The sequence below is a fragment of the Streptomyces sp. NPDC041129 genome, from assembly GCF_055592265.1.
Genome location: NZ_JBVIYV010000006.1, coordinates 311,200 through 368,870 on the forward strand (window position 1 = coordinate 311,200; position 57,671 = coordinate 368,870).

General features: G+C 71.2%; 51 protein-coding genes (1 of these 51 running past the window's edge). 44 read left to right on the forward strand and 7 right to left on the reverse strand.

Features of this window, described 5'->3' with window-relative positions; translation table 11 throughout:
* Together ACZ6B1_RS21625 and thrS are read left to right on the forward strand one after the other, a co-directional pair.
* Positions 1-928, forward strand: partial view of a hypothetical protein gene (locus tag ACZ6B1_RS21625; protein ID WP_468780651.1) — the 3' portion only. It extends 305 nt beyond the left edge of the window; only the last 928 of its 1,233 coding nucleotides appear in the window; its start codon lies beyond the left edge, outside the window; the stop codon is at positions 926-928.
* A 142-nt stretch (positions 929-1,070) separates the two neighbouring features.
* The gene (gene thrS, locus ACZ6B1_RS21630; protein ID WP_468780653.1) at positions 1,071-3,047 is read left to right on the forward strand and encodes a threonine--tRNA ligase; all 1,977 of its coding nucleotides are present in this window, start codon (positions 1,071-1,073) and stop codon (positions 3,045-3,047) included.
* Positions 3,048-3,075: 28 nt separating this feature from the next.
* On the opposite strand, the gene ACZ6B1_RS21635 is transcribed toward thrS, so the two are convergent.
* Positions 3,076-3,735, reverse strand: coding sequence for a potassium channel family protein (locus ACZ6B1_RS21635; RefSeq protein WP_468780654.1), 660 nt, complete (start codon positions 3,733-3,735; stop codon positions 3,076-3,078).
* A 67-nt stretch (positions 3,736-3,802) separates the two neighbouring features.
* Between ACZ6B1_RS21635 and ACZ6B1_RS21640 the strand changes: the two genes are divergently transcribed.
* On the forward strand, positions 3,803-4,366 hold the full coding sequence (locus ACZ6B1_RS21640; protein ID WP_451204157.1) for an HIT family protein: 564 nt from the start codon (positions 3,803-3,805) through the stop codon (positions 4,364-4,366).
* 33 nt (positions 4,367-4,399) lie between these two features.
* Here ACZ6B1_RS21640 and ACZ6B1_RS21645 read toward each other — a convergent pair whose 3' ends face one another.
* Entirely contained in the window at positions 4,400-6,046 is a 1,647-nt protein-coding gene (locus ACZ6B1_RS21645) for a hypothetical protein (RefSeq protein WP_468780656.1), read from the reverse strand.
* 210 nt (positions 6,047-6,256) lie between these two features.
* Complete coding sequence (locus tag ACZ6B1_RS21650; RefSeq protein WP_468780658.1) at positions 6,257-8,455, reverse strand: elongation factor G-like protein EF-G2; 2,199 nt, start codon at positions 8,453-8,455, stop codon at positions 6,257-6,259.
* A 249-nt stretch (positions 8,456-8,704) separates the two neighbouring features.
* Between ACZ6B1_RS21650 and pgsA the strand changes: the two genes are divergently transcribed.
* The 15 genes from pgsA to ACZ6B1_RS21725 all read left to right on the forward strand — a co-directional run bounded on the left by pgsA (position 8,705) and on the right by ACZ6B1_RS21725 (position 23,913).
* Positions 8,705-9,433, forward strand: coding sequence for a phosphatidylinositol phosphate synthase (pgsA, locus tag ACZ6B1_RS21655; protein ID WP_468780893.1), 729 nt, complete (start codon positions 8,705-8,707; stop codon positions 9,431-9,433).
* Entirely contained in the window at positions 9,430-10,338 is a 909-nt protein-coding gene (locus ACZ6B1_RS21660; RefSeq protein WP_468780659.1) for a phosphatidylinositol mannoside acyltransferase, read from the forward strand. Before pgsA ends, ACZ6B1_RS21660 begins: the two co-directional genes overlap by 4 nt.
* Positions 10,335-11,495: a glycosyltransferase family 4 protein gene (locus tag ACZ6B1_RS21665; RefSeq protein ID WP_468780661.1), complete on the forward strand. Its 1,161-nt coding sequence runs from the start codon at positions 10,335-10,337 to the stop codon at positions 11,493-11,495. Before ACZ6B1_RS21660 ends, ACZ6B1_RS21665 begins: the two co-directional genes overlap by 4 nt.
* 47 nt (positions 11,496-11,542) lie before the next feature.
* Complete coding sequence (locus tag ACZ6B1_RS21670; RefSeq protein ID WP_250401251.1) at positions 11,543-12,085, forward strand: LemA family protein; 543 nt, start codon at positions 11,543-11,545, stop codon at positions 12,083-12,085.
* A gap of 127 nt (positions 12,086-12,212) precedes the next feature.
* On the forward strand, positions 12,213-13,118 hold the full coding sequence (gene pdxS, locus ACZ6B1_RS21675) for a pyridoxal 5'-phosphate synthase lyase subunit PdxS (RefSeq protein WP_451791554.1): 906 nt from the start codon (positions 12,213-12,215) through the stop codon (positions 13,116-13,118).
* A 13-nt stretch (positions 13,119-13,131) separates the two neighbouring features.
* A complete protein-coding gene (gene pdxT, locus ACZ6B1_RS21680) occupies positions 13,132-13,737 on the forward strand; it encodes a pyridoxal 5'-phosphate synthase glutaminase subunit PdxT (RefSeq protein ID WP_468780664.1) in 606 nt (201 codons plus the stop codon).
* A gap of 49 nt (positions 13,738-13,786) precedes the next feature.
* Positions 13,787-14,539 (forward strand): YebC/PmpR family DNA-binding transcriptional regulator, encoded by a 753-nt coding sequence (locus tag ACZ6B1_RS21685; RefSeq protein WP_468780666.1) that lies wholly within the window; start codon positions 13,787-13,789, stop codon positions 14,537-14,539.
* 138 nt (positions 14,540-14,677) lie between these two features.
* Positions 14,678-15,217, forward strand: a complete 540-nt coding sequence (gene ruvC, locus ACZ6B1_RS21690) for a crossover junction endodeoxyribonuclease RuvC (RefSeq protein WP_468780667.1) — start codon at positions 14,678-14,680, stop codon at positions 15,215-15,217.
* Entirely contained in the window at positions 15,214-15,819 is a 606-nt protein-coding gene (gene ruvA / locus ACZ6B1_RS21695) for a Holliday junction branch migration protein RuvA (protein ID WP_468780669.1), read from the forward strand. Before ruvC ends, ruvA begins: the two co-directional genes overlap by 4 nt.
* Before the next feature lie 28 nt (positions 15,820-15,847).
* Positions 15,848-16,918, forward strand: a complete 1,071-nt coding sequence (gene ruvB / locus ACZ6B1_RS21700) for a Holliday junction branch migration DNA helicase RuvB (protein ID WP_401135638.1) — start codon at positions 15,848-15,850, stop codon at positions 16,916-16,918.
* Between the two features lie 167 nt (positions 16,919-17,085).
* On the forward strand, positions 17,086-17,583 hold the full coding sequence (gene yajC, locus ACZ6B1_RS21705; RefSeq protein WP_468780672.1) for a preprotein translocase subunit YajC: 498 nt from the start codon (positions 17,086-17,088) through the stop codon (positions 17,581-17,583).
* A gap of 140 nt (positions 17,584-17,723) precedes the next feature.
* Positions 17,724-19,499 carry a protein translocase subunit SecD gene (secD, locus tag ACZ6B1_RS21710; RefSeq protein WP_468780674.1) on the forward strand — a complete coding sequence of 592 codons (1,776 nt, stop codon included), beginning with the start codon at positions 17,724-17,726 and terminating at the stop codon, positions 19,497-19,499.
* Between the two features lie 3 nt (positions 19,500-19,502).
* Positions 19,503-20,612, forward strand: coding sequence for a protein translocase subunit SecF (gene secF / locus ACZ6B1_RS21715; RefSeq protein ID WP_468780676.1), 1,110 nt, complete (start codon positions 19,503-19,505; stop codon positions 20,610-20,612).
* Positions 20,609-21,157 (forward strand): adenine phosphoribosyltransferase, encoded by a 549-nt coding sequence (locus ACZ6B1_RS21720; RefSeq protein ID WP_468780678.1) that lies wholly within the window; start codon positions 20,609-20,611, stop codon positions 21,155-21,157. The genes secF and ACZ6B1_RS21720 overlap by 4 nt, the downstream gene beginning before the upstream one ends.
* 242 nt (positions 21,158-21,399) lie before the next feature.
* Positions 21,400-23,913, forward strand: coding sequence for a RelA/SpoT family protein (locus ACZ6B1_RS21725; RefSeq protein WP_468780680.1), 2,514 nt, complete (start codon positions 21,400-21,402; stop codon positions 23,911-23,913).
* A 62-nt stretch (positions 23,914-23,975) separates the two neighbouring features.
* On the opposite strand, the gene ACZ6B1_RS21730 is transcribed toward ACZ6B1_RS21725, so the two are convergent.
* Entirely contained in the window at positions 23,976-25,205 is a 1,230-nt protein-coding gene (locus ACZ6B1_RS21730; RefSeq protein WP_468780682.1) for a DUF349 domain-containing protein, read from the reverse strand.
* A gap of 153 nt (positions 25,206-25,358) precedes the next feature.
* On the reverse strand, positions 25,359-26,192 hold the full coding sequence (locus tag ACZ6B1_RS21735; protein WP_468780684.1) for a peptidylprolyl isomerase: 834 nt from the start codon (positions 26,190-26,192) through the stop codon (positions 25,359-25,361).
* A gap of 180 nt (positions 26,193-26,372) precedes the next feature.
* Between ACZ6B1_RS21735 and ACZ6B1_RS21740 the strand changes: the two genes are divergently transcribed.
* From ACZ6B1_RS21740 to rpsD, 5 genes are all read left to right on the forward strand, one after another.
* Positions 26,373-27,080 (forward strand): MBL fold metallo-hydrolase, encoded by a 708-nt coding sequence (locus ACZ6B1_RS21740; RefSeq protein ID WP_468780686.1) that lies wholly within the window; start codon positions 26,373-26,375, stop codon positions 27,078-27,080.
* A gap of 12 nt (positions 27,081-27,092) precedes the next feature.
* Positions 27,093-28,355: a histidine--tRNA ligase gene (gene hisS / locus ACZ6B1_RS21745; protein ID WP_468780688.1), complete on the forward strand. Its 1,263-nt coding sequence runs from the start codon at positions 27,093-27,095 to the stop codon at positions 28,353-28,355.
* A 207-nt stretch (positions 28,356-28,562) separates the two neighbouring features.
* Positions 28,563-29,219 carry a vitamin K epoxide reductase family protein gene (locus tag ACZ6B1_RS21750; protein ID WP_468780689.1) on the forward strand — a complete coding sequence of 219 codons (657 nt, stop codon included), beginning with the start codon at positions 28,563-28,565 and terminating at the stop codon, positions 29,217-29,219.
* A gap of 54 nt (positions 29,220-29,273) precedes the next feature.
* A complete protein-coding gene (locus ACZ6B1_RS21755) occupies positions 29,274-30,629 on the forward strand; it encodes a replication-associated recombination protein A (protein WP_468780691.1) in 1,356 nt (451 codons plus the stop codon).
* Positions 30,630-30,934: 305 nt separating this feature from the next.
* Entirely contained in the window at positions 30,935-31,549 is a 615-nt protein-coding gene (rpsD, locus tag ACZ6B1_RS21760) for a 30S ribosomal protein S4 (RefSeq protein WP_108957064.1), read from the forward strand.
* Between the two features lie 6 nt (positions 31,550-31,555).
* Here the strand turns inward: rpsD and ACZ6B1_RS21765 are convergent, their stop codons facing one another.
* Positions 31,556-33,736: an ATP-binding protein gene (locus ACZ6B1_RS21765; protein WP_468780693.1), complete on the reverse strand. Its 2,181-nt coding sequence runs from the start codon at positions 33,734-33,736 to the stop codon at positions 31,556-31,558.
* Positions 33,737-33,899: 163 nt separating this feature from the next.
* On the opposite strand from ACZ6B1_RS21765, the gene ACZ6B1_RS21770 reads away from it, so the two are divergent.
* The 13 genes from ACZ6B1_RS21770 (at position 33,900) to nusB (ending at position 46,781) form a co-directional block, all read left to right on the forward strand.
* Positions 33,900-34,340 (forward strand): DUF948 domain-containing protein, encoded by a 441-nt coding sequence (locus ACZ6B1_RS21770; protein ID WP_390056887.1) that lies wholly within the window; start codon positions 33,900-33,902, stop codon positions 34,338-34,340.
* A gap of 9 nt (positions 34,341-34,349) precedes the next feature.
* Positions 34,350-34,697, forward strand: coding sequence for a hypothetical protein (locus ACZ6B1_RS21775; RefSeq protein WP_468780695.1), 348 nt, complete (start codon positions 34,350-34,352; stop codon positions 34,695-34,697).
* On the forward strand, positions 34,697-37,369 hold the full coding sequence (alaS, locus tag ACZ6B1_RS21780; protein WP_468780697.1) for an alanine--tRNA ligase: 2,673 nt from the start codon (positions 34,697-34,699) through the stop codon (positions 37,367-37,369). The genes ACZ6B1_RS21775 and alaS overlap by 1 nt, the downstream gene beginning before the upstream one ends.
* A 14-nt stretch (positions 37,370-37,383) precedes the next feature.
* Positions 37,384-37,848, forward strand: coding sequence for a Holliday junction resolvase RuvX (gene ruvX / locus ACZ6B1_RS21785; protein WP_468780698.1), 465 nt, complete (start codon positions 37,384-37,386; stop codon positions 37,846-37,848).
* Positions 37,849-37,968: 120 nt separating this feature from the next.
* Entirely contained in the window at positions 37,969-39,651 is a 1,683-nt protein-coding gene (gene mltG, locus ACZ6B1_RS21790) for an endolytic transglycosylase MltG (protein WP_468780700.1), read from the forward strand.
* Entirely contained in the window at positions 39,632-40,471 is an 840-nt protein-coding gene (locus ACZ6B1_RS21795) for a shikimate dehydrogenase (RefSeq protein ID WP_468780702.1), read from the forward strand. The genes mltG and ACZ6B1_RS21795 overlap by 20 nt, the downstream gene beginning before the upstream one ends.
* A gap of 176 nt (positions 40,472-40,647) precedes the next feature.
* Complete coding sequence (gene aroC, locus ACZ6B1_RS21800; protein WP_468780704.1) at positions 40,648-41,832, forward strand: chorismate synthase; 1,185 nt, start codon at positions 40,648-40,650, stop codon at positions 41,830-41,832.
* On the forward strand, positions 41,829-42,347 hold the full coding sequence (locus ACZ6B1_RS21805) for a shikimate kinase (protein ID WP_468780706.1): 519 nt from the start codon (positions 41,829-41,831) through the stop codon (positions 42,345-42,347). Before aroC ends, ACZ6B1_RS21805 begins: the two co-directional genes overlap by 4 nt.
* Entirely contained in the window at positions 42,344-43,435 is a 1,092-nt protein-coding gene (aroB, locus tag ACZ6B1_RS21810) for a 3-dehydroquinate synthase (RefSeq protein WP_468780708.1), read from the forward strand. Before ACZ6B1_RS21805 ends, aroB begins: the two co-directional genes overlap by 4 nt.
* Positions 43,436-43,600: 165 nt before the next feature.
* Positions 43,601-44,539, forward strand: coding sequence for a Pro-rich N-terminal domain-containing protein (locus tag ACZ6B1_RS21815; RefSeq protein ID WP_468780710.1), 939 nt, complete (start codon positions 43,601-43,603; stop codon positions 44,537-44,539).
* A gap of 79 nt (positions 44,540-44,618) precedes the next feature.
* Complete coding sequence (locus ACZ6B1_RS21820) at positions 44,619-45,725, forward strand: aminopeptidase P family protein (protein ID WP_468780712.1); 1,107 nt, start codon at positions 44,619-44,621, stop codon at positions 45,723-45,725.
* A gap of 52 nt (positions 45,726-45,777) precedes the next feature.
* A complete protein-coding gene (gene efp, locus ACZ6B1_RS21825; RefSeq protein ID WP_037742222.1) occupies positions 45,778-46,344 on the forward strand; it encodes an elongation factor P in 567 nt (188 codons plus the stop codon).
* A gap of 2 nt (positions 46,345-46,346) precedes the next feature.
* Positions 46,347-46,781: a transcription antitermination factor NusB gene (nusB, locus tag ACZ6B1_RS21830; protein ID WP_468780714.1), complete on the forward strand. Its 435-nt coding sequence runs from the start codon at positions 46,347-46,349 to the stop codon at positions 46,779-46,781.
* 186 nt (positions 46,782-46,967) lie between these two features.
* On the opposite strand, the gene bldD is transcribed toward nusB, so the two are convergent.
* The gene (bldD, locus tag ACZ6B1_RS21835; protein WP_014671524.1) at positions 46,968-47,471 is read right to left on the reverse strand and encodes a transcriptional regulator BldD; all 504 of its coding nucleotides are present in this window, start codon (positions 47,469-47,471) and stop codon (positions 46,968-46,970) included.
* 251 nt (positions 47,472-47,722) lie between these two features.
* Between bldD and pyrR the strand changes: the two genes are divergently transcribed.
* The 8 genes from pyrR (at position 47,723) to pyrF (ending at position 57,656) form a co-directional block, all read left to right on the forward strand.
* Positions 47,723-48,295 (forward strand): bifunctional pyr operon transcriptional regulator/uracil phosphoribosyltransferase PyrR, encoded by a 573-nt coding sequence (gene pyrR, locus ACZ6B1_RS21840; RefSeq protein WP_468780716.1) that lies wholly within the window; start codon positions 47,723-47,725, stop codon positions 48,293-48,295.
* 91 nt (positions 48,296-48,386) lie between these two features.
* Positions 48,387-49,367 (forward strand): aspartate carbamoyltransferase catalytic subunit, encoded by a 981-nt coding sequence (locus tag ACZ6B1_RS21845; protein WP_468780718.1) that lies wholly within the window; start codon positions 48,387-48,389, stop codon positions 49,365-49,367.
* A 5-nt stretch (positions 49,368-49,372) separates the two neighbouring features.
* Positions 49,373-50,659 (forward strand): dihydroorotase, encoded by a 1,287-nt coding sequence (locus ACZ6B1_RS21850; protein ID WP_468780720.1) that lies wholly within the window; start codon positions 49,373-49,375, stop codon positions 50,657-50,659.
* Positions 50,656-51,216: a PH-like domain-containing protein gene (locus tag ACZ6B1_RS21855; protein WP_468780721.1), complete on the forward strand. Its 561-nt coding sequence runs from the start codon at positions 50,656-50,658 to the stop codon at positions 51,214-51,216. Before ACZ6B1_RS21850 ends, ACZ6B1_RS21855 begins: the two co-directional genes overlap by 4 nt.
* Positions 51,213-52,355, forward strand: a complete 1,143-nt coding sequence (gene carA, locus ACZ6B1_RS21860) for a glutamine-hydrolyzing carbamoyl-phosphate synthase small subunit (protein ID WP_468780723.1) — start codon at positions 51,213-51,215, stop codon at positions 52,353-52,355. The genes ACZ6B1_RS21855 and carA overlap by 4 nt, the downstream gene beginning before the upstream one ends.
* A complete protein-coding gene (gene carB, locus ACZ6B1_RS21865; protein ID WP_468780725.1) occupies positions 52,348-55,656 on the forward strand; it encodes a carbamoyl-phosphate synthase large subunit in 3,309 nt (1,102 codons plus the stop codon). The genes carA and carB overlap by 8 nt, the downstream gene beginning before the upstream one ends.
* Positions 55,657-55,707: 51 nt before the next feature.
* Positions 55,708-56,814, forward strand: a complete 1,107-nt coding sequence (locus ACZ6B1_RS21870; protein WP_468780726.1) for a quinone-dependent dihydroorotate dehydrogenase — start codon at positions 55,708-55,710, stop codon at positions 56,812-56,814.
* Positions 56,811-57,656, forward strand: a complete 846-nt coding sequence (gene pyrF, locus ACZ6B1_RS21875) for an orotidine-5'-phosphate decarboxylase (protein WP_468780728.1) — start codon at positions 56,811-56,813, stop codon at positions 57,654-57,656. Before ACZ6B1_RS21870 ends, pyrF begins: the two co-directional genes overlap by 4 nt.
* Positions 57,657-57,671: the final 15 nt, after the last annotated feature.

The window sequence follows — 57,671 nt, forward strand, 5'->3', positions numbered from 1 at the left end:
GGTGCTGATCTCCCTCGCCGTGCCCAGCGACGAGATCCGCTGGTGGCGGGACGCCCCGGGCGGACCGCCCGGGGCCGCGCCCTGGGCGGCCGACGAGCGGCTGCGCGGCGCCGCCCGCCAACTGCTCCTCGCCGCCGCGCTCGCCACACGCGCGCGCGCCGGCTACCACGGCGCCCGGCACCGCTCGGCCGCCGCGGCCCTCCTGGAGAACGTGCTCGTCGGCCCCGGCGCCGAGGGGCGTCGGCTCACCGCCTTCGTGCCCGTGCCCACCGGCCGCCCGCTCGCCGTCCGCCTCCACCAGGCGCTGTACGCGGTGCGCGAGGCCATCGACTACCAGCGCGCCACCGGCGGCATGGACGCCTTCGACGGCGCCGTCGAGGCCGGCGCCAGCCGCGAGCTGACCGACGCGCTCACCGCTCTTGTGCGCGGCACCGAGGGTGCCCGCGTCGCCGTCGCCTGGGCGCCGGGAGCCGGCGTCCCCGAGGGCTGCGCCGCCCCGGCCGAACCCGTCGAGTTCTCACCCGGCGACCTGCCCGCCCTGCGCGCGGCCGGCGCCCGCTATGTGCGCGACGAACCCTCCGTACCGGTCCGGATCACCGGCGCCGTCGTCCGGCTGCGCCGCTCCGGGCCGTTCGGCGAGGGCGCCGTACGGCTGCGGGTGCTCGCGGGCGCCGACGTCCCGCACGTGCGCGTCACCCTCGGCGAGGAGGACTACCGCATCGCCGGTCACGCCCACCTCGTCGGGCTCCCGGTCCGGGTGCACGGCCGGCTGGAACGCCGGGGCGGCTTCCGCAGGCTCACCGGCGCCGGCGCAGTCGTACCCGTCCAGGTCGACGACGCCGAGCGGGACCGGCTGATGAAGTCACTGCACGAGAACCTCGACTTCTTCGAGGAGGCGTGCGGGGAGGCGTACCGGGACGGGGACTGAGGCGTGCGGGGACCGGGACCGGGGCGTACCAGGAGAGGGACTGAAAGTAACCGTTTCGCGGTCGGCGGTCCCGGGTCGGTACGATCCCTTGTGCGCGCGCTCCTGGTATGGCGCCGCACCCACCTTCAGTCAGGAGAGACCGGTGTCAGACGTCCGTGTGATCATCCAACGCGATTCCGAGCGGGAAGAACGCGTGGTGACGACGGGCACTACGGCCGCCGACCTCTTCGCGGGCGAGCGCTCGATCATCGCCGCGCGCGTGGCCGGCGAGCTCAGGGACCTCAGCCACGAGCTGTCCGACGGTGACGAGGTCGAGGCCGTCGAGATCTCCTCCGAGGACGGCCTGAACATCCTGCGCCACTCCACCGCGCACGTCATGGCGCAGGCCGTGCAGGAGCTCTTCCCCGAGGCCAAGCTGGGCATCGGCCCGCCCGTCAAGGACGGCTTCTACTACGACTTCGACGTCGAGAAGCCCTTCCACCCCGATGACCTCAAGGCCATCGAGAAGAAGATGCAGGAGATCCAGAAGCGCGGCCAGCGCTTCTCCCGTCGTGTCGTCACCGACGAGGCCGCCCGCGAGGAGCTGGCCGACGAGCCGTACAAGCTGGAGCTGATCGGCCTCAAGGGCTCCGCGTCCCACGACGACGGCGCGGACGTCGAGGTCGGCGCCGGCGAGCTGACGATCTACGACAACCTCGACGCCAAGACCGGCGAGCTGTGCTGGAAGGACCTCTGCCGCGGTCCCCACCTGCCGACCACCCGTCTGATCCCGGCGTTCAAGCTGATGCGCAACGCGGCCGCCTACTGGCGCGGCAGCGAGAAGAACCCGATGCTCCAGCGCATCTACGGCACCGCCTGGCCGTCCAAGGACGAGCTGAAGGCGCACCTCGACTTCCTCGCCGAGGCCGAGAAGCGCGACCACCGCAAGCTCGGCAACGAACTCGACCTGTTCTCCGTCCCCGAGCAGATCGGTTCCGGCCTCGCCGTCTTCCACCCCAAGGGCGGCATCGTCCGCCGTGTGATGGAGGACTACTCGCGCCGCCGGCACGAGGAGGAGGGCTACGAGTTCGTCTACACCCCGCACGCGACGAAGGGGAAGCTCTTCGAGACGTCCGGGCACCTGGACTGGTACGCCGAGGGCATGTACCCGCCCATGCAGCTCGACGAGGGCGTGGACTACTACCTCAAGCCCATGAACTGCCCGATGCACAACCTGATCTTCGACGCGCGCGGCCGCTCCTACCGCGAACTGCCGCTGCGCCTGTTCGAGTTCGGGACCGTGTACCGGTACGAGAAGTCGGGCGTCGTGCACGGCCTCACCCGTGCCCGCGGCTTCACCCAGGACGACGCGCACATCTACTGCACCCGTGAGCAGATGGCCGAGGAACTGGACAGGACGCTCACCTTCGTCCTCGGCCTCCTGCGCGACTACGGCCTGACCGACTTCTACCTGGAGCTGTCCACCAAGGACCCGGAGAAGTTCGTCGGCTCGGACGAGGTCTGGGAGGAGGCGACCGAGACGCTGCGCCAGGTCGCCGAGAAGCAGGGCCTGCCCCTCGTGCCGGACCCGGGCGGCGCCGCCTTCTACGGCCCGAAGATCTCCGTCCAGGCCAAGGACGCCATCGGCCGGACCTGGCAGATGTCGACCGTCCAGCTCGACTTCAACCTGCCCGAGCGCTTCGACCTCGAGTACACCGGCCCCGACGGTGCCAAGCAGCGCCCGGTGATGATCCACCGCGCCCTGTTCGGCTCCATCGAGCGGTTCTTCGCGGTGCTCCTCGAGCACTACGCGGGCGCCTTCCCGGCGTGGCTCGCCCCCGTCCAGGCGATCGGCATCCCGATCGGGGACGCGCACGTGGAGTACCTGGAGAAGTTCGCGGCCGCGGCCCGGAAGCAGGGCCTGCGCGTCGAGGTGGACTCCTCCTCGGACCGCATGCAGAAGAAGATCCGCAACGCCCAGAAGCAGAAGGTGCCCTTCATGGTCATCGCGGGCGACGAGGACATGTCGGGCGGATCGGTGTCCTTCCGCTACCGCGACGGCTCGCAGGAGAACGGCATCCCGTTCGACGAGGCCATCGCCAAGATCGCCAAGGTCGTGGCGGAGCGGGCCCAGGTCTGATCCGTACCGTCCGAAGGGCCCCCGGGGGTCACCTGCCCGGGGGCCCTTCGTCGCCCTCGCGGGAGAAGGTCTGCATCAGCCACGACGAGAACGAACCCGTCACCGCGCCGAGCAGGCCGAGACCGCAGGCCATCATCCCGGTCGCGATCACCCGGCCGAGCCGGGTCACCGGGGTGATGTCGCCGTAGCCGACCGTGCTCAGGGTCGAGGCGGCCCACCACACGGCGTCGCCGAACGTCCGCATGGTGGCGCCGGGCGCTCCGCGCTCCTGCTGGTAGACCGCGAGGGCGCCGGAGAAGCCGAGCAGCAGGGTGGACAGGCTCGCGTAGGCGATCACGCGCGCGTACAGCGAGAGCCGGGGGTCCCCCTGGCGGCGCTGGATCACGTCGTAGAGCGGAACGATCCGCAGCGGGCGCAGCAGCGGCAGGAGGACCACGACGGTGTGCAGGAAGTGCGTGCTGACGAACCGCAGGAACCGCTGGTCCCCGAGCCGCCAGCGCACGAGGTAGTCCGCGGCGAACAGCGCCCAGAGCGTGAGCATCGCGGCCAGGCACAGGTTCCGCCAGAAGGGCGGGAGCCCCACGGCCAGGACCCGGGTGGCATAGGCGGCGATGAAGACCAGCGATCCCACGAAGAGCGGGATCTCGGTGCGCTGCTCCCAGCGGGCCGCGGGGCTGTCGTCGTCCACCGGCCCAGCTTGGCCGGTGACGGCCTTCTCGCCGCCCCGGCGACACGCCGCGAACGGGCGAAGCCATATGCTGCCTTGCATGACGAGTGAGCCGGAACAGCAGATCGGAGTGGGGACGCAGGACGCGTTCCAGCGCCTGTGGACGCCCCACCGGATGGCCTACATCCAGGGCGAGAACAAGCCGACCGGTCCGGGGGCCGACGACGGCTGCCCCTTCTGCTCGATCCCGGCCAAGTCCGACGAGGACGGCCTGATCGTCCGCCGCGGCGAGCACGTGTACGCGGTCCTCAACCTCTACCCGTACAACGGCGGCCATCTGATGACGGTGCCGTACCGGCACGTGGCCGACTACACGGACCTGACCCTGCCGGAGACGGCCGAGCTGGCCGAGCTGACCAAGCAGGCCATGACCGCGCTGCGCACCGCGTCCGGTGCGCACGGCTTCAACATCGGCATGAACCAGGGCACGGTGGCCGGCGCCGGCATCGCCGCCCACCTGCACCAGCACATCGTCCCGCGCTGGGGCGGCGACACGAACTTCATGCCGGTGGTCGGCCAGACGAAGGTGCTGCCGCAGCTGCTGGCGGACACCAGGAAGATGCTCGCGGAGGCCTGGCCGGCGTCGGCGTAGACCCACGGGTGCCCTCGGTCCCGAGGGCACCGCTCACGCGTCGTACAGATCGGCCTTCCTCGGCGTCGGGTCCTGCACCAGGCCGCTGAGGACGGACGAGCGGTTGCCGAACTTCTCGGTGTCCACGCCGTTCTCCCGCAGCACCCGGATCGCGGCCGAGTGCACCACCCGCAGCACCGGGGTGGCCGCGCGCAGCGCGTCGTCGGCCATGAAGCGGTGCCGCCACGGCTGGTCCGCCCAGGCGTGCCGCAGCCCGAACGGCTCCGGCAGGACGAGCGAGCCGCCGAGCCACTTGAGCATCGGCGGGTACCAGGTCAGCGGGGCCCGCGCGGTGAGCCGTACCACCTCGTCGGTGGGCACCAGGGGCAGCTTGACCGTGCGGTTCTCCCAGGGCTTGAGCGACTTGGCGACCTCCTTGGTGGGCGCCGTCGGCTTCGTGGTGAACAGCGGGTTCACCGGTCCCAGGGCGTGCCCGGTCACCTCGATGCGCAGCGTCTCGTGGAGCACCGTCACCGTGATCATCATGGTGATGACGAGCTGCCCGTCCCACAGCGTCCACTGCACGCCCAGGTAGTGCCGGTCACCGCTGCCGAACTGCTGCTTGTTGCAGATGTCCTGTATGGCGTGCTGCTTGATCTGGAACGCCTCGACGTCCGTGCCCTCGGGCCGGGACACCTCCTTCGCGTTCTCCCCGATCGGCGTGACGATCCAGTGCCGTATCGAAGGGCGGGGGAAACCGCCGGTGTTGAGCGGTCCGCGCTCCAGCATGCGGAGCTGGTCGTGGATGGCGCGTATGACGTCCCAGCTGCGGAAGGGATGGATCTCCCGGGTGGCGTCGGCGGGCTCCAGGTCCTCGGCGAGCTGCCAGGAGCCCCAGCGGGTGCCCATGCCGAGTATGCCCTTGGGCCCGGCGTAGAAGACGGAGTTGGACCGCTGCTCGGCACCGAGCCGGGCCAGGGACTGGCGCAGCTGCTCGGCCGCGGTCTCGCCCGGGGCGCGCGGCACGGCCTCGGGCACCTTGGCGCCGACGCTGCTGCCGGAGAGCAGGCCCTCCCAGCGCGCCCGCAGGTCCCGGGCGCTGCGCTCGCAGATCCGCTTGGCCCAGAACCAGCCGAGCACCGGGATCACGACACAGCCCCGCGCGTACCACCCCCAGAATCCGCCGAAGGGCATCTTCAGCAGGAAGAGCGCGGCGAGCACGCCCACCCCGGTGAGCAGGACGGTGGCGAGCGTCCCGGCGCGCTTGTCGTCGCGTCTGGCGACGAACGTGCGCAGCTGGAAGACGAGCAGCCAGCCGATGAACCCCGGCAGGAAGATCAGTCCGCACAGCACCACGACGACGGACAGCCGGCTGTCGCGCTCGCGGCGGATGTTGTTCGCCGCGAGGGCGTGCTCCACCACGACCTGGGGCTCGGCGCCGAAGGACTGGATGAGCGGCTTGCGGCCCGGGGCGAGCATGCGGTCGACCACGGCCCGCGAGAAGGCCTCGCCGAGATTGGGCTTGAGCAGGGACAGCCGGCCGGCCTTGACGGTCGACTGGTGCCATTCGTTGTCGGTCTTCTTGATGTCCTCGATCACGTTGTCCCGGTAGGCCGCCGAGGCCAGCGCGAACGTCGCCGCCTGTCCCTCGTCGCCGGAGACGGGCACCTGCGGGCCGTCCCACTCCGTACCAACCGACATTCCCGCCCCCTCGCCGCCGGTGTCGCTCCTGCGGCCTTCCCGACTTCACTGCCCCGCACACCTGTTGAACAGGCCAACCTGCCGAATCGGCATGACAACCGCACGACTTCGGCACGACGTGATCAGGTGATCAGCGTATCCGCAGCCGCCGACAGCGCGCCGGTGGACGGCCGAAGCCGCCCGCCGGCGCACGGAGCCGACCGGTGTGGGTCACGGCGTCTCGCCCGCCTGTTCGCGGATCCGCTCGGCGATCTGCGGCGGCATCGGCTCGTGCCGTGCGTAGGCGCGGTCGAAGCGGGCCGTGCCGTGGGACAGGGAACGCAGGTCGATCGCGTACCGGCCGATCTCGAACTCGGGCACCTCGGCCCGGATCAGGGTCCGCCCCGAGCCCACCTGCTCGGTGCCGAGCACCCGGCCGCGCCGGCTCGACAGGTCGCTCATCACCGGGCCCACGTAGTCGTCCGGGACCAGCACGCCCACCTCGGACACCGGTTCCAGCAGATGGATCCGCGCGCCCGCCGCGGCCTCGCGCAGCGCCAGCGCGCCCGCCGTCTGGAACGCGGCGTCGGAGGAGTCCACCGAGTGCGCCTTGCCGTCCAGCAGCGTGATCCGGACGTCGATGAGTGGATAGCCCGCCGCGACGCCCCTGGCCGCCTGCGCCCGTACGCCCTTCTCCACGGACGGGATGAACTGGCGCGGTACGGCACCGCCGACCACCTTGTCCACGAACTCGACGCCGGAGCCGCCGGGCAGCGGCTCCACCTCGATCTCGCAGATGGCGTACTGCCCGTGCCCGCCGGACTGCTTCACGTGCCGGCCGCGTCCGGCGGCCTTCACCGCGAACGTCTCCCGCAGGGAGACCTTGTGCGGGACGACGTCGACCTGGACGCCGTACCGGCTGCGCAGCCGCTCCAGGGCGACGTCCGCGTGCGCCTCGCCCAGGCACCACAGGACCACCTGGTGGGTGTCCTGGTTCTGCTCCAGACGCATCGTCGGGTCCTCGGCGACCAGGCGGGCCAGGCCCTGCGAGAGCTTGTCCTCGTCGGCCTTGCTGTGCGCCCGGATGGCGAGCGGCAGCAGCGGGTCGGGCATCCGCCAGGGCTCCATCAGGAGCGGGTCGTCCTTGCCCGAGAGGGTGTCCCCGGTCTCCGCGCGGCCGAGCTTGGCCACGGACACCAGGTCGCCCGCGACGGCGTGCGTCACCGGGCGCTGCTGCTTGCCGAACGGGGTGGACAGGGCGCCGATCTTCTCGTCGACGTCGTGGTCCTCGTGCCCGCGGTCCGCCAGCCCGTGCCCGGAGACGTGCACCGTCTCGTCGGGGCGCAGGGTGCCGGAGAAGACGCGGACCAGGGAGATGCGGCCGACGTAGGGGTCGGAGGAGGTCTTCACGACCTCGGCGACCAGCGGGCCGTCCGTGTCGCAGACCTTCAGCTCACGCGTCCTGCCGTCGATCGTGGTGACCCCGGGCATGGGGTGCTCGAACGGCGTCGGGAACCCGCCGGTGATCAGTTCCAGCAGCTCCACCGTGCCGAGGCCCTGCCGGGCTCCCTCGGCGGCGGGCGCGGCGGCCAGGACCGGGAAGAACGTGCCGCGTGCCACGGCCCGCTCCAGGTCCTGGATCAGGGTCTCGACGTCGACCCGTTCGCCGCCCAGATAGCGGTCCATGAGGGTCTCGTCCTCGCTCTCGGCGATGATCCCCTCGATCAGCCGGTCGCGGGCCGCCTCGATGTCCGGGAGCTGGTCCTCGCCGGGCTCGGACTCCTTGCGCTCGCCGGTCGAGTAGTCGAACAGCTTCTGCGACAGCAGGCCGACGAGGCCGGTCACCGGAGCGTGCCCGTCGGGGCCCTCGGGACCGCGCAGCGGCAGGTACAGCGGCAGCACGGCGTCGGGGTCGTCGGCGCCGAACGCCTCGGCGCAGACCCGGGTCGTCTCCTCGAAGTTCGCGCGCGCCGACTCCAGGTGCGTCACCACGATCGCCCGGGGCATGCCGACGGCCTGGCACTCCTCCCAGAGCATCCGGGTCGAGCCGTCCACCCCGTCCGAGGCCGAGACGACGAAGAGGGCCGCGTCCGCCGCACGCAGACCGGCCCTCAGCTCCCCGACGAAGTCGGCGTACCCGGGGGTGTCGAGGACGTTGATCTTGATGCCGTCCCATTCGACCGGGACCAGCGAGAGCTGCACCGAGCGCTGCTGCCGGTGCTCGATGTCGTCGTGGTCGGAGACGGTGCCGCCGTCCTCCACGCGGCCCGCCCGGTTCACCGCCCCCGCGGTCAGCGCGAGGGCCTCCACCAAAGTGGTCTTGCCCGATCCGGAGTGGCCGACCAGCACCACATTCCTTATGGACGCGGGGTGGTCGGCCGCCCTTGCCCTGCCGGCGGCTCCGGGATGTGTCTGTGCCTTGTCGCCCATGATCCTGCCTCCCGTGCACGGTGAGGTCACTGTGGGCGCGGACACGCGGGACCCGCGTGCTCTGGCGGCTCCGGCGACGCCCGCGGTCCTTCGAGCTTTCCACTCCCGTAACGCCGCGTCCATACGAACGGCCGCGAAGCGGCCAAGGCGGCCCGGGCGCGCCACGCCCGTCCGCGCCGGGGGTGTGCGCGGGGCGGTGGGGCGGGCTCGTGGGTGCCCGCCCGTCACGCACGCGCACGCGTGACTACGATGGGCCAGCCGGAGGCCACCAGGGCCGCGGCGACAACGACCGTCGGGAAGGCCATGCTGAACAAGTACGCGCGTGCATTCTTCACGCGTGTCCTCACGCCGTTCGCCGCGTTTCTGATCCGCCGGGGAGTCAGCCCCGACACGGTCACCCTCATCGGCACCGCCGGTGTGATGGCGGGCGCGCTGGTCTTCTATCCCCGAGGCGAGTTCTTCTGGGGCACGGTCGTGATCACGCTCTTCGTCTTCTCCGATCTGGTCGACGGCAACATGGCCCGCCAGCTCGGCCGCTCCAGCCGCTGGGGCGCCTTCCTGGACTCCACCCTGGACCGGGTCGCCGACGGCGCGATCTTCGGCGGCCTCGCGCTGTGGTACGCGGGCAACGGGAACGACAACGTCCTGTGCGCCGTCACGATCTTCTGCCTGGCCAGCGGCCAGGTGGTCTCGTACACCAAGGCGCGCGGCGAGTCGATCGGGCTGCCGGTAGCCGTCAACGGGCTCGTCGAACGCGCCGAGCGGCTGGTGATCTCGCTGGTCGCGGCCGGGTTCGCGGGACTGCACAAATTCGGTGTGCCGGGCATCCAGTGGCTGCTGCCGATCGCCCTGTGGATCGTCGCCGTGGGCAGTCTCGTGACGCTGATCCAGCGGGTCGTCACCGTCCGCCGCGAGTCCGCCGAGGCCGAGGCGGCGGCAGGGGAGAGCGCCTCCCAGGGGAGGGAGGCGGCGAAGTGAGCACCGCGGACCGGCTCACCGACGCGCTCTACGGGCTCGGCTGGAGCACCGTCAAGAACCTCCCCGAACCCGCCGCGGTCCGCCTCGGCCGGACCATCGCCGACCTCGCCTGGAAGCGGCGCGGCAAGGGCGTGCAGCGCCTGGAGGCCAACTACGCGCGCGTGGTGCCCGACGCCGGCCCGGAGCGGCTGGCCGAGCTCTCGCGCGCGGGCATGCGTTCCTACCTGCGCTACTGGATGGAGTCCTTCCGGCTCCCGGCCTGGAGCCCCGAACGCGTCCGGGGCGGCTTCGAGGCCAAGGACCTCCACCACCTGACCGACGGGCTCGCCTCCGGCCGCGGTGTGATCCTCGCCCTGCCGCACCTGGCCAACTGGGACCTGGCCGGCGCCTGGGTCACCACCGAGCTGCGGACCCCGTTCACCACGGTCGCCGAGCGGCTGAAGCCCGAGACCCTCTACGACCGCTTCGTCGCCTACCGCGAGGGCCTCGGCATGGAGGTGCTCCCGCACAGCGGCGGCTCGGCCTTCGGCACCCTGGCCCGGCGGCTGCGCGACGGCGGCCTGGTCTGCCTGGTCGCCGACCGCGACCTGTCCGCGTCCGGCACCGAGGTGGACTTCTTCGGCGACCGCGCCCGGATGCCCGCGGGACCGGCCCTGCTGGCCCAGCAGACCGGCGCGCTGCTGCTTCCCGTCACCCTCCGGTACGACGACTCCCCGGTCATGAAGGGCCGCGTATATCCCCCGATCGAGGTACCGGAGACGGGTACGCGGGCCGAGAAGACGTCCGCCATGACACAGTCGCTCGCCGACGCCTTCGCCACCGGGATCGCCGAGCACCCGGAGGACTGGCACATGCTCCAGCGTCTGTGGCTCGCCGACCTGGACCCCACGAAGGGACCCGCGTGAGAATCGGGATCGTCTGCCCGTACTCCTGGGACGTGCCAGGCGGCGTCCAGTTCCACATCCGCGACCTCGCCGAGTACTTCATCCGGCTCGGCCACGAGGTCTCCGTCCTCGCGCCCGCCGACGACGACACCCCGCTGCCGCCGTACGTCGTCTCGGCGGGCCGGGCGGTCCCGGTGCCGTACAACGGTTCGGTGGCCCGGCTGAACTTCGGTTTCCTGTCGGCCGCGCGCGTGCGCCGCTGGCTGCACGACGGCGCGTTCGACGTGGTGCACATCCACGAGCCGACGTCCCCCTCGCTCGGCCTGCTGACCTGCTGGGCCGCGCAGGGTCCCATCGTGGCCACCTTCCACACCTCCAACCCCCGCTCGCGCGCGATGATCGCCGCCTACGCGATCCTGCAGGCCGCGCTGGAGAAGATCAGCGCGCGGATCGCGGTGAGCGAGTACGCCCGCCGCACCCTGGTCGAGCACCTGGGCGGGGACGCGGTGGTCATCCCCAACGGCGTCGACGTCGACTTCTTCGCCGAGGCCGAGCCCAGGCCTCAGTGGCAGGGCGACACGATCGGCTTCATCGGCCGCATCGACGAGCCCCGCAAGGGCCTGCCGGTGCTGATGAGGGCGCTGCCGAAGATCCTGGCCGCCCGCCCGCGGACCCGGCTGCTGGTCGCGGGACGCGGCGACGAGGAGGCGGCCGTCGAGGACCTGCCCGCCGAGCTGCGCTCGCGCGTGGAGTTCCTCGGCATGATCAGCGACGAGGACAAGGCCCGCCTCCTGCGCAGCGTCGACCTGTACGTCGCGCCCAACACCGGCGGCGAGAGCTTCGGCATCATCCTGGTCGAGGCGATGTCGGCGGGTGCCCCTGTCCTCGCCTCCGACCTGGACGCCTTCGTCCAGGTCCTCGACCAGGGCAAGGCCGGCGAGGTCTTCGCCAACGAGGACGCCGACGCACTGGCCGAGGCCGCCGTGGAGCTGCTGGCGGACCCGGAGCGACGGGCCGAACTGCGGGAGCGGGGCGGCGCGCACGTCCGCCGCTTCGACTGGTCGACGGTCGGCGCCGACATCCTGTCGGTGTACGAGACCGTCACGACCGGGACGGCGGCGGTGGCCACGGACGAGCGCCCGGGCCGCCGTTCACGGTTCGGGCTGGCCCGGGACTGAACCGACGGGGCGACGGCACGGTCGCGGCGTCCCGGTAGCCTTCGCCCGTGACCGCAACCCTCATCTGGATCCTCCTCGCCCTCGTCGCCGTCGGCGTCTATCTGAGCTGGACGGCCGGGCGGCTGGACCGGCTGCACGTGCGTATGGACGCCGCGCGGGCCGCGCTGGACGCCCAGCTGCTGCGGAGGGCCTCCGTGACCCAGGAACTGGCCACCTCGGGCGTCCTGGACCCCGCCGCCTCGATCGTGCTCTACGAGGCCGCGCACGCCGCCCGGCAGGCGGAGGAGGACCAGCGGGAGGTCGCGGAGAGCGAGCTGAGCCAGGCCCTGCGCGCGGTGTTCGAGGACCCGCGGCAGGTCGAGGTCGTCCGGGATGCCCCGGGCGGCGACGAGGCGGCCCGTGAGCTGGCCGAGGCGGTACGCCGGGTCCCCATGGCCCGCCGCTTCCACAACGACGCCGTGGGGGCCGCCCGCAGGCTCCGCGAGCACCGCAAGGTGCGCTGGTTCCGGCTGGCCGGCCACGCCCCCTTCCCGCTGGCCTTCGAGATGGACGACGAGCCGCCCGCGGCCCTGGTGGAACGCGCCGCCTGAAGAGGGTGCCGCGACCCGTCGCCGGACAAAAGGATCCACCGGGTCGTCATTGGCCCTTGCAGTGGACTGGTCGCCTCGCGTTTCCTCATCGGTGCAGTCACCCGTCTCCACTTCAGTGAGGTCACCCGTGTCCACCACCGACAACCAGGCTCCCGAGACCGGCACCGCCCGTGTGAAGCGCGGCATGGCCGAGCAGCTCAAGGGCGGCGTGATCATGGACGTCGTCACGCCGGAGCAGGCGAAGATCGCTGAGGACGCGGGCGCCGTCGCCGTCATGGCCCTGGAGCGGGTCCCGGCCGACATCCGCAAGGACGGCGGCGTGGCCCGCATGTCCGACCCGGACATGATCGAGGGCATCATCGAAGCCGTCTCGATCCCGGTCATGGCCAAGTCCCGCATCGGCCACTTCGTCGAGGCCCAGGTCCTGCAGTCCCTCGGCGTCGACTACATCGACGAGTCCGAGGTGCTCACCCCGGCCGATGAGGTCAACCACTCCGACAAGTGGTCCTTCACCACCCCCTTCGTCTGTGGTGCCACCAACCTGGGCGAGGCCCTGCGCCGCATCGCCGAGGGCGCCGCGATGATCCGCTCCAAGGGCGAGGCCGGCACCGGCAACGTCGTCGAGGCCGTCCGCCACCTGCGCCAGATCAAGAACGAGATCGCCCGCCTGCGCGGCTTCGACAACCACGAGCTGTACGCCGCCGCCAAGGAGCTGCGCGCCCCCTACGAGCTGGTCAAGGAGGTCGCCGAGCTGGGCAAGCTCCCGGTGGTCCTCTTCTCCGCCGGTGGCGTGGCCACCCCGGCCGACGCCGCGCTGATGCGCCAGCTCGGCGCCGAGGGCGTCTTCGTCGGCTCCGGCATCTTCAAGTCCGGCGACCCGGCCAAGCGCGCCGCCGCCATCGTGAAGGCCACCACCTTCTACGACGACCCGAAGATCATCGCGGACGCGTCCCGCAACCTCGGCGAGGCCATGGTCGGCATCAACTGCGACACCCTGCCCGAGACCGAGCGCTACGCCAACCGCGGCTGGTAAGGCGACGCAGCACATGAACACCCCCGTCATAGGCGTCCTGGCACTCCAGGGCGACGTACGGGAGCACCTCATCGCCCTGGCCGCGGCAGACGTCGTGGCCAGGCCGGTGCGGCGCCCCGAGGAACTCGCCGAGGTCGACGGTCTCGTGCTGCCCGGCGGCGAGTCCACCACCATCTCCAAGCTGGCCGTCCTCTTCGGAGTGATGGAACCCCTCCGCGCGCGCGTGCGCGACGGCATGCCCGTCTACGGCACCTGCGCCGGCATGATCATGCTCGCCGACAAGATCCTCGACCCGCGCTCGGGCCAGGAGACCATCGGCGGCATCGACATGATCGTGCGCCGCAACGCCTTCGGGCGGCAGAACGAGTCCTTCGAGGCCGCGGTCGACGTCCGGGGCATCGAGGGCGATCCTGTGGAGGGCGTCTTCATCCGCGCTCCCTGGGTGGAGTCCGTGGGCGCCCGGGCCGAAGTGCTCGCCGAGCACGAGGGACACATCGTCGCGGTCCGCCAGGGCAACGTGCTCGCCACGTCGTTCCACCCGGAACTGACCGGCGACCACCGCGTGCACTCGCTTTTCGTCGACATGGTGCGCGCCAACGGGACACCCGAGTCCTTGTAGGATCTCTGGAGTTCGTTGCAGAGATGGGTTACGCGAAGGAGACAGGCAGATGTCCGGCCACTCTAAATGGGCTACGACGAAGCACAAGAAGGCCGTGATCGACGCCAAGCGCGGCAAGCTCTTCGCGAAGCTGATCAAGAACATCGAGGTCGCGGCGCGCATGGGCGGCGTCGACCTCGAGGGCAATCCGACTCTCTACGACGCCGTCCAGAAGGCCAAGAAGCAGTCGGTCCCCAACAAGAACATCGACTCCGCGATCAAGCGTGGCGGCGGTCTCGAGGCCGGTGGCGCCGACTACGAGACGATCATGTACGAGGGTTACGGTCCGAACGGTGTCGCGGTGCTCATCGAGTGCCTCACCGACAACCGCAACCGCGCCGCCTCCGACGTGCGCGTCGCCATGACCCGCAACGGCGGAAACATGGCCGACCCGGGCTCGGTGTCGTACATGTTCAGCCGCAAGGGCGTCGTCATCGTCCCCAAGGGCGAGCTGACCGAGGACGACGTCCTCGGCGCCGTCCTGGAGGCGGGCGCCGAGGAGGTCAACGACCTCGGCGAGACCTTCGAGGTCATCAGCGAGGCCACCGACCTGGTCGCGGTCCGCACCGCCCTCCAGGAGGCCGGGATCGACTACGACTCCGCCGACTCCAGCTTCGTGCCGTCCGTCCAGGTCGAACTGGACGAGGAGGGCGCCAAGAAGATCTTCAAGCTGATCGACGCGCTCGAGGACAGCGACGACGTGCAGAACGTCTTCGCCAACTTCGACGTCAGCGACGAGATCATGGAGAAGGTCGACGCGTAGCGCTGCCGCGTGCTGAGCGGTTCGGCGGGCCGGTGGAACACGTCCACCGGCCCGCCGCCGTTGTCAGAGGCAGCGGCTAGCCTGGCGGCATCCGTGGATCACCGAGGCATCTGCGGATCACCACAGAGGGAGGGCGCGGTGCGCGTACTGGGGGTGGACCCCGGCCTGACCCGGTGCGGTGTCGGTGTCGTGGAGGGAGTCGCGGGGCGCCCACTCACCATGATCGGTGTCGGTGTCGTACGGACGCCCTCGGACGCCGAGCTGGGGCACCGTCTGGTCGCCGTCGAGCGGGGCATCGAGGCCTGGCTGGACGAGCACCGGCCCGAATTCGTCGCCGTGGAGCGGGTGTTCAGCCAGCACAACGTGCGTACGGTGATGGGCACCGCCCAGGCCAGCGCGGTCGCCATGCTGTGCGCCGCCCGCCGCGGCATCCCGGTCGCCCTGCACACCCCCAGCGAGGTCAAGGCCGCGGTCACCGGCAGCGGACGCGCCGACAAGGCGCAGGTCGGTGCCATGGTCACCCGGCTGCTCCGGCTCTCCGCGCCGCCCAGGCCGGCCGACGCCGCCGACGCCCTCGCCCTCGCCATCTGTCACATCTGGCGCGCGCCCGCGCAGAACCGACTCCAGCAGGCCGTGGCTCTGCACTCGGCCCACGCAACGAAAGGCCGTACGGCATGATCGCCTTCCTCAGCGGCACGGTCGCCGCACTCGCCCCCGACGCGGCGGTGATCGAGGTGGGCGGCGTCGGCATGTCCGTCCAGTGCACGCCGAACACCCTCTCCACGCTCCGCCAGGGCCGGCCCGCCAAGCTGCACACCTCCCTGGTCGTCCGTGAGGACTCCCTGACGCTGTACGGCTTCGCCGACGACGACGAGCGCCAGGTCTTCGAGCTGCTCCAGACCGCCAGTGGCGTCGGACCGCGGCTCGCTCAGGCCATGCTCGCGGTGCACACGCCGGACGCGCTGCGCCGGGCCGTCGCCACCGCCGACGAGAAAGCCCTCACCGCCGTGCCCGGCATCGGCAAGAAGGGCGCCCAGAAACTCCTGCTGGAGCTGAAGGACCGCCTCGGCGCGCCGGTCGGCGCCCCCGTCGTGGGCGCGCCCGTCACCCAGGGCTGGCGCGACCAGCTGCACGCGGCCCTCATCGGCCTCGGGTACGCCACCCGCGAGGCCGACGAGGCCGTCGCCGCCGTCACTCCCCAGGCCGAGGCCGCGGGCGGCACCCCGCAGGTGGGTCAGCTGCTGAAGGCGGCGCTGCAGACCCTGAACCGCGCCCGCTGACCGACCACACCACCCCGAGGCACACCACATGAACTGGGACGACACGACCGACTCCGCCGCCCCCGAGCGGCTGGTGGGCTCCGCCGCCGACGGCGAGGACCAGGCCGTCGAGGCGGCCCTGCGCCCCAAGGACCTCGACGAGTTCATCGGCCAGGAGAAGGTCCGCGAACAGCTCGACCTCGTCCTGCGCGCCGCACGCGCGCGCGGCGCCACCGCCGACCACGTGCTGCTCTCCGGCGCCCCCGGCCTCGGCAAGACCACCCTGTCGATGATCATCGCGGCCGAGATGGGCGCCCCCATCCGCATCACCTCCGGCCCCGCCATCCAGCACGCCGGCGACCTCGCCGCGATCCTCTCCTCGCTCCAGGAGGGCGAGGTCCTCTTCCTCGACGAGATCCACCGCATGTCCCGGCCCGCCGAGGAGATGCTGTACATGGCCATGGAGGACTTCCGCGTCGACGTCATCGTCGGCAAGGGCCCCGGAGCCACCGCCATCCCCCTGGAGCTGCCCCCGTTCACCCTGGTCGGCGCCACCACGCGGGCGGGCCTGCTGCCGCCCCCGCTGCGCGACCGCTTCGGTTTCACCGCGCACATGGAGTTCTACGAGCCGCACGAACTGGAGCGCGTGGTGCACCGCTCGGCGAGCCTGCTCGACGTCGGGATCGAGCCGGACGGCGCCGCCGAGATCGCCGGCCGTTCCCGTGGCACGCCCCGCATCGCCAACCGCCTGCTGCGCCGTGTCCGGGACTACGCGCAGGTCAAGGCGGACGGAGTGATCACCCGCGAGATCGCGGCGGCCGCCCTCGCCGTCTACGAAGTGGACGCGCGCGGCCTCGACCGCCTCGACCGCGCCGTCCTGGAGGCGCTGCTGAAGCTGTTCGGCGGCGGTCCGGTCGGCCTGTCCACGCTCGCCGTCGCGGTGGGGGAGGAGCGCGAGACGGTGGAGGAGGTCGCCGAGCCCTTCCTGGTCAGGGAGGGTCTGCTGGCCCGCACTCCGCGCGGCCGGGTCGGCACCCCGGCCGCCTGGGCGCACCTCGGTCTGACCCCGCCCCGCACGGCCACCGGGGGAAACGGACAACAGGACCTGTTCGGGGCGTGACGGCGAGGGCATTGGCGGGGGCAGGAACCCAGGTGCCATGCTGAGCGTTGTTCCATGCGCGCGGACTCGCTTAGACTCCGCCGATGCCGCCCTTGCGGGCGGCGCCGACCCACCCCCATCCAACAGGCCGCTCTCACCGCGCGGTCGCGCGAAGGAAACCCCGTCCCGTGAATACCTTGACCCTTCTCCCGTTCATTGTGCTCATCGCGGCCATGTTCCTGATGACGCGCTCGGCCAAGAAGAAGCAGCAGCAGGCCGCGAACATGCGCAATGAGATGCAGCCCGGCTCCGGCGTCCGCACGATCGGGGGCATGTACGCGACGGTCAAGGAGGTCAGCGAGGACACGGTCCTCCTCGACGCCGGGCCGGGCGTCGACCTCCTCTTCGCCAAGAACGCGATCGGCGCCGTCCTCACCGACGACGAGTACAACCGGATCGTCCACGGCATCGAGCACGACCTCAAGGCCGACGCCGACGTCGTCCCGGACGACGCCTCCTCCCTCACGGAGACCGGCGAGACCGACGAGCCCGCCGCTGCCGCCGCCTCCGGCGACAAGGCCGTCGACTTCGGCAAGAAGGACGTCGCCGAGGACGGGACCGGCGCCGCCGAGGCCAAGACGGACGAAGAGCCGAAGAAGACCGACGGCGACTCCGAGGCGAAGTAGTCACGCCCCGGGGTGCGCGGCGCGGCCGGGCCGCGCCCCGCGCACCCCGGGCGCTTCTGTTCGCCGCACGGAGCCCGACACCATGTCATGGCTGACCGCGCCGACCTGGCGCGGGGCGGCCCGAGAGGGAGTACGAGAAGGTGGCAGCACCTAAGAGGGGCCGGAGCGCGAGCGCCCAGAGCAAGCCAGGGCGCTCGCTGGCCCTCATTTTGATCGCCATCGTGGCGCTCACCGGAGGAATGTTCCTCTCCGGGCACACGACACCGCGCCTCGGCATCGACCTCGCCGGTGGTACGAGCATCACGCTCAAGGCGAAGGCCGACCAGGGGTCCGCGATCAACCAGGCCAACATGGACACCGCGGTCGACATCATGAACCGCCGTGTCAACGGCCTGGGCGTCTCCGAGGCGGAGGTGCAGACCCAGGGGCGCGATCACATCATCGTGAACATCCCCAAGGGCACCAACTCCAAGGAGGCCCAGCAGCAGGTCGGCACCACCGCCAAGCTGTACTTCCGCCCGGTGCTCGCCAGCGAGCCCAGCGGCGCCACCCCGGCGAGCCCCTCGCCGAGCGCTTCCTCCAGCGGAGGTGCCTCGCCGAGCCCGTCGGGCTCCAGCAAGGAGAAGGCGTCCTCGTCCTCCTCCGCCTCCCCGACGGCCTCCGCCACCTCGCAGGGCCGCGCTGTCACCGACGCGCTGAAGGCCGACGCCTCGCCGTCCGGCTCGTCCTCCCCGAGCGCCTCGTCCGGCGCCAAGACCTCCGCCAGCCCGTCCGCCTCGGCCTCGGGCAACACCGACACCGCCAGGCTGCAGGCCCAGTACACGGCCCTGAACTGCGCCAAGCCCGCCGAGCGTGCCAAGGCCGGCACCGACGCCAAGCCCGGTGAGCCCACCGTGGCCTGCGGCCAGCGGGACAAGACCTGGTACAAGTACCTGCTCGGCCCGGCCGCCGTGGACGGCACCGAGGTGAAGAAGGCCCAGGCGATCTTCGACACCCAGGGCGGCTCCGGCTGGCAGGTCCAGATGACCTTCACCAAGACCGGTTCGAGCAAGTTCGCGAACATCACCGGCGAACTGGCCAAGAACCAGAGCCCGCAGAACGAGTTCGGCATCGTCCTCGACGGCGAGGTCGTCTCCAGCCCGTACGTCCAGAACGCCATCACCGGCGGCCAGGCGGAGATCTCCGGCAGCTTCACGCAGGACGAGGCGCAGAGCCTCGCCAACATGCTGTCCTACGGCGCGCTCCCGCTCTCGTTCAGCGAGGACACCGTCACCACGGTCACCGCCGCGCTCGGCGGTGAGCAGCTGCGCGCCGGTCTGATCGCCGGCGCGATCGGCCTCGCCCTGGTCGTGATCTACCTGATCGCCTACTACCGCGGTCTGTCGCTCGTGGCCATGGCATCCCTGCTGGTCTCCGCCATCCTCACCTACGTGATCATGGCCCTGCTCGGCCCGGCCATCGGCTTCGCGCTGAACCTGCCGGCCGTCTGCGGTGCCATCGTCGCCATCGGCATCACAGCGGACTCGTTCATCGTGTACTTCGAACGCATCCGGGACGAGATCCGCGAGGGCCGCTCGCTGCGACCCGCCGTCGAGCGTGCCTGGCCGCGCGCCCGGCGCACCATCCTGGTCTCCGACTTCGTGTCGTTCCTCGCCGCCGCCGTGCTGTTCATCGTGACCGTCGGCAAGGTGCAGGGCTTCGCGTTCACGCTCGGCCTGACCACCGTGCTCGACGTGGTCGTCGTCTTCGTGTTCACGAAGCCGCTGATGACCCTGCTCGCCCGCCGCAAGTTCTTCGCGGACGGTCACAAGTGGTCCGGCCTCGACCCGAAGAGCCTGGGTGCCAAGCCGCCGCTGCGCCGCACCCGCCGTCCCGCCGGTCCCGCCGCCGGCCCTGTCGACCCGAAGGAGGCGTGAGCGATGTCGAAACTCGGCAACCTCGGCGCTCGACTGCACCGCGGCGAGATCAGCTACGACTTCATCGGCAAGCGCAAGATCTGGTACGGCGTCTCCATCCTGATCACCATCACGGCCATCGTCGGCCTGGCGGTGCGCGGCCTGAACATGGGCATCGAGTTCCAGGGCGGCGCGGTCTTCACGACGCCGACGAAGATGAGCACGTCGGTGGCGCAGGCCGAGGAGTTCGCGACGAAGGCCTCCGGCCACGAGGCCGTCGTGCAGAAGCTCGGCAACGGCAGCCTGCGCATCCAGATCGCCGGCATCGACACCGACAAGTCCGGCCAGATCAGGCAGACGCTGGCCAAGGACCTCAACCTCGACCCGGAGAAGCTCAACGCCGACCTGGTCGGCCCGAGCTGGGGCGAGCAGATCGCCAGCAAGGCCTGGCAGGGCCTGGCGATCTTCATGGTGCTCGTCGTCATCTACCTGGCGATCGCCTTCGAGTGGCGCATGGCCGTCGCGGCCCTCATCGCGCTGATCCACGACATCACCATCACGACCGGCATCTACGCCCTGGTCGGCTTCGAGGTCACGCCCGGCACGGTCATCGGTCTGCTGACGATCCTCGGTTACTCGCTCTACGACACGGTCGTCGTCTTCGACAGCCTCAAGGAGCAGACGAAGGACATCACGAAGCAGACCCGCTTCACCTACAGCGACATCGCCAACCAGTCGATCAACGGCACGCTGGTGCGCTCCATCAACACCACCGTGGTCGCCCTGCTCCCGGTGGCGGGTCTGCTGTTCATCGGCGGCGGCTTCCTCGGGGCCGGCACCCTGAACGACATCTCGCTGTCGCTGTTCGTCGGTCTCGCGGCCGGCGCCTACTCCTCGATCTTCATCGCCACCCCGCTCGTCGCCGACCTCAAGGAGCGCGAGCCGGCGATGAGGGCGCTCCGCAAGCGCGTTATGGCCAAGCGCGCGCAGGCCGCCGCCGGCGAGGACGCCGTGGCGGCCCGGCCCGGCGAGGGCGACGAGCACGAGGAGACGGCACACGCCGTGGTGGGTCCCCGCAACCAGCCCGCCTCCCGCAACCGGGGCCGCGGCCGACCCTCCGGGAAGCGCCGATGACCGAGCTCGCCGACATCACGTCGCTGCTGCTCAGCCGCATCCGGGACGTGGCCGACTACCCCGAGCCGGGCGTGGTGTTCAAGGACATCACCCCGCTGCTCGCGGACCCGGCGGCGTTCTCCGCGCTGACCGACGCCCTGGCCCGGATCGCCGCCGAGACCGGCGCGACCAAGGTCGTCGGCCTGGAGGCCCGTGGCTTCATCCTGGGCGCGCCGGTCGCGGTCCGTGCGGGCCTCGGCTTCATCCCGGTCCGCAAGGCGGGCAAGCTGCCGGGCGCGACGCTGCGCCAGGCGTACGACCTGGAGTACGGCTCGGCGGAGATCGAGGTGCACGCGGAGGACCTGGTGTCCGGCGACCGTGTACTGATCGTCGACGACGTGCTGGCCACCGGCGGCACCGCCGAGGCCGCGATCCAGCTCATCCAGCGGGCGGGCGCCGAGGTCTCGGGGCTCGCGGTCCTCATGGAGCTGGGCTTCCTGAGCGGCCGGGACCGCCTGGAGCCGGCGCTCGGCGGGGCACCGCTGAGCGCTCTGCTGCGGATCTGACACCTCTCTGCAGGCCACGGCCGTCCTCGGTACCCCCGGGGGCGGCCGTTCGCCGTGCGGTCACCCGCCGCACGCCCCGGATCCCGCTCCACGTCACCACCGCGGAATCTTGGGGGAGTCCCTCGCGTTTCACGGGTAGACGGTCCTGACAACCGCCTGCGGGCGATGACAAGGCACAGGATCGCTACCATGGGGTTTCCGGAGCCTGACCGGGGGACCCGGATCGCGCACGAGGAGTCCTCTTGCCAGACGAGGCCCAGCCACTGACCGCCGCCAAGCCCGAGCCCGCCTCGGCGCCCGCGGCCAAGCCCGCGCGGAACGTGTCGTCCGCCAAGAACGACACCCGCGGGGCGGTCGAGCACGCCCAGTCCGCGCCCGTCGAGAAGACGCCCGAGGTCACCCGCCCCAAACCGGCCCCGCCCGTGCGCCCCGCCGCCGGCCAGCCCGCACGCACCGGCTCCTCCAACCGCGTCCGGGCTCGCCTCGCCCGCCTCGGCGTCCAGCGCGCGAACCCGTACAACCCGGTCCTGGAGCCGCTCCTGCGGATAGTGCGCAGCAACGACCCCAAGATCGAGAACGCCACGCTGCGCCAGATCGAGCGCGCATACCAGGTCGCCGAGCGCTGGCACCGGGGGCAGAAGCGCAAGAGCGGCGATCCGTACATCACGCATCCGCTCGCCGTCACCACCATCCTCGCCGAGCTGGGCATGGACCCGGCCACCCTCATGGCCGGGCTGCTGCACGACACCGTCGAGGACACCGAGTACGGCCTGGAGGACCTGCGCCGCGACTTCGGCGACGTGGTCGCCCTGCTCGTCGACGGCGTGACCAAGCTGGACAAGGTCAAGTTCGGCGAGGCCGCGCAGGCCGAGACCGTGCGCAAGATGGTCGTGGCGATGGCGAAGGACCCGCGCGTCCTGGTCATCAAGCTCGCCGACCGCCTGCACAACATGCGCACCATGCGCTACCTCAAGCGCGAGAAGCAGGAGAAGAAGGCGCGCGAGACGCTGGAGATCTACGCCCCGCTGGCGCACCGGCTGGGCATGAACACCATCAAGTGGGAGCTGGAGGACCTCGCCTTCGCGATCCTCTACCCCAAGATGTACGACGAGATCGTGCGGCTGGTCGCCGAGCGCGCGCCCAAGCGCGACGAGTACCTCGCCATAGTGACCGACGAGGTCCAGTCCGATCTGCGCGCCGCCCGCATCAAGGCGACCGTCACCGGCCGCCCCAAGCACTACTACAGCGTCTACCAGAAGATGATCGTCCGCGGCCGCGACTTCGCGGAGATCTACGACCTGGTGGGGATCCGTGTACTCGTCGACACGGTCCGGGACTGCTACGCGGCCCTGGGCACCGTGCACGCGCGATGGAACCCGGTGCCCGGCCGGTTCAAGGACTACATCGCGATGCCGAAGTTCAACATGTACCAGTCGCTGCACACGACGGTCATCGGGCCCAACGGCAAGCCGGTCGAGCTGCAGATCCGCACCTTCGACATGCACCGGCGCGCCGAGTACGGCATCGCCGCGCACTGGAAGTACAAGCAGGAGGCCGTCGCCGGCGCCTCCAAGGTCCGCACGGACGTGCCCAAGGCCTCCGGCAAGGACAAGGACGCCATCAACGACATGGCGTGGCTGCGGCAGTTGCTGGACTGGCAGAAGGAGACCGAGGACCCCGGCGAGTTCCTGGAGTCCCTGCGCTTCGACCTCTCCCGCAACGAGGTCTTCGTCTTCACGCCGAAGGGCGACGTCATCGCGCTCCCGGCCGGTGCGACACCGGTGGACTTCGCGTACGCCGTCCACACCGAGGTCGGCCACCGCACCATAGGAGCACGGGTCAACGGCAGGCTCGTACCGCTCGAGTCCACCCTGGACAACGGCGACCTGGTGGAGGTCTTCACCTCCAAGGCGGCCGGTGCCGGCCCGTCCCGCGACTGGCTCGGGTTCGTCAAGTCGCCGCGCGCCCGCAACAAGATCCGGGCCTGGTTCTCCAAGGAGCGCCGCGACGAGGCGATCGAGCAGGGCAAGGACGCCATCGTGCGGGCCATGCGCAAGCAGAACCTGCCCATCCAGCGCATCCTCACCGGCGACTCGCTCGTCACGCTCGCGCACGAGATGCGCTACTCGGACATCTCCGCGCTCTACGCGGCGATCGGCGAGGGCCATGTCTCCGCGCAGAACATCGTCCAGAAGCTGGTGCAGGCCCTCGGCGGCGAGGAAGCCGCCACCGAGGAGATCGACGAGACGGTCCCGCCGGCCCGCGGTCGCGGCCGCAAGCGGCGCTCCAGCGCCGACCCGGGTGTCGTCGTCAAGGGCGTCGACGACGTGTGGGTCAAGCTGGCCCGCTGCTGCACGCCGGTACCCGGCGACCCGATCATCGGCTTCGTCACGCGCGGCAGCGGTGTATCCGTTCACCGCAGCGACTGCGTGAACGTCGATTCACTGTCCCGCGAGCCGGAGCGCATCCTCGACGTCGAGTGGGCGCCCACACAGTCATCGGTCTTCCTGGTCGCCATCCAGGTCGAGGCGCTGGACCGCTCCCGGCTGCTGTCGGACGTCACCCGGGTACTGTCCGACCAGCATGTCAACATCCTGTCCGCCGCCGTGCAGACGTCCCGCGACCGGGTGGCCACCTCCCGCTTCACCTTCGAGATGGGCGACCCCAAGCACCTCGGTCACGTCCTCAAGGCCGTACGGGGCGTGGAGGGCGTCTACGACGTCTACCGCGTGACCTCGGCGCGCAGCCGGGCGTAGCAGGACATACGAGAGGGCCCCATACAGCCGTATGGGGCCCTCTCGTACGCGCGGTGGGGAACTCAGCCGCCGAACTCCTGCAGGCCCTTCAGAGCCTGGTCCAGAAGCGCCTGGCGGCCTTCCAGCTCCCGCTCCAGCTTGTCGGCCTTGGCGCCGTTGCCCTGGGCGCGGGCCTGCTCGATCTGCGCCCGCAGCTTGTCCACGGCGGCCTGGAGCTGACCGGTCAGACCCGCGGCACGCGCGCGTGCCTCCGGGTTCGTCCGGCGCCACTCGGCCTCCTCGGCCTCCTGCAGCGCCCGCTCGACCGCGTGCATCCGGCCCTCGACCTTCGGACGCGCGTCCCGCGGGACGTGGCCGATGGCCTCCCAGCGCTCGTTGATCGAGCGGAACGCCGCCCGCGAGGCCTTGAGGTCCGAGATCGGCAGGAGCTTCTCGGCCTCCTCGGCCAGCTCCTCCTTCAGCTTCAGGTTCTCGGCCTGCTCCGCGTCCCGCTCGGCGAAGACCGAGCCGCGGGCCGCGAAGAACACGTCCTGGGCGCCGCGGAAGCGGTTCCACAGATCGTCCTCGTGCTCGCGCTGGGCGCGGCCCGCGGCCTTCCACTCCGTCATCAGATCGCGGTAACGGGCCGCCGTCACGCCCCAGTCCGTCGAACCGGACAGTGCCTCGGCCTCGGAGACCAGCCGCTCCTTGGTCCGGCGGGCCTCCTCGCGCTGCGCGTCGAGCTGCGCGAAGTGGGCCTTGCGTCGCTTGGAGAACGCCGACCGGGCGTGCGAGAAGCGGTGCCACAGCTCGTCGTCCGACTTGCGGTCGAGCCGCGGCAGGCCCTTCCATGTGTCCACCAGGGCGCGCAGCCGCTCACCGGCCGCCCGCCACTGATCGGACTGCGCGAGCTGCTCCGCCTCGGTGACCAGGTCCTCCTTGGCCTTGCGGGCCTCGTCGGACTGCTTCGCCCGCTGCGCCTTGCGCTCCTCACGCCGGGCCTCGACCGTCTCCACGAGCTTGTCGAGGCGGGTCCGCAGCGCGTCGAGGTCGCCCACCGCGTGGTGCGCGTCCACCTGCTCGCGCAGGTGGTCGATCGCGGTGCGGGCGTCCTTCGACGACAAGTCGGTGGTCTTGACTCGCTTCTCGAGGAGGCCGATCTCGACAACCAGGCCCTCGTACTTGCGCTCGAAGTAGGCAAGCGCCTCCTCAGGGGAGCCGGCCGCCCAGGAACCGACGACCTGCTCGCCGTCGGCCGTACGCACGTACACGGTCCCCGTCTCGTCGACGCGGCCCCACGGGTCGCTGCTCACAGCGCCTCCTCCACATGATGCCTGCGGGGGGCCTCAGCGCCCCCGGGCATCGTCCACAGTTTCGTCACGGCCAACATAGGCGACCGGCGGGTGGCCTGTCCGCATCCAGCGCGGGCGAAATTGCGCTGGCCGCCGTCCCGGGCTCCCGCCGGGTCAGGACTTCGTGACCGTCGCCTTGTCGATCACGACCGTCGCGTTAGGCGCGGTGTTCCCCGTGGTCGGATCGGCCGCCTGGGCACCGGCCGCGGCGATCTTCTTGAGCACCTTCATGCCCGACTCGGTGACCGTCCCGAACGGCGTGTAACTGGGCGGCAGCGGGCTGTCCTTGTAGACCAGGAAGAACTGGCTGCCCCCGGTGTGCTTCTGTCCGGTGTTCGCCATCGCGACCGTGCCGGCCGGGTAGGAGTTGCCCTTGAGGCTCTCGTCCTTGAGGTTCTCGTCCGGGATCGTGTAGCCGGGCCCGCCGCTGCCGGTGGCCGACGGGTCGCCGCACTGCAGCACGAAGATGCCCTCGGCGGTGAGCCGGTGGCATTTGGTGTGGTCGAAGAAGCCCTTGCCCGCGAGGAAGTCGAACGAGTTCACCGTGTGCGGGGCCGCCGACGCCTTCAGCGACATGTCGATGTCACCGCACGTCGTCGCGAGCTTCATCGTGTACTTCGCCGACGTGTCGATCGTCACCGCCGGCTCCTTCTTCCAGCTCAGCTTCTTCACCGAGCCGGCCGCCGGCTTCCCGCACGGGTCCGGCGCCTTGCTGGTCGGCGAGGCGCTCGGCGACACGTCCGCACCGGCGCTGGTCTTCTTGTCGTCGTCGTTCTTCAGCACGCCGGTCGTGTACAGCGCGACGCTGCCGATCACGACGACGCCGAGCACCGAAGCGATGACGGAGTTGCGCATGCGTGCCTTGCGCCGCGCGCTGGTGCGCCGCTGCTGCTGCCGCAAGAACTTCTCCCGGGCGAGCTGACGCCGCCGCTGCTCCTGGCTGACCACCGGGTTCTCTCCTCATGCGTGTCGTGTTGCCGACGGTACGCGTGCGTCCTGTGAGCCGACAGCCGCGTGTAGCCCCGTACCGTATATGGGTTAGCTGAGGAAACGGCAGCGCCGGTAGGCTTCTGGACCACAGGCGGCCTGCTCGCAGGCCCTCCCGTATCGACACAACGAAGGACGATCGTGCTCATTGCCGGGTTCCCCGCCGGGGCCTGGGGGACGAACTGTTATCTCGTCGCCCCCGCCGCCGGTGAGGAGTGCGTGATCATCGACCCGGGCCACCAGGCCGCCGACGGAGTCGAGGAAGCACTGAAGAAGCATCGGCTCAAGCCCGTCGCCGTCGTCCTCACCCACGGCCACATCGATCACGTGGCCTCGGTCGTCCCCGTGTGCGGCGCGCACGACGTACCGGCCTGGATCCACCCGAGCGACCGGTACATGCTGCGCGACCCCGAGAAGGCGCTCGGCCGCTCCTTCGGCATGCCGCTCATGGGCGAGCTGACCGTGGGCGAGCCGGACGACGTCCGGGAGCTGACCGACGGCGCTCGGCTGGAGCTGGCCGGTCTCACGTTCTCCGTCGCGCACGCACCGGGCCATACCAAGGGGTCGGTGACCTTCCAGATGCCCGAGACCGCGGACATCCCGCCGGTCTTCTTCTCCGGGGATCTGCTGTTCGCCGGCTCCGTCGGACGCACCGATCTGCCGGGTGGCTCCATGGAGGACATGCTCGACTCGCTGGCCCGTGTGTGCCTGCCGCTCGAGGACTCCACCGTGGTGCTGTCCGGCCACGGCCCCCAGACGACCATCGGCCAGGAGCGCGCCACCAACCCCTATCTGCGGCAGGTGGCGGCCGGCCAGGGAGCCCTCCAGGCTCCCCGACGAGGAATGTGACGAGAGACTTCCGTGAGCACCTTCCAGGCCCCCAAGGGCACCTACGACTTGATCCCGCCGGACTCCGCCACCTATCTGGCGGTCCGTGAGGCGATCGCGGCCCCGCTGCGCGACTCCGGCTACGGCTACGTGGAGACCCCCGGCTTCGAGAACGTCGAGCTGTTCGCGCGCGGTGTCGGCGAGTCCACCGACATCGTCACCAAGGAGATGTACGCCTTCGAGACCAAGGGCGGCGACAAGCTCGCCCTGCGCCCCGAGGGCACGGCGTCCGTGCTGCGCGCCGCCCTGGAGGCCAACCTGCACAAGGCGGGCAACCTCCCGGTCAAGCTCTGGTACTCGGGCTCGTACTACCGCTACGAGCGGCCGCAGAAGGGCCGCTACCGGCACTTCTCCCAGGTGGGCGCCGAGGCGATCGGCGCCGAGGACCCGGCGCTGGACGCCGAGCTGATCATCCTGGCCGACCAGGCCTACCGCTCGCTCGGCCTGCGCGACTTCCGCATCCTGCTGAACAGCCTGGGCGACAAGGAGTGCCGGCCGGTGTACCGGGCCGCGCTGCAGGAGTTCCTGCGCGCCCTGGACCTGGACGAGGACACCCGCCGCCGCGTCGAGATCAACCCGCTGCGGGTCCTCGACGACAAGCGCGAGTCGGTGCAGAAGCAGCTGACGGGGGCGCCGCTGCTGCGCGACTACCTGTGCGACGCCTGCAAGACGTACCACGAGGAGGTGCGCGAACTGCTCACGGCGGCGGGCGTGGCCTTCGAGAACGACCCGAAGCTGGTCCGCGGCCTGGACTACTACACCCGGACCACGTTCGAGTTCGTGCACGACGGCCTCGGCTCCCAGTCCGCGGTCGGCGGCGGCGGCCGCTACGACGGCCTGTCCGAGATGATCGGCGGCCCCGCGCTGCCGTCGGTGGGCTGGGCCCTGGGCGTCGACCGCACGGTCCTCGCCCTGGAGGCCGAGGGCATCACGCTCGACCTGCCGGCCACGACCAGCGTCTACGCCGTCCCGCTCGGCGAGGAGGCCCGCCGGATCCTGTTCGCGAAGGTCACCGAACTGCGCAGGACCGGCATCGCGACGGACTTCGCCTACGGCGGCAAGGGCCTGAAGGGCGCCATGAAGAACGCCAACCGCAGCGGCGCACGGTACGCGATCGTGGCCGGCGAACGGGATCTCGCCGAGGGCGTCGTGCAACTCAAGGACATGGAGTCCGGCGAGCAGACGGCGGTCGGCGTGAACGAGATCGTGGCGGAACTGGAGTCACGGCTCGGCTGAGCACACGCGCGCGTGGGCGCCGGAGACTCCCCGACGGGGGTCTCCGGCGCCCTTGCCGTGGGCGGCGCGGCCGTTGTCCGGAGCCGAACGCACGGGCCCGGTCATACGTACATGCTTATGCGGAGCGAACGGTGAACCCCCGCGCACGTGCGGCAGAATGAGGCTTGCCCGAAGAAGGTCCACCTCTCGAGTGACGGAATCGGCGTGATGAGCAAGACGACAGTCAAGGACGTCTCCAGCGAGCCCGGGTCCGGGCAGGCCGCCGGCGCACCGCGCACGGCGGGCGGCAGCCGTGCCTTCGCCATCCTGCTGGTGATCACCGGCGCGGCCGGGCTGCTGGCCGCCTGGGTCATCACGCTCGACAAGTTCAAGATCCTCGAGGCCAAGGTCGCGGGCAAGACCTTCACCCCCGGCTGCAGCCTCAACCCGGTCGTGTCCTGCGGCAGCGTCATGGAGAGCAAGCAGGCCGCCGCCTTCGGCTTCCCCAACCCGATGCTCGGCCTGGTCTGCTACGGCATCGTCATCTGCGTCGGCGTGAGCCTGCTGGCCCGCGCCCGCTTCCCGCGCTGGTACTGGCTGACCTTCAACTTCGGCACGCTCTTCGGTGTCGCCTTCTGCACCTGGCTGCAGTTCCAGTCCCTGTACCGGATCAACGCGCTCTGCCTGTGGTGCTCACTGGCCTGGGTCGCCACGATCGTCATGTTCTGGTACGTGACCTCGTTCAACATCCGCAACGACTTCCTGCCGTCCCCGCGCTGGCTGAAGTCCTTCTTCGACGAGTTCACCTGGGTCGTACCGGTCATGCACGTCGGCGTCATCGGCATGCTGGTGCTCACCCGGTGGTGGGACTTCTGGACGAGCTGACCGCCGGCTGACCGCCCGCGCCGGACTGTCGGTGCGGTGTTCTAGGGTTTCTGCGTGGAGCCCGACCTGTTCACCGCCGCAGCAGAAGAACGCCAGGAGAAGGACCCGGCCGCCAGCCCCCTGGCGGTGCGGATGCGCCCGCGCACCCTCGACGAGGTGGTGGGGCAGCAGCACCTGCTGAAGCCCGGCTCACCCCTGCGCCGGCTGGTGGGCGAGGGGGCGGGCGGACCCGCCGGACCGTCCTCGGTGATCCTCTGGGGCCCGCCCGGCACGGGCAAGACGACCCTGGCGTACGTCGTGTCCAAGGCCACCAACAAGCGCTTCGTTGAGCTGTCGGCCATCACCGCGGGCGTCAAGGAGGTCCGCGCGGTCATCGACGGCGCCCGCCGCGCCACCGGCGGCTTCGGCAAGGAGACCGTCCTCTTCCTCGACGAGATCCACCGCTTCAGCAAGGCCCAGCAGGACTCCCTGCTCCCCGCGGTCGAGAACCGCTGGGTGACCCTGATCGCGGCGACCACCGAGAACCCCTACTTCTCGGTGATCTCCCCGCTGCTGTCCCGCTCCCTGCTGCTCACCCTCGAACCGCTCACCGACGACGACGTCCGCGGGCTGCTGGAGCGGGCCCTCACCGACGAGCGCGGACTGGGGAACGCCGTCGCCCTGCCCGACGACACCGGGGACCACCTCCTGCGCATCGCCGGCGGCGACGCCCGCCGCGCCCTGACCGCGCTGGAGGCCGCCGCCGGAGCCGCCCTGGACAAGGGCGAGAGCGAGATCAGCCTCCAGACGCTGGAGGAGACCGTCGACCGCGCCGCGGTGAAGTACGACCGCGACGGCGACCAGCACTACGACGTCGCCAGCGCCCTGATCAAGTCCATCCGGGGCTCCGACGTCGACGCCGCGCTGCACTACCTGGCCCGCATGATCGAGGCCGGCGAGGACCCCAGGTTCATCGCCCGCCGCCTGATGATCTCCGCGAGCGAGGACATCGGCCTCGCCGACCCGAACGCCCTGCCCATCGCGGTCGCCGCCGCCCAGGCCGTCGCCATGATCGGCTTCCCGGAGGCCGCCCTCACCCTCAGCCACACCACCATCGCCCTCGCGCTCGCCCCCAAGTCCAACGCCGCCACCACCGCGATCGGCGCCGCGCTGGAGGACGTGCGCAAGGGGCACGCCGGCTCCGTCCCGCCGCACCTGCGGGACGGGCACTACAAGGGCGCCGCCAAGCTCGGCCACGCCCAGGGCTACGTGTACCCGCACGACCTGCCCGAGGGGATCGCCCAGCAGCAGTACGCCCCCGACGCCCTCAAGGACCGCGAGTACTACACGCCGACCCGGCACGGCGCGGAGGCCCGGTACGCGGACGCGGTGGAGTGGACGCGCAAGCACCTCGGTCGCAAGCGGCCCTGAGCAGCCTGTAGACTGCCCCGAAGTGCTGAGTCCTGCGCAGTCAGAGCGGGACAGCCAGCCGGAGAACCGGTCCCCCGAGGACCGGCTCCAGGAGCGTCGCGCACCGTCGAACGGTGTCGCGGGCAGCCCACCACCACCCGGAGTCCCGGGAGCGGTCGGTGGGCCACTCGCGTGCTGCACGTATGTGCCCAGATCAGGGGAGCGGCTGCCCGGCAGGTTCCTAGCGGACCCGGCGGGTTTCCCCGGCTGCGGATGCGACCTCCCTCAACCCTGACAAGCCGAAATCCAGGAAAGAGAAACAGACAGTGGCGAACCAGTCCCGCCCCAAGGTCAAGAAGTCGCGTGCCCTCGGCATCGCGCTGACCCCGAAGGCCGTCAAGTACTTCGAGGCCCGCCCCTACCCGCCGGGTGAGCACGGCCGCGGCCGCAAGCAGAACTCGGACTACAAGGTCCGTCTGCTCGAGAAGCAGCGTCTGCGCGCGCAGTACGACGTGTCCGAGCGCCAGCTCGTCCGCGCCTACGAGCGTGCCTCCAAGGTCCAGGGCAAGACCGGTGAGGCCCTGATCATCGAGCTCGAGCGCCGTCTCGACGCGCTGGTCCTGCGTTCGGGCATCGCCCGCACGATCTACCAGGCCCGCCAGATGGTCGTCCACGGCCACATCCAGGTCAACGGCCAGAAGGTCGACAAGCCGTCCTTCCGTGTCCGTCCGGACGACGTCGTGCAGGTCCGCGACCGCTCCAAGGACAAGACGCTCTTCCAGGTGGCCCGTGAGGGTGGTTTCGCCCCCGACGGTGAGACCCCGCGCTACCTGCAGGTGAACCTCAAGGCCCTGGCGTTCCGCCTGGACCGCGAGCCGAACCGCAAGGAGATCCCGGTGATCTGCGACGAGCAGCTCGTCGTCGAGTACTACGCCCGCTGATCCCGGTCACGGCGTAGGCACTCCGCCCGCCGCCTCCCCGCCCTTCCGGGCGCGGGAGGCGGCGGGTTCGCGTTTCCCGGCCTCCCCGCGTAGCGGCGGCACCGGTCCGCGCGGGCCGGGCACCCCGTGCGGCGGCCGGACCCCGTCGTGGGCCAGCGCCCGGGCCACGGCCGCCTCCCGGTCCAGCCGGGCCCCCTCGCCCACCAGTTCTTCGTACCGCTCGTCGCCGAGCGCCCGCCGGGCCGACGACTCGCACAGCTCGTGCGGGGCGTTGTAGTGCACCGAGCCGAACAGCGGCAGCCCGACCGACGGCCACAGCCGGCCCGCCGCACCCTGCAGGACCGCCGCCTCGGCCGGATCGCCCTGGGACGCCGTCACCAGGGCCAGCAGCTCCAGCGACAGCACCGAGCCGAGCAGGTCGTCAAAGGCGTGCGCGTTGCCCAGACAGTCCACGAGCAGTTCCCGCGCACGTAGCTGGTCCCCGTCCCGCCAGGACGCGTACGCCAGCACGTACAGCGCGTACGAGCGGGCCCAGTGCTCCCCGTGGTCCTCGCACACCCGGCGCACGTCCTCGCACAGCCGGACCGCGTCCGCCAGATCCCCCTGGAACGCCCGCGCCATCGCCAGCTCCACCTGGCTCATCAGGACGTTGCTGTTCAGCTCGCCGATCTCCTGGTACCGCCCGAGCGCCGAGCGCAGCAGCCGCTCCGCCCGCGCCATGTCGTCCGTCACCAGCGCCAGACAGCCCGTGCGGTGCTCGGCGTACGCCACCGCCGTGCCGTCCTCGGCCCGCTCCGCCTGCTCCCGGCACTCGCGCAGCGCCGCCAGCGCCGGCACGGTGTCGCCCTGCAGGATCGCCACATAGCCGAGCACCCACAGCGCCTTCAGCCGCGACCGCTCGTACCCCGACTCCAGTTCCAGGCTGCGCTCCAGCCAGCGCCGCCCCTCCGACAGCCGCCCGCAGCCCGCCCAGCAGAACCACAGCGAGCCCGCCAGGTACTGGCCCAGATGCGCCTCCTCCGGCTCGGTCAGGCAGAACTCCAGGGCGCCGCGCAGATTCGGCAGCTCCGCCTCGACCCGCGCGGCCACCTCCCGCTGCCGCGGCGAGAACCAGTCCAGCTCGCACATCGTGGCCAGGCCCAGGCACCAGTCGCGGTGCCGCCGCCGCAGCCGGGCCGTGTCCCCGGTGGCCTCCAGCCAGTCGGCGCCGTAGGCCCGTACGGTGTCCAGCATCCGGTAGCGGGGACCCGTCGCCGTCTCCTCCCGGGTCACCAGCGACTGGGCGAGCAGTTCCGACAGGACGTCCAGGACGTCCTCGGCGGGCAGCCCGTCCCCGCTGCACACGTACTCCGCCGCGTCCAGGTCGAAGGTCCCCGCGAACACCGACAGCCGCGCCCACAGCAGCCGTTCGGCCGGAGTGCACAGCTCATGGCTCCAGCCGATCGCCGTGCGCAGCGTCCGGTGCCGCGGCAGGGCGTCCCGGCCGCCGCCGGTCAGCAGCCGGAACCGGTCGTCGAGACGCTCGAGCAACTGGGCCGGGGACAGCGCCCGCAGCCGCCCCGCGGCCAGTTCCACCGCCAGCGGGATCCCCTCAAGGCGCAGGCACAGCTCCCGCACCGCGGGGCGGTCCGCCACCTCGACACCGTGCTGCCGGGCCCGGTCGGCGAACAGCTCCACCGCCTCGTCCGTGCCGAGCGGGGCCAGCGGGAACAGCCGCTCGCCCGCCAGTCCCAGCGGCCGCCGCCCCACGGCCAGCACCCGCAGCTCCGGAAGCCTGCGCAGCAGCCCCGCCACCAGCTCGGCGCAGGCCTCCACCAGATGCTCGAACCCGTCCAGCACCAGCAGGAAGGGGCGGCCCGCGAGATGGCCGAGCAGCGACTCGCGCAGCGGCCGGGTGGTGTGGTCGGTCAGGCCCAGCGCCTCCGCCACCGCGTACTCGACGAACAGCGGGTCCTGAACCGGCGCCAGCTCGACCCGCGACACCCCGTCCCCGGCCGCTGACCGCGCCGCCGCCCGGAGCGCGAGCCGGGACTTGCCCACCCCGCCGGCGCCGGTCACCGTCACCAGCCGGGCCGACGCCATCGCCTCGGCCAGCCCGTCGAGTTCGGCCGAGCGCCCGACGAAGGCGGTGAGTTCAAGGGGCGGATCGCCGTCCGCGCAGGGGCCGGGGCGCTGAGGACCTCGCATGGGACACGGAGCGTACTGAACCGTGTTCATTCCGTACAATCGCTTCCCGCGGCTCCGCCCGCCGCCGACGGTAATCCGGTACGGAGCCCCACCACCGGCGCGATAGGCTCGGTGCACTGCTTTTCTCATGGTTCCGATGTTCAGAGCACGTATCAGGGAGCGGGTGCGCACAGTGTCCGGTGGAGAGGTGGCCGGGATCCTGGTGGCCGTCTTCTGGGCGATCCTGGTCTCCTTCCTCGCCGTCGCACTGGTGAGGGTGGCCCAGACGCTCAAGGCGACCACCAAGCTCGTGGCGGATGTGACCGACCAGGCCGTCCCGCTGCTCGCGGACGCCTCCGCGGCCGTGCGCTCCGCGCAGACCCAGATCGACCGGGTCGACGCGATCGCCTCCGACGTCCAGGAAGTCACGTCGAACGCCTCCGCGCTCTCCACCACCGTCGCCTCCACCTTCGGCGGCCCGCTGGTCAAGGTCGCGGCCTTCGGCTACGGCGTGCGCCGGGCCCTCGGCGGCCGCCGCGAGGACGCGCCCGCGAAGCCGCCCCGGCGTACGGTGATCGTGGGCCGCACGGTTCCCGCCGCACGACGCAAGCGGAAGAAGGACTGAGACCCAGCGATGTTCCGCCGTACGTTCTGGTTCACCTCGGGCGTCGCCGCCGGAGTGTGGGCCACCACCAAGGTCAACCGCAAGCTGAGGCAGCTGACTCCGGAGAGCCTCGCCGCCACCGCGGCCAACAAGGCCCTGGAGACCGGCCGGAGACTGAAGGACGGCGCGGTCGGCTTCGCGCTCGACGTCCGCCACAACATGGCCCAGCGGGAGGCCGAACTGGGGGAGGCGCTGGGCATCGACGCCGACCCCGAACTCCCCGCGCCCGGGCGGTACACCGCCCTGGAGAACAACCGCAGCAACCCGAAGTACATCGAGAACACGACGTACTCGTACAACCGGAATGAGGACCACTGATGGAGTCGGCCGAGATTCGCCGCCGCTGGCTGAGCTTCTTCGAGGAGCGCGGGCACACCGTCGTCCCTTCGGCGTCGCTCATCGCGGACGACCCGACTCTGCTCCTCGTCCCCGCCGGCATGGTGCCCTTCAAGCCCTACTTCCTGGGTGAGGTCAAGCCCCCCTTCGCGCGCGCCACCAGCGTGCAGAAGTGCGTGCGCACGCCCGACATCGAAGAGGTCGGCAAGACCACCCGGCACGGCACGTTCTTCCAGATGTGCGGCAACTTCTCCTTCGGCGACTACTTCAAGGAAGGTGCCATCAAGCACGCCTGGGAGCTGCTCACCTCGCCCCAGGACAAGGGCGGTTACGGCCTCGACCCCGAGCGCCTGTGGATCACCGTCTACAAGGACGACGACGAGGCCGAGCGCATCTGGCACGAGGTCGTCGGTGTGCCCAAGGAGCGCATCCAGCGCCTGGGCATGAAGGACAACTACTGGTCCATGGGTGTCCCCGGCCCCTGCGGCCCCTGCTCCGAGATCAACTACGACCGCGGCCCCGAGTTCGGCGTCGAGGGCGGCCCCGCCGTCAACGACGAGCGGTACGTGGAGATCTGGAACCTCGTCTTCATGCAGTACGAGCGCGGCGAGGGCACCGGCAAGGACAACTTCGAGATCCTCGGCGAACTGCCGAGCAAGAACATCGACACCGGCCTCGGCCTCGAGCGGCTCGCCATGATTCTGCAGGGCGTGCAGAACATGTACGAGATCGACACCTCCATGGCCGTCATCGACAAGGCCACCGAGCTGACCGGCGTGGCCTACGGCGACGCCCACGGCTCGGACGTCTCCCTGCGCGTCGTCACCGACCACATGCGCACCGCCACCATGCTCATCGGCGACGGCGTCACCCCGGGCAACGAGGGCCGCGGCTACGTGCTGCGCCGCATCATGCGCCGCGCCATCCGCAACATGCGCCTGCTCGGCGCCACCGGCCCGGTCGTCAAGGACCTGATCGACGTCGTCATCGGCATGATGGGCCAGCAGTACCCGGAGCTGGTCACCGACCGCGAGCGCATCGAGAAGGTCGCCCTCGCCGAGGAGAACGCCTTCCTGAAGACGCTGAAGGCCGGCACCAACATCCTCGACACCGCCGTCACCGAGACCAAGCAGTCCGGCGGCACCGTCCTCTCCGGCGACAAGGCGTTCCTGCTCCACGACACCTGGGGCTTCCCGATCGACCTCACCCTGGAGATGGCCGCCGAGCAGGGCCTCTCGGTGGACGAGGACGGCTTCCGCCGCCTGATGAAGGAGCAGCGGGAGCGCGCCAAGGCCGACGCCCAGGCCAAGAAGACCGGCCACGCCGACATGGGCGCCTACCGTGAGATCGCCGACTCCGCCGGTGCCACCGACTTCATCGGCTACACCGACACCGAGGGCGAGACCACGATCGTCGGCATCCTGGTGGACGGCGTCTCCTCGCCGGCCGCCACCGAGGGCGACGAGGTCGAGGTCGTCCTCGACCGCACACCGTTCTACGCCGAGGGCGGCGGCCAGATCGGCGACACCGGCCGGATCAAGGTCGACTCCGGTGCGGTGATCGAGGTCCGCGACTGCCAGAAGCCGGTCCCGGGCGTCTACGTCCACAAGGGCGTCGTCCAGGTCGGCGAGGTGACCGTCGGTGCCAAGGCCCACGCCTCGATCGACTCGCGGCGCCGCAAGGCCATCGCCCGCGCCCACTCGGCCACGCACCTGACCCACCAGGCGCTGCGCGACGCCCTCGGCCCGACGGCCGCCCAGGCCGGTTCCGAGAACCAGCCCGGCCGCTTCCGCTTCGACTTCGGCTCCCCGGCCGCCGTACCCACGGCCGTCATGACCGACGTCGAGCAGAAGATCAACGAGGTGCTCGCCCGCGACCTCGACGTGCACGCCGAGGTCATGGGCATCGACGACGCCAAGAAGCAGGGCGCCATCGCCGAGTTCGGCGAGAAGTACGGCGAGCGCGTCCGTGTCGTGACCATCGGCGACTTCTCCAAGGAGCTGTGCGGCGGCACGCACGTGCACAACACCGCCCAGCTCGGTCTGGTCAAGCTGCTCGGCGAGTCGTCGATCGGCTCGGGTGTGCGGCGTATCGAGGCCCTGGTCGGCGTCGACGCCTACAACTTCCTCGCCCGTGAGCACACGGTCGTCGCCCAGCTCCAGGAACTGGTCAAGGGCCGCCCGGAGGAGCTTCCGGAGAAGATCTCCGCCATGCTCGGCAAGCTGAAGGACGCCGAGAAGGAGATCGAGAAGTTCCGCGCCGAGAAGGTGCTGCAGGCCGCCGCCGGTCTCGCCGAGTCCGCCAAGGACGTCCGGGGCGTCGCGCTCGTCACCGGCCAGGTCCCGGACGGCACGAGCTCCGACGACCTGCGCAAGCTGGTCCTCGACGTGCGCGGCCGCATCCAGGGCGGCCGGCCCGCCGTGGTCGCCCTGTTCACCGTCGGCAACGGCAAGCCGCTGACCGTCATCGCCACCAACGAGGCCGCCCGCGAGCGCGGTCTCAAGGCCGGTGACCTGGTCCGTACCGCCGCCAAGACGCTCGGCGGCGGCGGTGGCGGCAAGCCGGACGTCGCCCAGGGCGGCGGCCAGAACCCGGCCGCGATCGGCGAGGCCGTCGACGCCGTCGAGCGGCTCGTCGCCGAGACCGCGAAGTAGGGAAGCGGCCGGACATGCGCAGAGGACGCCGACTCGCGATCGACGTCGGGGACGCCCGGATCGGGGTCGCCTCGTGCGACCCCGACGGGATCCTCGCCACCCCGGTGGAGACCGTCCCGGGCCGGGACGTCCCCGCCGCCCACCGCCGGCTGCGGCTGCTGGTGGAGGAGTACGAGCCGATCGAGGTCGTCGTCGGACTCCCTCGCTCCCTCAAGGGGGGTGAGGGTCCGGCCGCCGCCAAGGTCCGCGCCTTCGTCCAGGAGCTGGCCAAGGGCATCGCACCGGTGCCGGTCCGCCTGGTGGACGAGCGGATGACGACCGTGACGGCCAGTCAGGGACTGCGCGCCTCGGGGGTGAAATCCAAGAAGGGCCGCTCCGTGATCGACCAGGCCGCCGCCGTCATCATTCTGCAGCAGGCCCTGGAATCCGAACGGGTGTCAGGCAAAGCACCCGGCGAGGGCGTCGAAGTGGTCATCTGATCGCGATACGGTAACGTTCCGCGCGATGCGACGGTGTTCGAACAGCCGCCGCACAGCAAGAGGCGGAACGGGATCCGGCCCCGGCCGCACGACCGTCCGCCTCGCGGCTCTAGGGGATCGATGACTGAGTATGGCCGGAGCCCTGGCTCCGAACCGTGGCATCCGGAGGACCCGTTGTACGGGGACGGCGGATGGAGAGGGCAGCAGACCCACGCGGGTCAGCAGTCCCTCTACGACGGCCAGGCGCAGCAGCAGTACCCGCAGCAGCCGCAGCAAGGTGACTGGACCCAGGGCGGGCAGCCCGGGAACGACCAGCAGCAGTACCCGTACTACCCCGAGCAGGGCCGGCAGCAGTACGGCCACCAGTACCCCGGCCAGGATCAGCAGTACGCCGCGCACGTCCAGCAGCAGTACCAGCACCAGGACGCCTGGAACACGAGCGGCGCCCAGGGCCAGGTGCCGTACCCGCCCGATCCCGGCGACCCGTACGGCCAGCAGCCCGCCGCCTACGCGGCGCAGCAGCACGACTTCTACCGCACCGAGGACGCCTACCCGCCGCCCGAGCCGCCCGGCCGCCGGCGTCCCGAACCGGAACCGGAACCCGCGGCCGACGAGGAGGAGCACGCCTTCTTCTCGGGCGAGGAGGACGGGGACGACGCCGAGCACGAACTGCAGAGCAGGCGTGAGCGCCGGGGCAAGGGCAAGAAACCCGTCAAGGGCAAGAAGCGGCGCAACGGCTGCGCCTGCCTGGTCGTCTGCCTGGTGTTCGGCGGCGGCCTCGGCGGAGCCGGCTATTTCGGCTGGAAGTTCTACCAAAATCGTTTCGCCCCGGCTCCCGACTACGCGGGCGAGGGGACCAGCGAGAGCGTGACCGTCGAGATCCCCAAGGGGGCCGGCGGTTGGGAGATCGGGCGGCGGCTCAAGGAAGCGGGCGTGGTCAAGAGCGCCGATGCTTTCGTCAGCGCCCAGGGGCAGAATCCCAAGGGGGACACCATTCAGGCCGGCGCGTATCTCCTGAAGAAGGAGATGTCCGCCGCCAGTGCCGTGCAGCTGATGCTGGACCCGAGGAGCCAGAGCAACGTGCTCGTCAAGCCGGGCGAGCGCAACGCGCAGGTGTACCAGGCCATCGACAAACAGCTCGGTGTCTCCGCCGGCACCACGAAGAAGGTCGCCAGGGCGGAGTACAAGAGCCTCGGCCTGCCGAGCTGGGCGCAGAACGGCGTCTCCATCCAGGACCCGCTGGAGGGCTTCCTGTGGCCGGCCACGTATCCGGCCGCGAAGGGCATGAAGCCCGAGGCGGTCCTGAAGCAGATGGTCGCCCAGTCCAAGCAGAAGTACGCCCCGTACAACCTGCCCGCCAAGGCGAAGGCCCTGGGCCTGAAGAACGCGTTCGAGCTGCTCACGGTGGCGAGCCTGGTCCAGGCCGAGGGCAAGACGCACGACGACTTCCGCAAGATGGCGGAAGTGATCTACAACCGTCTCAAGCCCACCAACACCGAGACCAACCAGTTGCTGCAGTTCGACTCGACCTACAACTACCTCAAGGGCACGAGCAACATCCATATCTCCGAGAAGGAGATCAACAGCAACCGGAGTCCCTACAACACCTACACCAACAAGGGACTTCCGCCCGGTCCTATCGGCAATCCCGGCGAGGACGCGCTGCGGGCGACGCTCAATCCGACGCACGACGGCTGGATGTACTTCGTGGCGACCGACGGTGTGGACAACACCGAATTCGCCCGGACCAACGAGGAATTCGAAAAGCTCAAGGACAAGTTCAATGCCTCCTCGGGCAACTGACGCCCGCCGGGCCGCCGTGCTCGGTTCGCCCATCGCCCACTCGCTCTCCCCGGTGCTGCACCGGGCGGCCTACGACGCCCTCGGGCTCGACGGCTGGTCGTACGACCGGTTCGAGATCGACGAGGCCGCCCTGCCCGGCTTCCTCGACGGGCTCGGACCGGAGTGGGCGGGGCTGTCGCTGACCATGCCGCTCAAGCGGGCGGTCATCCCGCTGGTGGACGAGATCAGCGACACGGCGGCCTCCGTCGACGCGGTCAACACCGTGGTCCTCACCGAGGACGGCCGCCGGGTGGGTGACAACACCGACATCCCGGGCATGGTGGCCGCGCTGCGCGAGCACGGCATCGAGGAGGTCGGGTCGGCGGCGATCCTCGGCGCCGGCGCCACCGCGTCGTCCGCGCTCGCCGCGCTGTCCCGGATCTGCTCCGGCGAGGTGGTCGCCTACGTGCGCAGCGAGGCCCGCGCCGCCGAGATGCGGCAGTGGGGCGAACGGCTCGAGGTGGACGTCCGCACGGCGGACTGGGCCGACGCCGAGCAGGCGCTGCGCGCCCCGCTGGTGATCGCCACCACCCCGGCCGGTACCACCGACGCCCTCGCCGCCGCCGTGCCCGAGCGTCCCACCACCCTGTTCGACGTGCTCTACGACCCCTGGCCGACCGAGCTGGCGGCCCGCTGGTCCATGTTCGGCGGAGCGGTGGTCGGCGGCCTCGACCTGCTCGTCCACCAGGCCGTCCTGCAGGTCGAGCGGATGACCGGCCGCTCCCCGGCGCCCCTGGAGGCCATGCGGCACGCCGGGGAGAAGGCGCTCGCCGGGCGCTGACCGCCCGGTATCGCGTCCACATCGCGTCCGCCTGCTGGACCGGCCGCCGGATCAGCGCTCCGGACGTGGGAGGATCGGTGGTGGCGGGCCGGGGTCGCGCACCCGGTCGCGTCGTCGCCGTACGCGAGGACACGCGTACTCAGGGCAGTACCGGGCGCGAACACTGAGGAGCACCGTTGAGCAGGCTGCGTTGGCTGACCGCGGGGGAGTCCCACGGTCCCGCACTTGTCGCGACGCTGGAGGGGCTTCCCGCCGGCGTGCCGATCACCACGGAGATGGTGGCGGACCACCTGGCGCGGCGGCGGCTCGGCTATGGCCGCGGTGCGCGCATGAAGTTCGAGCGGGACGAGGTCACCTTCCTCGGCGGTGTCCGGCACGGCCTCACGCTCGGCTCGCCGGTCGCGATCATGGTGGGCAACACCGAGTGGCCCAAGTGGGAACAGGTCATGGCGGCCGACCCGGTCGACCCCGAGATCCTCGACGGGCTCGCGCGCAACGCGCCGCTGACCCGGCCCCGGCCCGGCCACGCCGACCTCGCCGGCATGCAGAAGTACGGCTTCGACGAGGCCCGCCCGATCCTGGAGCGCGCCTCCGCCCGCGAGACCGCCGCCCGCGTGGCGCTCGGCGCGGTGGCCCGGTCTTACCTGAAGGAGACGGCCGGCATCGAGATCGTCTCCCACGTGGTCGAACTGGCCTCCGCCAAGGCCCCGCACGGTGTCTACCCGACGCCGGCCGACGTCGGACGGCTGGACGCCGACCCGGTGCGCTGCCTGGACGCCGACGCCTCGAAGGCGATGGTCGCCGAGATCGACCAGGCCCACAAGGACGGCGACACCCTCGGCGGCGTGGTCGAGATCCTCGCCTACGGCGTGCCGGTCGGCCTGGGTTCGCACGTGCACTGGGACCGCAAGCTGGACGCGCGCCTCGCCGGCGCGCTCATGGGCATCCAGGCGATCAAGGGCGTCGAGATCGGCGACGGTTTCGAGCTCGCGCGCGTGCCGGGTTCGAAGGCGCACGACGAGATCGTGCGGACCGACGAGGGCATCCGGCGCGTGTCCGGCCGCTCCGGCGGTACCGAAGGCGGTCTGACCACCGGTGAGCTGCTGCGGGTACGGGCCGCGATGAAGCCGATCGCGACCGTGCCGCGCGCCCTGCAGACGGTGGACGTGGCAACCGGCGAGGCCGCCCAGGCGCACCACCAGCGCTCCGACGTCTCCGCCGTGCCGGCCGCGGGCATCGTCGCCGAGGCGATGGTCGCCCTCGTCCTCGCGGACGCGGTGGCGGAGAAGTTCGGCGGCGACTCGGTGGCCGAGACCAGCCGCAACGTCCGGTCGTACCTCGACAACCTGCGGATCCGGTGAGCGCGGTGCCTGCCGTCGTGCTCGTCGGTCCGATGGGCGTGGGCAAGTCCACCGTGGGCCGGCTGCTGGCCGAGCGGCTCGGAACCGGGTTCCGGGACACCGACGAGGACATCGTGGCGGCCGAGGGCCGGACCATCGCCGACATCTTCGTGGAGGAGGGCGAGCCCGCCTTCCGTGCCATCGAGAAGCGGGCGGTGCACCAGGCCGTCGCCGGGCACGAGGGCGTCCTCGCGCTCGGCGGCGGAGCCGTCCTCGACGCGGACACCCGGGCGCTGCTCGCCGGCCACCGGGTGGTCTACCTCTCCATGGACGTGGACGAGGCCGTGCGGCGCACCGGCCTCAACGTGGCCCGCCCGCTGCTCGCGGTCAACCCGCGCAAGCAGTGGCGCGAGCTGATGGAGGCGCGGCGGCACCTGTACGAGGAGATCGCCACCGCCGTCGTGGCGACGGACGGCCGTACTCCTGAAGAGGTCACCCAAGCAGCGCTGGACGCACTGGAGTTGAAAGAAGCATGAGCGAGTCAGTCACCCGGATCCAGGTCGCCGGCAGCGCGGGCACCGACCCCTACGAGGTGCTGATCGGCCGGCAACTCCTGGGCGAGCTGGCCGGGCTGATCGGCACGAAGGCCAAGCGGGTGGCGGTGATCCACCCGGAGGCGCTGGCGGAGACCGGCGACGCGCTCCGCGCCGACCTGGCCGAGCAGGGCTTCGAGGCCGTCGCCGTCCAGGTGCCCAACGCCGAGGAGGCCAAGACGGCCGAGGTCGCCGCCTACTGCTGGAAGGCGCTCGGCCAGTCCGGCTTCACCCGCACCGACGTCATCGTCGGTGTCGGCGGCGGCGCGACCACGGACCTCGCCGGGTTCGTGGCCGCGACCTGGCTGCGCGGGGTGCGCTGGATCGCGATCCCGACCACCGTGCTCGCCATGGTGGACGCGGCGGTCGGCGGCAAGACCGGTATCAACACCGCCGAGGGCAAGAACCTGGTGGGCGCCTTCCACCCGCCGGCCGGGGTGCTCTGCGACCTCGCCGCGCTGGACTCCCTCCCGGTCAACGACTACGTGTCCGGGCTCGCCGAGGTCATCAAGGCCGGCTTCATCGCCGACCCGGTGATCCTGGACCTCATCGAGTCCGACCCCGAGGCCGCCCGGACCCCGGCGGGACCGCACACGGCCGAGCTGATCGAGCGTTCCATCCGGGTGAAGGCCGAGGTGGTCTCCTCCGACCTGAAGGAGTCGGGTCTCAGGGAGGTCCTCAACTACGGCCACACCCTCGGCCACGCGATCGAGAAGAACGAGCGCTACAAGTGGCGGCACGGCGCCGCGGTCGCGGTCGGCATGCACTTCGCCGCCGAACTCGGCCGTCTGGCTGGCCGGTTGGACGACGCGACGGCGGACCGCCACCGGACCGTCCTCGAAGCGGTCGGCCTGCCGCTGCACTACCGCTACGACCAGTGGCCCAAGCTGCTGGAGACGATGAAGGTCGACAAGAAGTCCCGCGGTGACCTGCTGCGGTTCATCGTGCTCGACGGACTGGCCAGGCCGACCGTGCTGGAGGGCCCGGACCCGGCGGTCCTGCTCGCCGCCTACGGAGAAGTGGGCCAGTAAGTACCCCGCTGTACCACTTCGTTCGATTCCCTTTGCGGAACGGGCACTTCGGGCCGCCCCCGGTCGTTGCACCAAACGACGGCCGGGGCGGTACCGTTCGGTAGCGAGCGGGCTCCGTACCTGCCTGCCAGTGCCAGATGTGTGTACGAGACGGAGTGGCAACGGATGCAGCACGCAGTGGGGTCTCCGCTGCCACCGCCCCACGGACAGGGGCGGGAACCGCACGTCGGCTGGGCGTCGGCCGCGCACCACCCGGGAGCCCCGCAGGGTCCCGCACCCGTGCCTCCGCCGCCACCCGGCTACCCGGGAACCGGAGTGGGATCCGTACCCCCGTCCGGGCCCGTGCCGCCCTCCGGCCCGATGCCTCCGTCCGCGCCGGTGCCCCCGTCCGGCCCGGTGCCGCCGCCGCACGCGCAGCCTCCCGCCCCGCGGCACGCTCCCGCGCCGCCGCCCCCGGAGGCCACCGGTCATCTGCCGCTGCCGCCCGGCGGCCTCGTCGGTGTGCCCGCCGCGCCGCCGGCCTCCGCCCCCGCGCCCGATCCGGCGGCGACCACCCTGGCCGTCCTGCTGATCGGCCCGGCGGGCGCCGGCAAGACCAGCGTCGCCAAGTACTGGGCGGACCACCGGCGGGTGCCCACGGCCCACATCAGCCTGGACGACGTGCGCGAATGGGTCCGCTCGGGCTTCGCCGACCCCCAGTCGGGCTGGAACGACCACTCCGAGGCCCAGTACCGCCTGGCCCGCCGGACCTGCGGCTTCGCCGCCCGGAACTTCCTGGCCAACGGAATCTCCTGCATCCTCGACGACGCCGTCTTCCCGGACCGGCCGGTCGTGGGTCTCGGCGGCTGGAAGCGCCATGTCGGACCCGGCCTGCTCCCGGTCGTCCTGCTCCCGGGCCTGGACATCGTCCTGGAGCGCAACGCCGAACGCTCCGGCAACCGCCGCCTCACCGACGAGGAGGTGGCCAGGATCCACGGCCGCATGGCGGGCTGGTACGGCTCGGGCCTGCCGATCATCGACAACTCTCAGCTCGACGTCCCCGGCACGGCCCGGCTGCTGGACGAGGTCCTCGCCAGGGCGATGGCCAGCCCGCCGAGCTGGTGACCGGCGGCGTCGTCCCCTCGGGGCCCCACTCGGCCCCACCCAACCGGCACGATTCGCCCGGAACTCCTACGCTCATCTCATGTCAGAGGTGCACGCGACCCGCCGATCCCGCCTGAGGGAGCGCTGCTCCGCGGCCGGCGCCCCCGCCGCCCTGGTCAGCCGCCCCGCCAATGTGCGCTACCTGGCGGGCGCCGCGCCCCAGGGCGCCGTCCTGCTGCTCGGCGGGCAGGAGGATCTCCTGGTGTGCGCCGCACCCCCGGAGGACCGACCCGCCGACGGGCGGCCGGACGAGGACGTACGACTGCACGTCCTCTCCTCGCCCGGGGGCGACGCGGCGGTCGCCGCGGCCGGCCTCGCCGACGCCCAGGGCTGCGACGCCCTGGCCGTGGAGGAGCACGACCTCACCGTCACCCGGTACCGGGCCCTCTCCTCCGTCGCCCCCCGGCTGCGCCTGGCCGGTCTCGGCGGAGCCGTCGAGCAGCTCCGGGTCGTCAAGGACGAGGAGGAGATCTCCTGCCTCCGCATCGGCGCCGAGATCGCCGACCAGGCCCTCGGGGAACTCCTGGAGTCCATCCTGGTCGGCCGCACCGAGCGGCACCTCGCCCTGGAGCTGGAGCGGCGGCTGGTCGACCACGGTGCCGACGGGCCGGCCTTCCCCACCTCCGTCGCCACCGGGCCCAACTCGGGCCGGCGCGGCCACCGGCCCACCGACCGGCGGGTGGAGGAGGGCGACTTCCTCTCGGTCTGCCTGGGCGCCACCTACCGGGGGTACCGCTGCGAGATCGGGCGCACGTTCGTCATCGGCACCTCGCCCGCCGACTGGCAGATCGAGCTCTACGACCTGGTCTTCTCCGCCCAGCGGGCCGGGCGTGAGTCCCTGATGCCGGGTGCGGCGTATCGTGAGGTGGACCGCGCGGCCCGGCAGGTGCTGGACTCCGCGGGCTATGCGGAGGCACTGCCACCGCTGACCGGACACGGCGTCGGACTCGAAATCGACGAGGACCCGCAGCTGGCCCCCGCCGCCATGGGTAAACTGGACGCTTGCGTGCCGGTCACCGTCGAACCGGGGGTCCACCTCCCGGGCCGGGGCGGTGTCCGGATCGATGACACGCTCGTCGTACGCCCAGAGGCGGACGGCGGACCCGAGCTACTCACCATCACGACCAAGGAGCTGCTCGCACTCTGAGCGACGGGTGCGCGCCCCGGGGTCGTACGTCAGTCCAGGAGATTCCGCAACCGTGGCTTCCACGAACGACCTCAAGAACGGCCTGGTGCTCAAGCTCGAAGGCGGCCAGCTCTGGTCCGTCGTCGAGTTCCAGCACGTCAAGCCCGGCAAGGGCCCGGCATTCGTGCGCACCAAGCTCAAGAACGTGCTCTCCGGCAAGGTCGTCGACAAGACCTTCAACGCCGGTGTCAAGGTCGAGACGGCCACTGTCGACAAGCGCGACATGCAGTTCTCGTACATGGACGGCGAGTACTTCGTCTTCATGGACATGGAGACCTACGACCAGCTGATGGTCGACCGCAAGGCCGTCGGCGACGCCGCCAACTTCCTGATCGAGGGCTTCACCGCCACCGTCGCCCAGCACGAGGGCGAGGTGCTCTTCGTCGAGCTGCCGGCCGCCGTCGAGCTGGTCGTGCAGGAGACCGAGCCGGGCGTCCAGGGCGACCGCTCCACCGGTGGCACCAAGCCCGCCACCCTGGAGACCGGCCACCAGATCCAGGTCCCGCTCTTCATCACCACCGGTGAGAAGATCAAGGTCGACACCCGCACCAGCGACTACCTCGGCCGGGTGAACAGCTAACCGTGGCCGCCCGCAACACGGCCCGCAAGCGCGCCTTCCAGATCCTCTTCGAGGGCGACCAGCGCGGCGCCGACGTCCTGACGGTCCTCGCCGACTGGATCCGGCTCTCCCGGTCCGACACCCGGCAGCCGCCGGTGAGCGAATACACGATGCAGCTCGTCGAGGGCTACGCCGAGCACGCGAAGCGGATCGACGAGCTGATCGCGCAGTACGCGGTGGACTGGACGCTCGACCGGATGCCGGTCGTGGACCGGAACATCCTGCGCCTGGGAGCCTACGAGCTGATCTGGGTCGAGGAGACCCCGGACGCCGTCGTCCTGGACGAGATGGTGCAGCTGGCGAAGGAGTTCTCCACGGACGAGTCCCCCTCGTTCGTCAACGGCCTCCTGGGCCGGCTGAAGGAGCTCAAGCCGTCGCTGCGCCGGGACGAGGCGTAGACGGTACGACGAAACGCCACAGGGCCCGCGGTGAGCGATCGCCGCGGGCCCTGTGGCGTCCGTGTACCCGAATCGCCCAGGGGGGCTCCTGAGGGGTCTGAGGGGGCACACAAAGCCGCCGGGGTGGCCGGAACCGTAGAGTTCCGGCCACCCCGGCGGCACGTTTCTGCTGAGGCGCTGTGCGGCTCAGGCCTCTTCGTGGGTCGCCACGGCGCGGCGCGCGTCCGCGTCCAGGACGCCCCAGCTGATCAGCTGCTCGGTGAGGACCGAGGGGGACTGGTCGTAGATGACGGCAAGGGTGCGCAGGTCGTCCTGGCGGATCGAGAGCACCTTGCCGTTGTAGTCGCCCCGCTGGGACTGGATCGTCGCCGCGTAGCGCTGCAGCGGGCCCGCCTTCTCGGCCGGCACGGTGGCCAGCCGCTCCAGGTCCAGGACCAGCTTCGGCGGCGGCTCTGCGGCGCCGCCCGGCGTGGTGCCCGGCAGCAGCTCCTGCACGGGGACGCCATAGAAATCGGCCAGCTCGGCCAGGCGCTGGACGGTCACGGCACGGTCGCCGCGCTCGTAGGAACCGACCACCACGGCCTTCCAGCGACCCTGGGACTTCTCCTCGACACCGTGGAGGGAAAGGCCCTGCTGGGTGCGGATGGCCCGGAGCTTGGCCCCGAGCTGTTTGGCGTATTCGCTGGACATATAGCTCCCCGGCACTGTGTCGACGCGGTCGGCTGTGATTTCCGCCGCGCGGCTGGTAACTCACTGTGAGGTTACGCAGCGTGACTCTTGCGCGTCAAGCCGAACGGTCCACCCCGACTCTTCCGTTCCGGTGGCGGCCGGTTACGCCGTACGGGTGATCGAGGACTCCCGGGGACCTGCTACGGTGGATGGCGCAAATCCGACGTCCTTTAAGGTCCGTCCCGTGAGGCGGAGAAGGAGGTCCGTTTCGTATGGACACGCACGCCAGCCCCTCCGCGTCCGATGCGCGGCCCGTGCTCGAGGGCCCCGACATCGCACGCGTTCTGACCCGCATCGCCCACGAGATCGTCGAGCGCGCCAAGGGCGCCGACGACGTGGTGCTCCTGGGCATTCCGACCCGGGGCGTCTTCCTCGCCCAGCGGCTCGCCGCCAAGCTGGAGCAGGTCACCGACCGCAAGGTCCCCGTCGGCTCGCTCGACATCACCATGTACCGCGACGACCTGCGCATGCACCCGCCGCGTGCGCTGGCCCGCACCGAGATCCCCGGTGACGGCATCGACGGCAAGCTGGTCGTCCTCGTCGACGACGTGCTCTTCTCCGGCCGCACCATCCGCGCCGCCCTCGACGCCCTGAACGACATCGGGCGCCCCCGCGCGGTGCAGCTCGCGGTCCTGGTCGACCGCGGCCACCGTGAACTGCCGATCCGCGCCGACTACGTCGGCAAGAACCTCCCCACGTCGCTGCGGGAGACGGTCAAGGTGCAGCTCGCCGAGGAGGACGGCCGCGACACCGTGCTGCTCGGCGTGAAGCCGGCCGACCAGTAGCGAGTCCGGCGTACGGCCGCCCCGGCGCGCCCGTACACGCACCGGTCTGCCCCGAATCTCCCTCAATGAACTGCCTTACGGAGCCTGACAGATGCAGCGTCATCTCATCTCGGCCGCCGACCTCACCCGCGACGACGCCGTCCTGATCCTCGACACCGCCGAGGAGATGGCCCGGGTCGCCGACCGGCCGATCAAGAAACTGCCGACCCTGCGCGGCCGCACGATCGTCAACCTCTTCTTCGAGGACTCCACCCGCACCCGGATCTCCTTCGAGGCCGCCGAGAAGCGGCTGTCCGCCGACGTCATCAACTTCTCCGCCAAGGGGTCGTCGGTGTCCAAGGGCGAGTCCCTGAAGGACACCGCCCAGACCCTGGAGGCGATGGGCGTCGACGCCGTCGTCATCCGGCACGGCGCCTCCGGAGCCCCCTACCGCCTGGCCACCTCCGGCTGGATCGACGCCGCCGTGGTCAACGCCGGCGACGGCACCCACCAGCACCCCACCCAGGCCCTGCTGGACGCGTTCACCATGCGCCGCCGCCTGGTCGGCCGGGACGCCGGCCTCGGGCAGGACCTGAGCGGCAAGCGGATCACCATCGTCGGCGACGTCCTGCACAGCCGGGTCGCCCGCTCCAACGTCGACCTGCTGCACACCCTCGGCGCCGAGGTCACCCTGGTCGCCCCGCCCACCCTGGTGCCGGTCGGCATCGGGAACTGGCCCTGCGAGGTCTCGTACGACCTCGACAGCACGCTGGTGAAGTCCGACGCGGTGATGATGCTGCGGGTCCAGCGCGAGCGCATGAACGCCGCCTTCTTCCCCACCGAGCGCGAGTACTCGCGGCGCTACGGCCTCGACGCCGAGCGCATGGCGAAGATGCCCGAGCACGCCATCGTGATGCACCCCGGCCCGATGGTCCGCGGCATGGAGATCACCGCCGAGGTCGCCGACTCCGACCGCTGCACCGTCGTCGAGCAGGTCGCCAACGGCGTCTCCATCCGGATGGCCGTCCTGTACCTGCTGCTCGGCGGCAACGAGCCCGCCCTCACCAACGCCCGCACCACCGAGGAGAAGTAAGAACCATGAGCAAGATCCTGATCCGTGGTGCGAGGGTGCTCGGCGGCGAGCCGCAGGACGTGCTGATCGACGGCGAGACGATCGCCGCGGTGGGCCAGGACCTCGGCGCCGAGGGCGCGGAGGTCGTCGAGGCCGCCGGCAAGGTGCTGCTCCCCGGTCTGGTCGACCTGCACACCCATCTGCGCGAGCCGGGCCGCGAGGACTCCGAGACCGTGCTCACCGGTACCCGCGCGGCCGCGAGCGGCGGCTACACGGCCGTCTTCGCCATGGCCAACACCTTCCCGGTCGCCGACACCGCAGGCGTCGTCGAGCAGGTCTACCGGCTCGGCAAGGAGCACGGCTACTGCGACGTCCAGCCGATCGGCGCCGTCACCGTCGGCCTGGAGGGCCGGAAGCTCGCCGAGCTGGGCGCGATGCACGAGTCCGCCGCCGGTGTCACCGTCTTCTCCGACGACGGCAAGTGCGTGGACGACGCCGTGATCATGCGCCGCGCGCTGGAGTACGTGAAGGCCTTCGGCGGCGTCGTCGCCCAGCACGCGCAGGAGCCGCGCCTCACCGAGGGCGCCCAGATGAACGAGGGCGTCGTCTCCGCCGAACTGGGCCTGGGCGGCTGGCCGGCCGTCGCCGAGGAGTCGATCATCGCGCGGGACGTGCTGCTCGCCGAGCACGTGGGCTCCCGCGTGCACATCTGCCACCTGTCGACCGCCGGATCCGTGGAGATCGTCCGCTGGGCCAAGTCCCGCGGCATCGACGTCACCGCCGAGGTCACCCCGCACCACCTGCTCCTCACCGACGAGCTGGTGCGGTCGTACAACCCGGTCTACAAGGTCAACCCGCCGCTGCGCACCGAGCGGGACGTGCACGCCCTGCGCGAGGCGCTCGCCGACGGCACGATCGACATCGTCGCCACCGACCACGCCCCGCACCCGCACGAGGACAAGGACTGCGAGTGGGCCGCCGCCGCCATGGGCATGGTGGGCCTGGAGACCGCGCTGTCGGTGGTCCAGGAGACGATGGTCGACACGGGCCTGCTGGACTGGGCCGGCGTCGCCGACCGGATGTCCGTCAGGCCCGCGCAGATCGGACAGGCCACCGGACACGGCCGCCCCGTCTCGGCTGGTGAGCCCGCCAACCTCGCCCTCGTCGACACGGCATACCGTGGCCAGGTGGACCCCGCGGGCTTCGCCTCGCGCAGCCGCAACACCCCCTACGAGGGACGCGAGCTGCCGGGCCGTGTGACGCACACGTGGCTGCGGGGCAAGGCCACGCTCGTCGACGGGAAGCTCACGTGACACCTGCAATCCTGCTGGCCGAGGCGAAGAAGTCGGCCGAGGTCACCGACTGGGGCGCCCGCATCGGCTGGCTCGTCGGACTCGCCCTCTTCGTCGCGCTCGTCTACTGGCTGATGCGCGAGGGCTGGAAATGGCGCGGCACCCTCCAGGGGGATCTGCCCGCCCCGCCCAGCGCGCCGGACGCGACCGGCCCGGTGAGACTGAGCATGAGCGGCCGCTACCACGGCTCCACGACGGCCGGGCAGTGGCTGGACCGCATCGTGGCCCACGGCCTGGGCACCCGCAGCCGGGCCGAGCTCACCCTGACCGACGCGGGCCTGGAGGTCGAGCGCCCCGGAGCGAACGACTTCTTCGTCCCCACGGCCGCGCTGCGCGGCGCCCGGCTCGACAAGGGCATCGCCGGCAAGGTCCTCACCGAGGGCGGACTGCTGGTGGTGACGTGGGCGCTCGGCGACAAGCTGATCGACTCCGGCTTCCGCTCCGACCACGCGGCCGACCACACCGAGTGGGCCGACACCCTGAACAAGATGATCAACGACACGGAAGGCGCACGATGACGACCTCCACCAGGGGAGCCGCGAAGGTTCCCGCCGTTCTCGTCCTGGAGGACGGCCGCACCTTCCGCGGCCGCGCCTACGGGGCCGTGGGGGAGACCTTCGGCGAGGCCGTGTTCTCCACCGGCATGACCGGCTACCAGGAAACCCTCACCGACCCGTCCTACGACCGCCAGATCGTCGTCGCGACCGCCCCGCAGATCGGCAACACCGGCTGGAACGACGAGGACGACGAGTCCCGGCGCATCTGGGTCTCCGGGTACGTCGTGCGCGACCCCGCGCGCGTGCCGTCCAACTGGCGCGCCAAGCGGTCCCTGGACGACGAGCTGGTCGCGCAGGGCGTGGTCGGCATCTCCGGGATCGACACCCGCGCGCTCACCCGCCACCTGCGCGAGCGCGGCTCGATGCGCGCCGGCATCTTCTCCGGCGAGGCCGTCGGTGCCGAGGCCGAGCTGGTCGAGCGGGTGCAGGCGCAGCCGCACATGAAGGGCGCGAGCCTCTACGAGGAGGTCGCCACCAAGGAGGCGTACGTCGTCCCGGCGGTCGGCGAGAAGCGCTTCACCGTCGCCGCCATCGACCTCGGCATCAAGGGCATGACCCCGCACCGCATGGCCGAGCGCGGCATCGAGGTGCATGTGCTGCCCGCCACGGCCACGCCCGACGAGGTCTACGCCGTGGCGCCCGACGGTGTCTTCTTCTCCAACGGCCCCGGCGACCCGGCCACCGCCGACGGTCCGGTCGCGCTGATGTCCGCCGTCCTGGAGCGCCGGACGCCGCTGTTCGGCATCTGCTTCGGCAACCAGATCCTCGGCCGCGCCCTCGGCTTCGGCACCTACAAGCTGAAGTACGGCCACCGGGGCATCAACCAGCCGGTCCAGGACCGTACGACCGGCAAGGTCGAGGTCACCGCGCACAACCACGGCTTCGCCGTGGACGCCCCGCTCGACAAGGTCAGCGACACCAGGTTCGGCCGCGCCGAGGTCTCGCACGTCTGCCTGAACGACGACGTGGTGGAGGGGCTGCAGCTGCTCGACCAGCCGGCCTTCTCCGTCCAGTACCACCCCGAAGCGGCTGCCGGCCCGCACGACGCCGCCTACCTCTTCGACCGCTTCGTATCCCTGATGGAGGGCCAGCGTGCCTAAGCGCACCGATATCCAGTCCGTCCTGGTCATCGGCTCCGGCCCGATCGTCATCGGCCAGGCCGCCGAGTTCGACTACTCCGGCACCCAGGCGTGCCGGGTGCTCAAGGCCGAGGGCCTGCGCGTGGTCCTCGTCAACTCCAACCCGGCGACGATCATGACCGACCCGGAGATCGCCGACGCCACCTACGTCGAGCCGATCACCCCCGAGTTCGTCGAGAAGATCATCGCCAAGGAGCGCCCGGACACGCTCCTGCCCACCCTGGGCGGCCAGACGGCCCTCAACACCGCCATCGCGCTGCACGAGAACGGCGTCCTGGAGAAGTACGGCGTCGAGCTGATCGGCGCCAAGCCCGAGGCCATCCACAAGGGCGAGGACCGCGACCAGTTCAAGGCGGTCGTGGAGGAGGTCCGCCGCAAGATCGGCCACGGCGAGTCCGCCCGCTCGGTGATCTGCCACACCATGGACGACGTTCTCAAGGGCGTCGAGACGCTCGGCGGCTACCCCGTGGTCGTCCGCCCCTCGTTCACCATGGGCGGCGCCGGCTCCGGCTTCGCGCACGACGAGGAGGAGCTGCGCCGCATCGCCGGCCAGGGCCTCACGCTCTCCCCGACCACCGAGGTGCTCCTGGAGGAGTCCATCCTCGGCTGGAAGGAGTACGAGCTGGAGCTGATGCGCGACAAGCACGACAACGTCGTGGTCGTCTGCTCCATCGAGAACTTCGACCCGATGGGCGTGCACACCGGTGACTCCATCACGGTCGCGCCCTCGATGACGCTGACCGACCGCGAGTACCAGATCCTGCGCGACATCGGCATCGCCGTCATCCGCGAGGTGGGCGTCGACACCGGCGGCTGCAACATCCAGTTCGCGGTGAACCCCGACGACGGCCGGATCATCGTCATCGAGATGAACCCGCGCGTGTCGCGTTCCTCGGCGCTCGCCTCCAAGGCGACCGGCTTCCCCATCGCCAAGATCGCCGCCAAGCTGGCCGTCGGCTACACGCTCGACGAGATCCCGAACGACATCACCCAGGAGACCCCGGCCTCCTTCGAGCCCACGCTCGACTACGTGGTCGTCAAGGCCCCGCGGTTCGCCTTCGAGAAGTTCCCGCAGGCCGACTCCACGCTGACCACCACCATGAAGTCGGTCGGCGAGGCCATGGCCATCGGCCGCAACTTCCCCGAGGCCTTCCAGAAGGCGCTGCGCTCGCTGGAGAAGAAGGGCAGCCAGTTCGCCTTCATCGGTGAGCCCGGCGACAAGGAGGCGCTGCTCCGCGAGGCCGTGCGCCCCACCGACGGCCGGATCAACACCGTCATGCAGGCCATCCGCGCGGGCGCCACCCCCGACGAGGTCTTCGAGTACACGAAGATCGACCCCTGGTTCGTGGACCAGCTCTTCCTGATCAAGGAGATCGCGGACGAGCTGGCCGAGGCGCCCGAGCTGACCGGTGACCTGCTCGCCGAGGCCAAGCGCCACGGCTTCTCCGACCAGCAGATCGCCGACATCCGCGGCCTGCGCGAGGACGTCGTGCGCGAGGTCCGGCACGCCCTCGGCGTCCGCCCGGTCTACAAGACGGTCGACACCTGCGCCGCCGAGTTCGCCGCGCGCACGCCGTACTTCTACTCCTCCTACGACGAGGAGTCCGAGGTCGCGACCCGCGAGAAGCCCGCGGTGATCATCCTGGGCTCCGGCCCGAACCGCATCGGCCAGGGCATCGAGTTCGACTACTCCTGCGTCCACGCCTCCTTCGCGCTGTCCGACGCCGGGTACGAGACCGTGATGGTCAACTGCAACCCGGAGACGGTCTCCACCGACTACGACACCTCCGACCGGCTGTACTTCGAGCCGCTGACGCTGGAGGACGTGCTGGAGATCGTCCACGCGGAGCAGCAGGCCGGTCCGGTGGCGGGCGTGATCGTGCAGCTCGGCGGCCAGACCCCGCTCGGCCTGTCGCAGGCCCTGAAGGACAACGGCGTGCCGATCGTGGGCACCTCGCCGGAGGCGATCCACGCCGCCGAGGACCGCGGCGCCTTCGGCCGGGTCCTCGCGGAGGCCGGCCTGCCCGCGCCGAAGCACGGCACGGCCACCACCTTCGACGAGGCCAAGGCCATCGCCGACGAGATCGGCTACCCGGTCCTGGTCCGCCCCTCGTACGTCCTCGGCGGGCGCGGCATGGAGATCGTCTACGACGAGAGCCGCCTGGCCTCCTACATCGCCGAGTCGACCGAGATCAGCCCCTCCCGTCCGGTCCTCGTCGACCGCTTCCTGGACGACGCCATCGAGATCGACGTCGACGCGCTCTACGACGGCGAGGAGCTGTACCTCGGCGGCGTGATGGAGCACATCGAGGAGGCCGGCATCCACTCCGGCGACTCGGCGTGCGCCCTGCCCCCGATCACCCTCGGCGGCTTCGACATCAAGCGCCTGCGCGCCTCCACCGAGGCGATCGCCAAGGGCGTCGGCGTGCGCGGCCTGATCAACATCCAGTTCGCGATGGCGGGTGACATCCTCTACGTCCTGGAGGCCAACCCGCGCGCCTCCCGCACGGTCCCCTTCACCTCCAAGGCGACCGCGGTGCCGCTGGCCAAGGCCGCCGCCCGGATCTCGCTGGGTGCGACCGTCGCCGAGCTGCGCGCCGAGGGCCTGCTTCCGGCGAACGGCGACGGCGGCGAGCTGCCGCTGGACGCGCCGATCTCCGTCAAGGAGGCCGTCATGCCCTGGTCGCGCTTCCGTGACATCCAGGGCCGCGGCGTCGACACCGTCCTCGGCCCGGAGATGCGCTCCACCGGCGAGGTCATGGGCATCGACTCGGTCTTCGGCACGGCGTACGCCAAGTCGCAGGCCGGCGCCTACGGGCCGCTGCCCACCAAGGGCCGCGCCTTCATCTCGGTCGCCAACCGCGACAAGCGCTCGATGATCTTCCCGGCGCGCGAGCTGGTCGCGCACGGCTTCGAGCTGCTCGCCACCTCCGGCACCGCCGAGGTCCTCAAGCGCAACGGCATCAACGCCACGGTCGTGCGCAAGCAGTCCGAGGGCACCGGCCCGAACGGTGAGCGGACCATCGTCCAGCTCATCCACGACGGCGAGGTCGACCTCATCGTCAACACCCCGTACGGCACCGGCGGCCGCCTCGACGGCTACGACATCCGTACCGCGGCGGTGGCCCGCTCCGTGCCGTGCCTGACGACCGTCCAGGCGCTCGCGGCGGCCGTCCAGGGCATCGACGCCCTCAACCACGGCGACGTGGGCGTCCGCTCGCTCCAGGAACACGCGGAACACCTGACCGCGGCCCGCGACTAGCAGCCCTGAGGGGGACACCGGAAACGGTGTCCCCCTCTTCATGAGGACACCATGTACAAGATCTTCTTCAGTCTCGTCTTCAAACGGATGGACCCCGAGACGGCCCACCACCTGGCCTTCCGCTGGATCCGTCTGGCCGTCCGCGTCCCCGTCCTGCGCACGTTCGTGGCGGCCGCCCTCGCGCCCCGCCACAAGGAGCTGCGCACCGAGGCCTTCGGGCTGCGCATGCACGGCCCCTTCGGGCTCGCCGCCGGCTTCGACAAGAACGCCGTCGCCATCGACGGCATGTCCATGCTGGGCTTCGACCATGTCGAGATCGGCACGGTCACCGGTGAACCGCAGCCCGGCAACCCCAGGAAGCGGCTGTTCCGGCTCGTGGCCGACCGCGCGCTGATCAACCGCATGGGCTTCAACAACGACGGCTCACTGGCCGTCGCGGCCCGTCTCGCCGCCCGCGAGCCGGTGTTCCGGACCGTGGTCGGCGTCAACATCGGCAAGACCAAGGTCGTCCCCGAGGAGGAGGCCGCCGGCGACTACGCGATGTCCGCCGAGCGCCTCGCGCCCCACGCCGACTACCTGGTCGTGAACGTCTCCTCCCCGAACACCCCCGGCCTGCGCAACCTCCAGGCGACCGAGGCGCTGCGCCCGCTGCTCGGCGCGGTGCGCGAGGCCGCCGACCGCGCGGTGCCGGACCGGCGTGTCCCGCTGCTGGTGAAGATCGCTCCCGATCTCGCGGACGAGGACGTCGACGCCGTCGCCGACCTGGCGGTGGAGCTCGGCCTGGACGGCATCATCGCCACCAACACGACCATCGCGCGCGAGGGCCTCGGTCTGACCTCCGCGCCGTCGCTGGTGAAGGAGACCGGCGGCCTCTCCGGCGCGCCGCTGAAGGCGCGCTCCCTGGAGGTGCTGCGCCGCCTGTACGCGCGCGTGGGCGACCGGATCACCCTGGTGGGCGTCGGCGGCGTCGAGACCGCCGAGGACGCCTGGCAGCGCATCCTGGCCGGTGCCACGCTGGTGCAGGGGTACAGCGCCTTCGTCTACGAGGGCCCGTTCTGGTCCCGCGCGATCCACAAGGGCCTCGCCGCGCGCCTGCGGACCAGCCCGTACGCCACACTCGCCGACGCGGTCGGCGCCGACGTGAGGAACGACGCATGACGGTTCTGGAACCCTTCGGCGCGCGCCTGCGCCGCGCGATGGACGAGCGCGGCCCGCTGTGCGTCGGCGTCGACCCGCACGCCTCCCTGCTCGCCGAGTGGGGCCTGGCCGACGACGTGGCCGGTCTTGAGCGGTTCAGCCGCACGGTCGTCGAGGCGGTGGCCGACCGGGTCGCCGTCATGAAGCCGCAGAGCGCGTTCTTCGAGCGGTTCGGCTCGCGCGGTGTCGCCGTGCTGGAGCGGACGGTCCAGGAGGCGCGCGCGGCCGGGACCCTGGTCGTGATGGACGCCAAGCGCGGCGACATCGGCTCGACCATGGCCGGGTACGCCGAGGCCTACCTGCACAAGGACTCGCCGCTGTTCTCCGACGCGCTGACCGTCTCGCCCTACCTCGGCTACGGCTCGCTCAGCCCGGCCGTCGCGCTGGCCAGGGAGAGCGGTACGGGGCTGTTCGTGCTGGCGCTGACCTCGAACCCGGAGGGCCCGGAGGTCCAGCACGCGGTCCGCGCCGACGGACGCGACGTGGGCGCGACCATGCTGGCCCACCTGGCCGCCGAGAACGCCGGCGAGGAGCCGCTGGGCTCGTTCGGCGCGGTGGTCGGCGCCACGGTGGGCGACCTGTCCTCGTACGACCTCGGCATCAACGGCCCGCTCCTGGCGCCCGGCGTCGGGGCGCAGGGGGCGACGGCGGCCGACCTTCCCCGGGTCTTCGGGGCGGCGGTGCGCAACGTGGTGCCGAACGTCAGCAGGGGCGTGCTGCGCCAGGGGCCCGACGTCGGAGCGCTGCGCTCCGTCACGGAGCGTTTCGCGGAGGAGATCAGGACCGCCGTCGCGGGCGGCTGAGCTGCCGGGAGGGCG

Bases quoted from the DNA above. Each gene is read 5' to 3' on its own strand.
- ACZ6B1_RS21640 (WP_451204157.1), top strand. From the start codon at position 3,803: ATGCTGCCTTGCATGACGAGTGAGCCGGAACAGCAGATCGGAGTGGGG.
- ACZ6B1_RS21645 (WP_468780656.1), bottom strand. From the start codon at position 6,046: ATGTCGGTTGGTACGGAGTGGGACGGCCCGCAGGTGCCCGTCTCCGGC.
- ACZ6B1_RS21650 (WP_468780658.1), bottom strand. From the start codon at position 8,455: ATGGGCGACAAGGCACAGACACATCCCGGAGCCGCCGGCAGGGCAAGG.
- pgsA (WP_468780893.1), top strand. From the start codon at position 8,705: ATGGGCCAGCCGGAGGCCACCAGGGCCGCGGCGACAACGACCGTCGGG.
- pdxT (WP_468780664.1), top strand. From the start codon at position 13,132: ATGAACACCCCCGTCATAGGCGTCCTGGCACTCCAGGGCGACGTACGG.
- ACZ6B1_RS21685 (WP_468780666.1), top strand. From the start codon at position 13,787: ATGTCCGGCCACTCTAAATGGGCTACGACGAAGCACAAGAAGGCCGTG.
- ruvA (WP_468780669.1), top strand. From the start codon at position 15,214: ATGATCGCCTTCCTCAGCGGCACGGTCGCCGCACTCGCCCCCGACGCG.
- ruvB (WP_401135638.1), top strand. From the start codon at position 15,848: ATGAACTGGGACGACACGACCGACTCCGCCGCCCCCGAGCGGCTGGTG.
- secF (WP_468780676.1), top strand. From the start codon at position 19,503: ATGTCGAAACTCGGCAACCTCGGCGCTCGACTGCACCGCGGCGAGATC.
- ACZ6B1_RS21720 (WP_468780678.1), top strand. From the start codon at position 20,609: ATGACCGAGCTCGCCGACATCACGTCGCTGCTGCTCAGCCGCATCCGG.
- ACZ6B1_RS21750 (WP_468780689.1), top strand. From the start codon at position 28,563: ATGAGCAAGACGACAGTCAAGGACGTCTCCAGCGAGCCCGGGTCCGGG.
- ACZ6B1_RS21765 (WP_468780693.1), bottom strand. From the start codon at position 33,736: ATGCGAGGTCCTCAGCGCCCCGGCCCCTGCGCGGACGGCGATCCGCCC.
- ACZ6B1_RS21775 (WP_468780695.1), top strand. From the start codon at position 34,350: ATGTTCCGCCGTACGTTCTGGTTCACCTCGGGCGTCGCCGCCGGAGTG.
- alaS (WP_468780697.1), top strand. From the start codon at position 34,697: ATGGAGTCGGCCGAGATTCGCCGCCGCTGGCTGAGCTTCTTCGAGGAG.
- ruvX (WP_468780698.1), top strand. From the start codon at position 37,384: ATGCGCAGAGGACGCCGACTCGCGATCGACGTCGGGGACGCCCGGATC.
- mltG (WP_468780700.1), top strand. From the start codon at position 37,969: ATGACTGAGTATGGCCGGAGCCCTGGCTCCGAACCGTGGCATCCGGAG.
- ACZ6B1_RS21795 (WP_468780702.1), top strand. From the start codon at position 39,632: ATGCCTCCTCGGGCAACTGACGCCCGCCGGGCCGCCGTGCTCGGTTCG.
- aroB (WP_468780708.1), top strand. From the start codon at position 42,344: ATGAGCGAGTCAGTCACCCGGATCCAGGTCGCCGGCAGCGCGGGCACC.
- ACZ6B1_RS21815 (WP_468780710.1), top strand. From the start codon at position 43,601: ATGCAGCACGCAGTGGGGTCTCCGCTGCCACCGCCCCACGGACAGGGG.
- ACZ6B1_RS21820 (WP_468780712.1), top strand. From the start codon at position 44,619: ATGTCAGAGGTGCACGCGACCCGCCGATCCCGCCTGAGGGAGCGCTGC.
- bldD (WP_014671524.1), bottom strand. From the start codon at position 47,471: ATGTCCAGCGAATACGCCAAACAGCTCGGGGCCAAGCTCCGGGCCATC.
- pyrR (WP_468780716.1), top strand. From the start codon at position 47,723: ATGGACACGCACGCCAGCCCCTCCGCGTCCGATGCGCGGCCCGTGCTC.
- ACZ6B1_RS21845 (WP_468780718.1), top strand. From the start codon at position 48,387: ATGCAGCGTCATCTCATCTCGGCCGCCGACCTCACCCGCGACGACGCC.
- ACZ6B1_RS21850 (WP_468780720.1), top strand. From the start codon at position 49,373: ATGAGCAAGATCCTGATCCGTGGTGCGAGGGTGCTCGGCGGCGAGCCG.
- carA (WP_468780723.1), top strand. From the start codon at position 51,213: ATGACGACCTCCACCAGGGGAGCCGCGAAGGTTCCCGCCGTTCTCGTC.
- ACZ6B1_RS21870 (WP_468780726.1), top strand. From the start codon at position 55,708: ATGTACAAGATCTTCTTCAGTCTCGTCTTCAAACGGATGGACCCCGAG.
- pyrF (WP_468780728.1), top strand. From the start codon at position 56,811: ATGACGGTTCTGGAACCCTTCGGCGCGCGCCTGCGCCGCGCGATGGAC.